Source organism: Pseudanabaena mucicola FACHB-723, assembly GCF_014696385.1.
Taxonomy (GTDB): Bacteria; Cyanobacteriota; Cyanobacteriia; order Pseudanabaenales; family Pseudanabaenaceae; genus Pseudanabaena.
The window spans coordinates 57,672-115,342 of the sequence record NZ_JACJQB010000005.1 but is presented as its reverse complement, the minus strand read 5'-3'; the positions used below and the strand labels follow the sequence as shown (position 1 = coordinate 115,342).

Genomic DNA, 57,671 nt, shown 5'->3' with positions numbered 1-57,671 from the left:
CTTGAATTGGTAAGGGTTTACGTTGTAAAAGCACCTGATCGAGAAGATCGCCTGCATTCAGAACAAATCTTTCCTTTAAAAACTTAATTTCTCCCGCAGGAGTAGTGCCACATTTTCCCGTTAGGCGGTGATTTTCGGCATCGTACAGAGCAATCCAGATGAGCTTGTAGTCGAAGTTGTCCCTTAAATAATCAAGAGTTGCCGATAAGAGATTGTCGATGTTGTCTTCATCACGCAAGAACTGCATGATTCGCCCAAGGTTAACAAATTGGCGATCCCATGGGTTAGCTCCTGCTTGACTCATATTTGTGTCCTGACTTTTCCGACTTAGTTATGAATAGCGGTGTACTTGTGGCTGATGTGCTGCACTCAGTCAATATCTCGGTCAATACTGAGAGTGTGGAGCATGATTATTTTAGATGTATTTTACGTGGATATTCTCTAGAATACAGTGACAAATATCACTTGTTATAGATGCTCTGTAACGATTACGCCTAAATGTCACCAGAATGTTGCTCTTATTGAAATTTGGCTCATTCGACGAGCCATTCTAGGGAGCGTTCACCAATTTGTAAGGGAATGCTGACGGCTTTACCAAGTCTTGGTTTTTCTTTAGTGGTGGCAATAAATTTTTGGACTTGTTCAACTACTCCCCAATCACTTAGATATGATGCGATCGCATCAAGGTGGGTGATAAATTCTTGTTCACCCATGGAAAATGATTGTTGCTCTTGATAGCGCCACATTACCTGCAAGAAGATTTTGCCCTGAGTTTTGCGTAGTTGGACATCGTAGGAATAGTCCCACTTGTTGGCAATGGTTTGACGAAGTTCTGAGCCTGTCATAGTTGTTACGTTTTTTTCTGGTTACATCTTACCGCATCACCTAAGTGTCCGTTGGCTTGGGCGAGTAACTGCTCGGCAGTGGTGGCATCGATATTTTGCCAATGCATTAATAAAGCGAGTTTGACACGCTTGCCCGATCGCCATAATAAATCGCTAGCTTCTTCGCGGCTGATGGCGGTAAGGTCGCGAAGAATCCGTATAGCGCGATCTTCTAGCTTGCTATTGGTGACAGAGACATCGATCATCCGATTGCCATAGACCTTGCCAAGCTGCACCATTACGCCTGTGGAAATCGTATTTAAAACTAGTTTGGTGGCAGTTCCCGCTTTGAGTCTGGTGGAACCTGCTAATATTTCTGCGCCAACTAGGGGACGAATTTCGATGTCGTACTGGATGGGAAATTGCTCTGGTGGTACACAACAAAAGAAGATCGTTGTTGCACCCCGTTGTTTGGCTTCCTTGAGTGCGCCATGGACGTAGGGGGTAGTGCCACCTGCGGTGATGCCAAAGACAACATCGCGATCGCAAATATTTTTCTCTGCAATTACGGATGCACCATCATCTTCGTTGTCTTCTAGAGCTTCAGAGCTGCGCACCATTGCATTCATACCCCCTGCCAAGATGCCCTGTATTAGTTCAGGATCACTGCAAAAGGTGGGCGGACATTCGGCGGCATCGAGAACGCCGAGCCTGCCACTAGTGCCTGCACCAACATAAAACAATCGACCACCTTTGGCGATCGCTTCGGCAACGGTGGTAATTGCTTTTGCGATCGCAATTTTTTCCTTGCTAACGGCGGCAACGGCTTTGGCATCCTCTTGGTTGAATAGTTCGACAATTTCGAGGGGACTAAGCTGATCCAAATTTTGGCTATGAGGATTTGCTTGCTCTGTTAATAAATAACCGCGATCAATATTTTTCACTGCCCGAATTCAACCCTTGCTTGTTCGACAATTTCTGCCGTAATCGTATCACTACCCGATGCCTGTGCTAGTTGTTCGATTCTTTGTCGAGCTTGCGATCGCACAAAGTAGGGAATGTTTTTGTATTTGACTTTGGCTTCTGCTGTCCAAGTTAAGCCGTCAGAATAGTCAGAATTTTGCATAGTTACACCCCACGCATCTATAAAAATCGAGTCATATTTGCGATCGCTAGTATGCCATTAGCTCAGGGAGTATCTGGGCTTAGTTTGTGTAGATTTACAATTATTTGCTTTTTATAGCTATCGCTGCTTGTTTTAAGAGAAAGGCGGCGCTTCGCGCCGCCTTTCTCTTATATGTTTTTAAAGTATGACGTTGATGTGCAGCGTCTTCCCTAGCCTGTAGGATGAGAAGGAACTCTATGCCGCTCGCTTAAGTGCATGAATCGTCAATTTTGGATTATTGCTCTCATTTCTTTTATTAATGCACTCAGTTTTACGATTCTGATTCCTGTTTTATATCTTTACGGCAGACAGTTCCAGTTAGATGATTTCCAGACTAGTTTACTCTTTGCAATCTATGCAATTTCACAGTTTTTGGCGACACCAGTCATTGGTAAACTTTCCGATCGATTTGGACGTAAACCTCTTTTAATTATTAGTTTGGCGGGGACAGTTCTCGCAAATTTGTTAGCAGGAACTGCCACGACTGCCGCAGTGCTGTTTTTAGCGCGATTTTTGGATGGTATCACGGGGGGGAATGCCTCGGTTGCTCAAGCGGCGATCTCGGATGTGACAACTCCCGAAAATCGTGCTAAGGCTTTTGGCATTAATGGAGCGGCCTTTGGTATGGGGTTCATTTTGGGGCCTGCAATTAGTTTGCTTGCCCAAAAAGCGGCTCTCAATACACCCTTAGGCAAATCCTTTGGGGCATCATTTTTGGTGTCAGGGGTCATCGCTGCGATCGCATTACTGTTAACGATTTTCTTTTTGCCTGAAACTTTAAAAACAAAAAGTAAAAAGTCTCAAAATATTTTTGATATTGGCTTAGACAATCTGCTTAAGGGCTTGTTTATGCCCAAAATTGGCATTTTACTGGTAATTACGTTCTTAACAGGAACGACATTTAACATGTTTACCTTTGCCTTTCAGCCCTATTTCTTGACTGTACTTAAACAGGATAGTAACGCTTTGACATTAATGTTTTTGCTGTTTGGGGTACTGGGGGTGATTATGCAAACGGTGGGGATTTCGCAAATGACTAAGCGACTCCAACTGGTGCAAATTTTATTTTTGGGCTTGTTTCTCCGCAGTTTATCGTTTGTGCTAATGCCAATTTGGCAAGATGTCTATTACTTTGTCTGTGTTTGTGTACTGTTTTCTCTGCTTAATTCAGTGGTGCAACCAATGATCAGTGCGCTACTCTCTCTGAATACTAGTCCTGCTGAGCAAGGGACAGTCCTTGGCATTAATGCATCCTATCTGAGCATTGCTAACGCTTTTGGTCCGATTATTTCAGGCTTAGTGGTCAATAAAAATTATCCCCAATCCTATGGATATCCGTTATATCTTGCAGGAATTTGTACATTTCTCGTTTTAGGTTGGGCTTTTGTGAAGCGTAAAAACTATGCTGTTAATCGAGCAAAAATATAAAAACTATGGCGCATGTGCATCGTGCGCCATAGTTTTTAGTTTGACGAACTAAATCTTCGGCTTTTTCGTTGATTTGGATTCTTTGGCAGTGCTTTTGGGCTTGTTGAAGCCACTGCCTGATTTGCTTGTCGATCTGGATTTTTTAGCTTTAGCAGGTACTTCCACCTCGGCAACTTGGGTTGCTTCTACAACAGTTTCGGGATCAGGAATTGCTGCGACAACTGGTGTTGATGCCACAACGGTTTCGGGTTCGGGGATTACATCAATAGCTGTAACTTCCGCAACAAGGATTGCTGGGGCTTCCGCGACCACTGGTTCTTCGATTTGAGTTGTCTCAACAATAGGTTCTGGTTCTGTTTTGACTTGCTCCGTAACCTTTGGAATCGCTGAGACAGTCTCTGTAACTGGTACAGACTCAGTAACGATTTCGGCAACAGGTTCTACAACAGGCTCTGTGATCGCAATTGGTTGTAATTCTTCACTGTGAACAACTGTTTCTTTTTTGCTCGCAGTGCGACTAGTTTTCGCAGTAGCTCTTGGTTTCTTTTCCTTCGCGACTTTTTCGACAGGGGCTTCTGTGGTCTTTTTAGTTCGCTTAGATTTGGTCGCAACGACTTCCTCGATAGGGACAGATTCGGGAGTCGTTGTTTCTACCAAAGTTTTAACAGTTTCAGCTACGGTAGGTGCTTCTGTTACTTCCACATCTGGGGCGACTGCTTCTGCAACTTGAGTTTCTGCAACTGTTACTTCGGGCGTAATTTTAATGGTGCAAGCAGGTTCAGGGCTGACTGATTCGTCAATTTCCTGCTTAGTATCTTCTGGCACATTAGCTAAATTGGTTTCTGAGTTATCCTCTAGAACAGTTGCTTGAACATCAGTCACAGGTTGAATTACCTGCTCAAGGGTATGACTCGTCTCTGCGATCGCAGTTGATGTTGCTGTCGTGAAAATCAGTGCTTCTGGACTATTCGTTTCATCGGTTTGATGTCTTGCCATAGGATGACTAGACAAGAAACTCTCCATAAATACATTAGTGATTTTGCCGCCAGAACGATGAATTGTCTGTAGCCTTTGAGAGAGAGAGCTGTAGGGAATTGTGGCTGTGTAGACTGCCTTGCCTTTGCCTAGCATTTTGCCCGCATGATGTCCTCCCACAAATTCAATGGTGACACGCTGGCTGCCATCAACGCTAGCACTAGCAGAGTAAGTATCTGAATTTTTCATGTCAAAATAGTCCCAGTGATCGTAGTTTTAGGAGATCACACTTCAAAATTTTTTATATATATCTGTATAAGTATTCCGTAAAAATGACGCTAGAAACCAACTTTTTACATATCTAGATTTTCTGCAAATAAATAAAAGCGGTGCATCGCGCCGCCTTTATTTATTTGCAGAAACAAGTTACTAAGGCTTGATGACTTTCCATTGCGTCACAGGCATCATCGGCTTCCATCCCAAAAAAGTGCCGATTGGCTCGGCACGTCTAATCGCAATTTGGGTAAGGGTTCCCCCATATTTTTGTTGCCATTGAAATAGCTTCTGCTCGCCCTCTAGAGTAACGACATTGGCAACTAGCCGCCCCTGCGATCGCAAATTTTGCCAACAGCTCTCAAACAAGCCATGGGCAGTCGCGCCGCCGCCGATAAAAATAGCATCTGGGGTCGGTAAACCTTGCAAAGCCTCAGGAGCTTTACCTTCAATGATTTTGAGGTTGGGTGTACCCAGTGCGATCGCATTTTCGCTGATCAAATGGGTGCGCGACTTCTCAATCGCAATCGCCTGACATCGGGGATGACTTCGCATCCACTCAATGCCAATCGAGCCACAACCTGCACCGACATCCCATAACAATTCCCCAGCATTGGGTGCAAGGGCTGACAAAGTGATGGATCGAACTTCATGTTTAGTTAGTTGACCGTCGTGGTGATAGGCATTGTCGGGAAGTCCGATCATTCGTGATAGTAGTTGAGCATCGGGGACGGGTAAACATTCCACCGCGATCGCATTGAGATCGGCAAATTCAGGAAAATTTTGCCAGTGCTCAGCAATTTGGGTCGTAATTTGCTCCTTTTCACCGCCAAGATGTTCTAAAACTGTAATTTTGCTATTGCCACAATTGCGATCGCAAAGAAGTTTCGCGACCTGTGCAGGAGTATCTTTGCCTGAGCTTAAAATTAAGAGCTTGGCATGGCTGTAAAGATAGGACTGCAAAAGGGCTAGGGGACGACCGCACAAACTCAGGGTTTCCACGTCGGTGAGTGACCAGCCCAGCCGAGCGCAAATATGACTAAAAGTAGAAGGGGCAGGAATAATCGTGACTTCTTGAATGGGAATCCGTTTGACTAGGGTTGCGCCAATCCCAAACCACATCGGATCACCACTAGCGATTACGCATACAGACTTGCCGCGATTGTTAATGATGCTTTGAATCGTCTCCTCAATTGGCGATGTCCAAATTAATTGAGATGCTTTTTGTGATCGCAATTCATGGGGCAACATCGCTAGATGCCGTTCACCACCCACTACAATTTCGGCACGTTCAATTTGCGATCGCGCCGCCGCACTTATCCCCATTGGCCCATCTTCACCAATGCCGATGATGCTCAGCCACTTGTGGTCACTCACGCTGCAATTTATCCAAGTTTTTGCAAAAGCTTACTAGTAGAAACAATATGTCGATCTAAGCCCAAGGTTTTAGGATCAATACCAATCGCTAAGCCAATCAGTTGGGGCAGATGCAAAATTGGGATTCCTAACTTCTGACCAATCACTTTCTCAACTTCGGGTTGACGCGAATCAAGATTGAGGTGGCAAAGGGGACAGGGCGTAACAATGCAATCTGCACCCGCCACAATTGCCGCCGTGAGATGTCGCCCCGCCATCGAAAAGGATTCCTTTGGCGCATAGCTAGAAATCGGCCAGCCGCAGCATTCCACCCGCCCGTCATAATAGACAGGTGTTGCGCCAACCGTGCGGAAAATATTTTCTAAGGATTCGGGTTTGAATGGATCATCAAAGCGTGTCACTGTTTGCGATCGCAATAGGTAGCAACCATAAAAAGAAGCACATTTAAGATTGGCTAAGGAACGACTAACTTTAGTCGCTAATCTTTCCAGCCCATAGTCACGAATCATCACCCACAGCAAATGCAACACCTCAGTGGAACCCTGAAAATTATGGCCTTGAGTATTTAGCAGTGCATTTACTTCATCTTTGCGCGAGCAATCCTCTGCCTTGAGCTTATCGTTCACCCGACCAAGTACCCCCTGACAGGTACTACATTGAGTCATGATCGGTAATTGCAATTCTTCGGCAAGGGCAATATTTCGCGCATTGACCACATCTTCCATCAGTTCATCGGTTTCTTTGAAAGTCCCCGAACCGCAGCAGGTTGCCTTGTATAGCTCCACTAATTCAATACCTAGAGCTTTTGCGATCGCAGTTGTAGAACCATGTAGCTCTTTGCAAGCGCCTTTAGCCACACATCCTGCGTAATAGGCATATTTCAAAGTCGGGGTTTCGATCATGCTCTCCATCTCTAAATCCTGTACTAACGCCGATGCAGTCGCGGATGCATCATCTCAGGAATCTCTTGATTGTTGCATAAATGCTGATCAATGATTATTTGTGCTTTTTGGGGCGTGATCTGCCAGTAATAAACATTGTCTGGCAATATCACCACCATTGGGCCTGAGCCGCACAATCCTAAACACCCGCAAGCCTCAACCGTAAAGTTAACCATCGCTTGCTGTTGAAATTTTGCCAACACCTTAGCTGCACCATCTTTGGTGCAGGTGCGATATTGACAAACTAAAACTTGGCGGCGCAGTGGTTCTTCCACATTAACGCACAACCATTACGGGCGAAGTACAGTTATGTAACACATAGTCACTAACACTACCCAGCATGAGACGCTCCACAGAGCCAAGTCCCCGTGAACCTAGTACCAATAAATCTGGCTTTTCTTCTTTTGCAACATGACAAATTACATCGCGAGGTTGACCTGTTTCGAGTCGAGTCCGACTTTGCAATTGAGAGGCATCACAAGTATCTTGAGCCTTTTGCAGCATTGATTGCCCTGCATTCAAAATCTTGCGTTCTAACTCGATGTCGGGTAGACCATGCCAACCCACCCAGTCACCTGTGGGCATCATCACTTCAGGAACATAGCTGCTGAGAGGCTCAACGACTGTCAATAACACCACTTCAGCTTGCAGAGGTGCAGCGAAGGTGATGGCTTTGGCAAGAGCATGTTCACTAGCGGGAGAGCCATCAATGGGAATCAAGAATTTCATATATTTATCGCAATATGGAACTTAATACTTTTGGCAAGTAACTATTTCGCACAGTTACTTACATATAGATGGCATTTACTGGCAATAAGTCAAGAAAATGCAAATTTGCGAATATCTATATATCTATTACAGAGCAAAATATACTGAAGTTAGTAAACAAGTTGTAAATCTTTGCTGTAGTTCATTTCTTGTAATATTCCATGACAAGCGATATTCGTATTGGTTTTACTGAATCCGTGGGGAATACCCCACTTATCAAAATTGAATCCCTTTCTGAAGCGACTGGCTGCACTATTCTCGGTAAAGCTGAATTTTTGAACCCCGGTGGGAGTGTAAAAGATCGGGCAGCTTTGTATATGGTTTTAGAGGCTGAAAGAACAGGAGCCTTAAAAGCTGGTGGCACTATTGTGGAAGGCACTGCGGGCAATACAGGCATTGGTCTAAGTTTAGTGGCAAATGCACGAGGTTATCGCGCCGTGATTGTGATGCCCAATAATCAATCGCAGGAAAAAATTGACCTATTGCGAGCCTTGGGCGCAGAGGTGGAGTTAACTAATCCTGTTCCTTTTAGTAATCCTGAGCATTTTTATCACACCGCACAACGTCGATCGCAGGAATTAGCCAACGCTTTTTGGGCAAATCAGTTTGAGAATATCTCCAATTCCGAGGCGCATTATCAAACCACGGCTCCTGAAATCTGGCGACAAGCGGGGGGCGAAATTGATGGTGTGGTCATGTCTTCGGGAACTGGTGGCACAATTGGCGGCGTAACTGCCTATCTCAAGGAACAAAACCCCAAAATTGCCACCTATTTAATCGATCCGACGGGTTCTGGCTTATATAGTTATCTCACTACAGGGGAATTTAAGGCTGAGGGCAGCTCAATTACCGAAGGAATCGGCATTAACCGTGCTACTGCTAACTTCAATCGCGCCAAATTAGATGGAGCGTTTCGTGGTACTGACCAACAGGTAATCGAGATGGCGCAATATTTGCTCAAGCATGATGGTTTATTTGTGGGCAGCTCGGCGGCGCTGAATGTGATTGGGGCAGTTAAGTTGGCTCGCAAACTGGGTAAAGGTCACACGATCGCCACAATTCTCTGTGATGGTGGTGGACGATATCAGAGTCGAATGTATAACCCAGAATGGTTAGCGGAAAAGGGTTTAACACCTGTGGCTAAGGGGCTGGAGTTTATTGATGACTAATTTGCCAAAGGATTTACCAACGGATGTACCCGCCAAAAAGTATCGCTGTATTGGGGTTGGCGTTGTTTGGGATCGCGATCGCCATAAAATTCTGATTGATCGCCGCCTTCCCGAAGGTGAATTGGCAGGATATTGGGAGTTCCCTGGTGGCAAGATCGAAGGAGATGAGACGGCGGCAGAATGCATTAAGCGTGAGTTGCAAGAGGAATTAGCGATTGAAGTTGCAGTTGAGGATCATCTGATTACCGTTGATTTTGAGTATGAAACATTGCGGGTTAGCCTAGTAGTGCATCACTGTACCCATGTCTCTGGTGAACCGCAGATGATGGCATGTTCGGAAATTCGCTGGGTGTCAGTGGATGAATTAGATTGTTATCAATTGCCTGCGGCTAACTATGAAATTGTCCAAGCTTTAAGAACATGGAGACAAAACTAACTGATGGAAGAAATCAGTCAAGAGCCTAGTCAAGAAATTAGTGCAGAGCAACTAGCTTTAGAGCTATATCAAGCAGGGGTTAGTAACTTTGAAGGCGGTAACTATCAAGCTGCGATCGCAGTTTTAGAACGCGCCCGTGCTTTGATAGAGCTAGACACAAATCTCGGTGGCGACATTCTCATTTGGTTATCTAATTCCTACGATGCGGCAGGTAGAACTGAAGATGCGATCGCATTATGTCGCAGCCTCAAAAAGCATCCCATTGGCAGTATCCGCAAATCCGCCCGTTTTATGTTGGGGATTTTTACTGCGCCGCAGCTTAGCAAATTGGAAGGTGTCGTCTCGGAAGTGCCACTTTTGGAATCCCCTGACAGCTATCAATCTAAACCAATTGCCCGCAGCCCCCGCACAAACAATGCTGATCAGAAGCCATTTCGCGAAGTTTCTCTAGAGAAACCACAACCTATTAATAGTCGTGATGTGAATAAATTTCTATTATTTGCGATCGCAGTATTTGCTGCCATCCTCTGGCTATGGGCAACCACATAAAGTCCTGTGCGTAACCCATAACTTTATTGAGTTTGTGGTTACTGCCAATCAGCCCCAAACTCAAGGATAGATGGTATGCTAGCTTATACTTTTGTTAAGTTAATTAAAGCAAAATTCGCAAATTTCAAACTTAATTCAAGTAAATTTCAATTATTTCTGGGAGTAAATGGCGTGATGAGGAGAGCGATCCCCGCACATTGGTTCAATTTAGGAATGCACCTAGTTTCAATGGTATTTGGTCTGTTCGGTCTGGTTCTTGTCCTACCAAACACAGCGTTTATTGAAAGCTTATCGGAAGCTGGTTTGCAAGTCTTTTCATGGGGAATGCAAAATGGCGGTGCATCCTACATGATTTTTGGCGCGATCGCCGCCTTCCTCTATGGCAAGCAAATGATCGGATTAAAGCGTACCCTCGCATTTTGTATTCCTGCGGTGGGGCTTTCCTTGACTAGCGAGCTACTTGGCACTAGCACTGGTTTTCCCTTTGGTGCTTACTCATACCTGAGCGGACTGGGTTACAAAATTGCTGACCTCGTACCCTTCACAATTCCTTTGTCTTGGTTCTATATGGGCTTTTCTGCCTTCTTGGTATCAGCTACCTTGATGCGGTTAGGTACGGGTTGGGGATATCGCCTAGTGGCGATCGCATTAGGAGCCTTGATGCTCACCTCTTGGGACTTTGTGCTTGATCCTGCGATGAGTCAGACCGATTATCCCTTCTGGGAATGGCATCAAGCGGGAGAATTTTACGGAATGCCTTACCAAAACTTTTTTGGCTGGTTTGGTACTGGTACTGTATTTATGACCGTTGCATCCTTGATTTGGGGCAAAGACGATCAGCCAATTCTCAATCGTCAGCAAATCATGTTTCCTGCCCTCATGTATGCAGGCAACTTTATGTTTGCCTTAATTCTGAGCTTCAATGCAGGTTTTTACGTTCCTGCTTTGCTTGGCATCTTGGTTGGTGCATTACCTCTGGTAGTCCTTTATTTCACTACTCCTAATGAGCCAACTGCGATCGCAACTGATGCCGCAAATATGCCAGTGGTCGCCGTGGATTCTGCGCCAGTGGAAACAATTGCCACCCGTTAATATTCATGGGTTGAGAGCAAAGCAATCAACTGCAAATTAAATGTAACGGCGACCTAAACGAGTATTGCCTTTGCTAGATTGCAATACTCGCTTAGGCTATGATCCAAACAGTTTGCTAAGAAATAACCTGTAGAGTATCTTGATTAAACAAGCACACTCCATACTAATTTCCAGCCGTTACTTACTGTTAATTACATCTCTAAACTAATCGTGAAAAAATCACTCAATTCTTCTATCAAGAAAAGTATCCTCGCTGCGATCGCAGTTAGCTGTGTAACCTTTGTTTCGGCATGTCAGCAACCTCAGCAAACCACAACTGCACCAACCACTGCCGCCTCTACAGCTAGCCCCACCGCATCGGCATCACCTAGTGCTAGTCCCACGGAAACCGCAACCACCGCGCCTGACAAAACTACAACCAGCACCAATACCCCCAGTCTTGACAAGGTTGCAGGTGAATATAACGTAGTCCTCGATCCTAAGGTATTAGCTGATGCCGAAAAAGATGGCGTTAAGTCGGTTACAGGTGAATGGACAATTAAGCCTGAAGGTACATTTGAGGCAACTCTAAAAGCAGTTTCCACCAAGGATGAAGTTCAAGAAATCAAGACTGCTGGCAAAATTACGATTGAAGATGGCAAGGTCGTGTCACAGGTCGAAACTGTAAACGGAGAAAAACCAGCGCAAGCTCCTCCTAAGCAGCCATACACCCTATCTGCAGATGGCAAAGAACTCCAAGCTGAGGGTCAACCAGTAAAATTGGTTAAAAAATAGTTTCCTTAATTTCTTTGGCAAGCAAAGTTACCCTGTGGCTTTGCTTGTTGACATAAAATTGCGATCGCACTGGTTATCCGCTTTATTGTCAATCAACTAATTTGCAACGATCACAAATAAATTATTCAGGCAGACTTGCGTGCAAGCATTAGACCCCCAAGAACTATATCCCTTTGAGCTTGATTCGTTTCAATTACAGGCGATTGCCGCCTTGCAAGCTGGTAAGTCGGTCGTTGTTTGTGCGCCCACAGGTTCAGGAAAGACCCTAATTGGTGAGTATGCCATCCATGCAGCGCTAGCGGGGAATCGGCGCGTTTTTTATACCACACCCCTCAAAGCCCTATCCAATCAGAAATTGCGCGATTTTCGTCATCAGTTTGGCGATGAAAATGTGGGGTTATTAACAGGCGATACATCGGTCAATCGTGATGCTCCGATTTTAGTGATGACCACCGAGATTTTTCGGAACATGCTCTACGGTACGCCGATTGGTGAAGTGGGGACATCACTCACGGATGTGGAAGTGGTGGTACTAGATGAATGCCACTACATGAATGACCGCCAGCGAGGGACAGTTTGGGAAGAATCGATTGTTTATTGCCCTGCGGGTGTGCAACTGGTGGCACTCTCGGCAACGGTGGCGAACAGTCAACAACTAACGGACTGGATTCACAAAGTTCATGGTGATACGGAGTTAATCTATTCTGATTTTCGTCCTGTGCCACTGCAACATTCTTTTTGCAATAGCAAAGGCTTTTTTCCGCTGCTCGATAGCTCTTATCAAAAAATTAATCCACGGCTCAAGCCCCTCACTAACAAGCCTCCCACCAAAGAAGAACGCCATAAAATTGTCCCCAGCGTCGGAGCCGTAATTTCCCATTTGCGGCAACGGGATATGCTGCCCGCGATTTACTTCATTTTTAGTCGTCGTGGCTGCGATAAGTCGGTTACAGATTTGGGCAATATTTCCCTTGTCAATGCCGAAGAATCACTCAGACTGAAGCCCCAAATTGATGCGTTTATTGCAGCGAATCCTGAGATTGGCAAACCGACCCACATTGATGCCCTCTATCGAGGTATTGCCGCTCATCACGCAGGGATCTTACCCGCATGGAAAGGCTTTGTGGAGGAGCTATTTCAACAAGGCTTAATCAAGGTCGTATTTGCGACAGAAACCCTTGCCGCAGGGATAAATATGCCTGCTCGCACCACGGTAATTTCGAGTATTTCCAAGCGCACCGATCGCGGACATCGATTGTTAAATGCTTCGGAGTTTCTGCAAATGGCAGGACGTGCAGGGAGAAGGGGGATGGATGAGGTGGGCTATGTGGTGACGGTGCAAACTCCCTTTGAGGGTGCGAAGGAAGCGGCTCATCTAGCCACATCGAGCGCCGATCCATTGGTGAGCCAGTTTGCGCCCAGCTATGGCATGGTGATGAATCTGCTGCAAACCCATTCCCTAGAACAAGCGCGAGACTTGGTAGAACGCAGCTTCGGTCAATATCTCGCTGATCTAAACCTTGCCCCACAGATCCAGAATCTCGAATCGGTGACGGAACAAATTGCGAAGTTAGAGCAGGATCTGGCTAATGTTGATTTGAAGCAATTGGAAGTCTATGACAAATTGCGCGATCGCAATCGAGAGGAAAAGCGGTTGCTCAAAATGCTTGCTCAACAAGCCGAAGAGATGCGCCTCAATGATTTGGCATCCTATGCCCCCTATTTACTGTCAGGTTCACCACTGACGATTCGCACCAACAAGGGTTTAATTGTGCATGTGGTGCTGGCTGCCAAGGTGCAAGGTTCTGGTCAATTCCCTTGGTTTGTCTGTCTGGGGCACGATAATCGTTGGTATACGGTCGGCTACAAAGATATTGTGCAGGTGGGGACAGATTTACTGCTCGATGGTGATATTGAATACCCCAGTAAATTGCCACTGCGTCCCGGACAGTCCATCGAGGGGGATGAAACTAGTCTTGCGATCGCAAAAACAATTCAGCCCTTACCCGAACTCGAACTAGCTCCTGAAGTCCTCAAACAACAGGCACGAGTAATTGCGATCGAAGCCGAGATGAATCAGCATCCTGTCTCCAAAATGAATGATCGTGGCGCTATTTTCAAAAAAGTCAATCGTCTTGAGCAGTTGCAACGCCAAATTGACTTCCAACAAAAGGTGGTTAATGAGCGCCGCCAAAGACATTGGCAAGAATTTATGAGCCTAGTCAATATTTTGCAAAGCTATGCATGTCTGGAAGAGACCCAACCAACAGATCGGGGTAAAGTTGTAGCGGCTTTGCGCGGTGAAAATGAACTGTGGTTAGCTCTATGCCTAATGTCTGGTGAATTAGATAATCTTGCCCCGCACCATCTCGCCACCGTCTGCGCTGCCATTGTTAGCGAAAATACGCGCCCCGACAACTGGATTAAATTCGGTCTGTCGCCCACGGTCGAAGATGCCCTTGATGGTTTGCGCGAAATTCGTCGGCAACTGATGCCGATCCAGCGTCGTTATTTGGTGGATATCCCTGCATGGCTAGATTATGAGTTGACGGGACTAGTTGAGCAGTGGGCGCTGGGGATGGAATGGTTTGAGCTATGCCAAAATACCAACCTTGATGAAGGGGATATTGTGCGTTTGATGCGCCGCACTATTGATTTGCTCTATCAAATTCCCCATGTCCCTAATTTGCCAACCCAAATCTATCAAGCGGCAAAACAGGCGGCTCAGATGATTGATCGCTTCCCTGTGAATGAGGTGATTTAGTTACGTGCAGACAAAAGGAGGACTTAAGCCCCTTGTTCAGTTGTTAAGTAGCATCACATTTTTAATGAGCCAGCACAAAGCGCTGGCTCATTAAAACTATTGCGATCGCTCAAATAGGGCAACCCAAAGGCGGCGTGAACCAATTTGCGAACTATAAAACAGCAAATCAATTAATAGTTTTAAGGCTAAACGCTGAATTGCATCGGGTTTAGCTTGCTCCTCTTCTGCCATCCGTTCTTGATAGAGAGTATTAAACCGATCGAGATAATCTCCCAAGATCGGTTCGCGATAAGGCGGGCGTTTTAGTGCAGTGGATTGTTCCAACAGCGCCACCGCATTCCGAATCGCGAACTGTTGCTGCGAAGCTAGGGTGCAACTGATTAATGTCATTGCCCTTGCCTCATCAACATCCAGCTTTTTACGTCCTTTGCCCTTGCGTAATGGACTCGCTTGCCGCAACCGCCACAACGTAATGCGATCGCTTAAAATTTCTTCTAAACCTAATTTTTCGGCAACCGCTAACATTTCATCAGATCCTATTCCCGTTAATGCCTCTAGGGACAGCAGCACTAAATCTAAATGCGCCTTGATTGCCTGCAACTGTGGCAAATCTGGATTTTCAAAGGAGGGCGCAGGATTTGAGTTCATGATTCGGAACTAGATTTAATTTGGGGTAGAGGCGGTAGGGGCAAGGGACGATGCTTTACAGATTTATCATTGCTAGCTGCAACAGCCCCATCGATTACAGTCATATCACTGCGCTCAGCTAATTTGAAGTTCGCCTTATCGCTGGGCAGATCGATTACCTCCCCACGGGAAGCACTTCTAGCCCTGCCTTGAGTTGCCCAAGCCTGCATAAAACTAATCTGCTCTCTAGCGGTACTCGCCAAGGGATAGGTTTCCCTGATTGCGCCGATAATGTCATCGGTATTGACATCACGCTTTTCATGGAAGGCTCGGTACATTCCTTCCACAATCGCCTGTTCAATTTCTGCGCCACTAAACTCCTTAGAGATTGATGACATCTTGTCAATGTCAAAATTATGTAATTCCGTGGGGCGAAATCGTTTGAGATGCAGCAAAAAGATTTCTTTACGTTCTTCATAGGTGGGGAGATTAATAAAGAACAATTCGTCAAATCTTCCTTTTCGCAGTAGTTCAGGCGGGAGGGCATGAATATTGTTGGCGGTGGCGACGACAAAAACAGGGCTGGCTTTTTCCTGCATCCATGTCAATAAAGTCCCTAAAACCCTTTGACTCGTTCCCGAATCACCTGTGCTGTTGGCAATGCCGCCAAAGGCTTTGTCGATTTCATCAATCCAGAGAATGCAAGGCGCGAGGGCTTCAGCGAGTTGAATGGTCTGACGGGTGCGGCTTTCGGACTGTCCGACAAGGCTACCAAATAGCCGCCCAACATCTAGGCGCAGTAGGGGCAATCGCCAAAGATTGGCGATCGCTTTGGCACAGAGACTTTTGCCCGTACCCTGAATACCTAATAACAAAACTCCCCTTGGGTTCGGCAAACCAAAAGCCCTTGCTTCATCGGAAAAGGCTTGCTGACGTTGCATCAACCAGAGCTTGAAATTATCTAAACCACCGATACTATCGAGGGTTTCATTGGGAGTGAAAAATTCTAAGAATTCGGTTTGGCGAATCCGTTTTTGTTTTTCTACTAAAACGCGATCAATATCTGACTCATTGAGAAAATGTTTCTGGACAATTGACTTGGATAGGGTGTGACAAATGCGATCGCGAGTCATACCCATGCAAGCCTTAATTAATTGTTCGAGGCTATTGCTTTCCATTCGTAACTGCTCAGGCGGAATCATCTGCTCAATGATGGTGCGAATTTCTTTGGTTTCAGGCAGGGGAAAATAGAGAACCGTGACTTGCTCTTCTAACTCGGAGGGTAGCTCTAGCAATGGACTTAATAAAATCAAGGTCTTGCGAGAATTGCGAAGACTGCGATAGAGATTGCGAAGTTGACGCACAAAGATTTCATCTAGCCTTGGTGAAGCTAAACGCCGATGTAAATCTCGAAAAACATAAATTGCTGATGTTTTGCGATCGCTATTTTCGACAATTTGCAGAGCTTGCAGCAGATTGTTTTTGCCTTCCTGATTATGCTCAAAGCCACGCACTAGATCGTAATAGTGCATCTCGCGAGGTGGGCCACATTCCTTGGCAACCTGTGCGATCGCCTTTTCAGCACGCTCTTCTTCCCATGTCACCACATAAATGATGGGGCATTTGGCACGAATTAACAGGCTTAATTCTTCTTTAAAATTAACGGATTTCATCAGTGAATGCCCTAGATATCTGACAACTTGCTTCGCAAGCTTCGATCGCGATTTTTAACCAACAATTCTAGAAGAAATCGTCATTTTCTGCCTGTCGATGTGGTGTTGCCAAGGATTTTAAATGGCTCAGAAATTGTAATAGTTCTGCGTCGGTTAATTGCTGACGCGACTTTTTATGAAAAGTGCGTACCAAATAGTCACGTCCCTGCTCTTTTTTCCAGCCTAGTCGCTCCATTTCCACATCGATTTTAGAAATTGCATCGGAAAGATCGACCGCTTCTGAGGTGAGCTTGGGAGCAGATGTAATTGGCTCAGGTTTCGGCGGCTCAATGGTAGCACTGGGCATATAGTCAAAATTATTGCCATAGTCACTCGCATAATCAGGCGTAGACTCGGCTTGGATGGTATGGGTGGAGTTATCGCTAGAACTATGGACAGCGTGATTGCTAGTTTCTAGGCTCCCGATTTGATTAAAGTTTGCCGATGGTAAGGAATTAACACTGGATGGCTCACGGGAAACTTGCGTCAACATGGGCGAGTGGCTGCCATAGTTGCCATAGTTATTCTCAAATCCATTGTCGAAGGCAAGCCCTGCGATCGTGAGCGCCCTTTTGACTGCTCGATCCTCTGCTATTTCCAGATCGCTATCAACAGCCGTAGCTGTCCCCATGATGGACTCACCCGCAGAAACGATCGCTCTAAAGGCATGAAGACCATCGATTTTGGGAAGCATCTCCGTCTGGATGCGACCCTGTGGATATTGAGAGCGAAACTGAGCAAACATAAATAAGTACGAGATCAATTTGGATTAAACAGTAGCTAGAGTTGTCTGGTAACCGGGAATTTTCGTTTCATCCACATCATCGATCTGATCAGGATCAAGATATTCGTGGGCATAACGCAAGTAAATTTTTTCACTCACAAATAGATCAAAAATATCGGGATCGATGTGGTTATTCAACTTCATATTACCGAGGATATGTAAGCATTCGGTCAAAGTTTTACCTTTTTTGTACGGGCGATCCTTGGCGCTAAGGGCTTCAAAGATATCGGCAATTCCCATCATCCTTGCAGGCAAAGACATTTGCTCACGGGTTAATCCCTTGGGATAACCTTTTCCGTCCATGCGTTCGTGGTGACCGCCTGCATATTCGGGAACACGGCGCAGATTGCGAGGATAGGGCAACTGCTCTAACATTTCGATCGTAACGACAATGTGATCGTTAATGATTTTGCGTTCTTCAGCAGTTAAGGTTCCTCGCGAAATATTCAGGTTATAGATTTCATCTTCAGTTAAGAAATTGGTTTCGACACCTTGGGGATCAATCCAGCGATAATTTGCGATCGCATATAGCCGATCCTTATATTCCTCGGACATAAACTCACCGCCAATATTACAGACCTTTAGAAAAGCCTGATCACTAGAATATTGGGCAATTTTTTGGCGAAAAGTATCTTCTAGTTCAGGAATGAGGTTGGTATATCCTGATTCGAGTGCAGCAATTTTTTGGTTGAGAAACATAATTTCCGCATCCCGTTTTAAAACTTCAAAGCGAGTATTAATCAGATGAATGCGATCGAAAATTGTCTCTAATTTCGTAGATTTGTCGATGACATGTACAGGTGTAGTTACTTTGCCGCAGTCATGGAGCAATCCTGCAATTCTCAGTTCATACTGCTCATCTTCATTGAGGTCAAAGCCTTTGAAAATCCCATAATCAGCTTTACATGCTGCATCGGCGATCATCATCGTTAACGATGGTACGCGGCGACAGTGAGCGCCATTGTAGGGGGACTTTTTATCAATTGCCTCGGAGATAAGGTTAATAAAAGACTCAAACAACTCGCGAAATTGGTTAATTAAGGTGTTGTTAGTGAGGGCAATCGCTGCCTGTGAGGCTAGAGACTCGCCAATGCGTTGAGAAACCTTAGAAAAATCGACAATTTGATTTTCCTCTGTACCTTTGGCGTTGATCAGTTGCAGCACCCCAATTAACTCATTCTCATGGTTGAGCATCGGCAAGGTCAGGAAGGATTTCGAGCGATAGCCCATGCGGATATCAAAAGCTCTTGTCCCTGAAAAATCAAACCCTTTGGCTGTGTAGGCATCAGGGATATTAATCGTTTGTTTGTGGATAGCCGAGTAAGCCGCCACCATGGTGTTGTTGGGATTCCCCGCAGCATCATAAAGAGGTAGAGGATCAAAGGGGATCGGCTCACCAAAGTTTGCGCCCATCATGATCCCAAGGGAATCATTCATGATGATTTCAAACTGGAGATGTCTTTTATCTTCGCTAGCTAAATAAAGCGTGCCACCATCAGCATTCAAAATGGTCTTTGCGCCGCGCAAAATCATCTCTAGGAGCTTTGGGGTGTTTTTTTCGGCTGATAGCGCGATCCCTATTTCATTGAGTTTCTCGATTAGTTGAAAAGACTCTACATGTCTATCATTTTTGCCCATATTCGCTGCCATAGATATGTGGTGAGGGTTTTGCTTAAAAATGCCATTAAAGAAACACCTTGCTAATTCCTATTAAGTTGCCCCTACTGCTCTCGGTCACTGAGTTTGTTTGAGTTTAGTTAAGGTAATGACGATAGTTTGGGTAATGGTGGCAAGCCAGTTTTGTCCCAAAATTGTTGAAATTGTTGAGGCTGAATTAAGCGCCAACCGATCAAAATAAGTGCAATAAAAAATAGAATAGCTAGACCAGACTTGACAATATTAATGGCAATTTGCGCATAATTTGCGCTATGGGTAGCCACTTTTGCGCGATTGGGTAGCTCGGATTTGAGGAAATCTGCTGTATTTAATGTCGAGTTGGCTAATTTGTTTAAATCTACAACAGTTTGTTGTGCTGAAGTTAGTGGAGGTGATGCTAGAGGTTGGCGAGCAAGGTAGTTTTCTAGTTGTTTGAGGGTTTGTTTGACAATGGGCGGCGCTTGATTGGTTCTTGACCATTGACGCGCAATTGCGGAGGGGATCGCGCAGAGATGATTATGTTGTAGTTTGGCAATGCGATCGCGGAGGGCAATTTCATCGGAGATTAAAATTACGCATTGCTGCGGATTGGCATTGGCAAGACCAACGGCACTTTGGGCAACATTATTCAGCAGTTTTGCCTTGCGACTCAAATTTTGGGTACTTCTGATCAGCAGATCGGGGTGTTTGGCGGAAATGTTAGTCGTTTGCCAATTTAGCTCGGTTAATCGACCTTGAAACTGCCTTGCAATTGCTTCGTTGCCTTCAAGTTTCCCCTCAGCAATATGTTTGAGTTCGGAGGCTACTGTCTCTGGCAAAAAACAGTCACCAAGTTTTGCGATCGCATTCCAAGTATTGGGATCAGTTTCAGTAATCGCGCTAGTTTCGACTAGCAATAAATAAGGGGAGTCTGTCATAGCAAAAATTACGCAAATTAAAATATGAAATTGTCAATTTATTTCGATAAACGTGAGCCTTGCCAGTTGCCGAAGTTGTCAGTGCTTTCACCAGTGCCGTAGCTACCATAAAACTGTTGGCAACCACCACTAAAAATCAATACCCCTTTTCCACTTTGCGGTGATTGCTGCTCAGCAGTTTCCTTCCAATCAAAATCAATAACATTGTTATTGCCCAGCTTACCCGTGATTTCTCCAACTACTTTACCCCTTTCAAAGTTGGCATATTCATATTTACCTGAAACGCGATTGTTGCCCTCTTCTTTGAAGGTGACTTTGCCAAGGGGAGTCTTCCATTCGCCGCTAATTTTGGAGCTACAGGTAAGACTGCTGTCGGGATTTGCTTCGGGAGCAGTCAAATACTGTAGTCCCCAAAAAGATACCAGTGCAACTCCACCAATTGCCAAGGATAAAAATAGCCAAAAAATACTAGTCTCCCAATCCACAAGAGTCTTCGCTGATACTTCATTTACCTCCGAGATATCTTCAGAGCTATCCTCATTTTCTGCTAAGGAAGTTTCATCAGTGTTTAGAGACTTGGATTGATTATCTTGATGGAGCATTGGCTGCGATCGCTTGCTTTTTTTAGACCAAAGTTTCTGCATGGTTCGGCAATTTTGTGGCTAGCTCTTTCTAGTATTACATTGTTACACGACCAGAAAAAACGTGCTGCTTGATCCATTAAGTAACTGGGCGCAATTAAATATAAATTCTTAAAGCCTATAAGGCACGCGCAGCGTGCCTTATAGGCTTTAAGGCTGTTGGTTCAGAGAAATTTTTGAAAGCGCCGCTTTGCGGCGCTTTCAAAAATTTCTCTGGATTTTAATTCAGCGCAAAGCACTTTAAACGATTATGCTTACTTAGTGAATAAAAAATAAGTTTGTCGATTTTAGGTAGTACCATGCCCCAACCTTCGGAAACTGAGATTCAACAGATTTTCGATCGCATTGCTCCAGTGTACGATCGCTTTAATGATCTACTGAGCTTAGGTCAGCATCGCATCTGGAAAAACATGGCACTAGGTTGGTGTGACCCTCAACAGGGTGAAAAATGGCTGGATCTTTGCTGTGGGTCGGGGGATATGACCGCTTTGCTAGCTAAGCGAGTTGCGCCGACGGGTCAAGTAATTGGGGTCGATTTTTCCACAGAACTACTAGCGATCGCTGCCGATAAAGCCAAAAACTATTTGCCAAAAATCCAGAAATGTCTGACATGGCAAGAGGGCAATGTTTTAGATTTGCCCTTTGATGACAATAGCTTTGATGGCGCAACCCTAGCCTATGGGCTGCGAAATGTGTCGAATATCCCGCAATGTTTAGCGGAACTGTATCGGGTCTTAAAAAAAGGTGCAAAGGCATCAATTTTGGACTTTCATCGACCTAGTGATCCTTTAATGCAAGCTTTTCAAGATTTTTATTTGGATCGAGTAGTTGTGCCGCTTGCCGATCGGTTTGGGATGACCGATGAATATGCGTACATTGCCCCTAGTTTAGCCAGATTCCCAATTGGTGCTGAGCAGGTCAAATTGGCTAAAGCCGCAGGTTTTGATCGCGCCACACATTATGCGATCGCAAATGGCATGATGGGTGTATTAGTTTTGCAAAAGTAGCCTTACCTATCTCCAGCTTTGAAATCACCCGAATTTAGAATTTTATGATCGTAAAAGGTTTAGAGTTGCCAAGTTGGGAAAACATTAAACGCGAATGGCGCGATGCTGATCCGCTATTGTTGGTTTTCCCGATTTTATTAATGATCATTGGTGGTATTGCCATCTATAGTTCTGACTTTCGTGCTCAGCGCACCGAGTGGTGGCAGCATTGGGTGACGGGAGGCGTGGGCTTAGTGATGATGTTTGCGATCGCCAGATTTCACTATGACCAACTGCTGCGCCTGCATTGGGTAACCTATGCGATTACGAATATTTCTTTAATTTTGGTGATGTTTGTTGGCACAACGGCGCTAGGGGCTGAGCGTTGGATCTCTATCGGTGGTTTTAATATTCAGCCGTCAGAATTTGCCAAAGTGGGCATAATTATTACCCTTGCCGCAGTAATGCAAGATCGCCCGATCCAAAGCCCCCTAGATACCTTTAAAGTTGCTTGGGTGACTTTACCGCCTTGGATTTTAATCTTTTTGCAACCGAACCTCGGCACATCGTTAGTATTCGCCGCGATCACGATTGGGATGCTCTATTGGGCAGGGGCAAGCTTGGGCTGGTTGCTATTGCTATTTTCGCCAATTGTTTCCGCAGTGCTGTTCTCGATATATTTGCCAGCTTGGATTGTGTGGGTGATTTTGATGGGCGTGGCGGCTTGGGTGTCCTTGCCTTGGTTTCGGATTATCAGTACCGTGGTTGCCGTAGTAATTAATTTAATTTCAGGGCAAGCAGGTAATTTGCTCTGGAATATTCTCCATGATTACCAAAAAAGACGCTTGCTGCTATTTATCGATCCCAATCAAGATCCTTTGGGGGCTGGTTATCACGTCATTCAATCCAAAATTGCGATCGGAGCAGGACAGCTACTTGGTCAGGGTTGGCTCAAGGGTACGCAAACTCAACTAAACTTCATTCCAGAGCAACATACTGATTTTATTTTTTCAGCAATTGGCGAAGAGTTTGGCTTTGTCGGTTGTATGTGTGTATTACTGCTATTTGTGGGGATTTGCTGGCGCTTACTAGTGATTGCGGTGAATGCAAGAGATAACTTTGGTTCTCTATTGGCGATTGGCGTATTTTCCTTTGTTTTATTCCAAACCTTTGTAAATATTGGCATGAATATTAACGTTGCTCCTGTGACGGGGATTCCTTTGCCTTGGCTCAGTTATGGGCGATCGGCTTTGCTGGCAAACTTTATGGCAATTGGCTTAGTCGAGTCGGTGGCAGCCCATCGCCGCACCATCAAGTTCTAAATCTTTCAATAAAGGCGGCGCATTGCGCCGCCTTTATTTTTTTCCAGTTTATAGTGCGAAAATTGGTAAGACCCTCACCCCTAGCTCCTCTCCCAAGAAGGGAAAGGAGCACTAGAAAAAATCCCCCAAGCCCTTCTCCCGTTCTGGAAAAAGGGTTTGGGGGATGAGGGCGATATAGTTGTAAAAAATAATTGCTGAGTGATTATGCCAACCCAAATACAAGACTATCGATCGCCTAAAGTCACTGTCATTGGTGCAGGTAATGTGGGAGGGATGTTAGCACAGCGCATTGCCAAAGAGAACTTAGCGGATGTGGTGCTGTATGACGTAGTGGAGGGCAAGCCACAGGGGATTGCTCTCGACCTGCTGCAAGCCCATGCAATTTCTAATCACGATCGCAAAATTAGTGGCACTAATGACTATAGTGACACCAAAGATTCCGATGTGATTGTGGTGACTGCGGGCTTGCCGCGTAAAGAGGGGATGAGCCGCAATGACCTCCTAAAAATCAATGCGGGAATTGTGCAGGATGTGGTCAAAAATGCGATCGCATTATCGCCCCATGCCATTTTGCTGATTGTGACCAATCCCCTTGATGTGATGACCTATCTGGCTTGGCAAGTTAGCGGCTTACCTCCCCATCGGGTTGTCGGTATGGCGGGAGTATTAGACGCGGCTCGCTTTCAAACCTTTATTGCCATGGAGTTAAAAACTTCGAGTGCAGATATTTACACCACAGTTTTGGGTGGTCATGGTGATTTGATGTTGCCATTGCCAAGGCTATCGACGGTGAATGGTGTGCCAATTACGCAATTGTTGTCAGAGGATGCGATCGCAAGATTAGTGGAGCGAACTCGCAATGGTGGTGCGGAAATTGTGAAGCTGCTCAAAAATGGCAGTGCTTATTTTGCGCCATCGGCAGCTACTTACAAAATGGTGGAATCGATCATTAGCGATCGGCATCGCATTTTTCCTGCGGCGGCATATTTAAGTGGTGAGTATGGGTTAAAAAATATATTTATCGGTGTGCCAATTCAGTTAGGGCGGCAGGGTGTGGAGAAGGTGATTGAATTGCAGCTTACGGATCAGGAAATAGCAACTCTTCATGCCTCGGCGGCTTCGATTCAAGAAAACATTAATTTGTTGGGCTAATCAGACAAGGGGCTTAAGCCCCTTGCTGGAATTATTAAAGGTAAGGTTCTACCAATGTCTGAACGCATTGAAAATTTGACTGATTTTGTGGCTTTTGTTGTGAAAAAAGAGATTAGATATGAGCAATAATTTAGCCCAAGATAGTAACCATCAATGGCAATTCTGGATCGATCGCGGCGGCACGTTTACAGATATTGTTGCCCAGAGTCCTGACGGCAATACGATTGTGCATAAGTTGCTGTCGGAAAACCCCGATCGCTATAGTGATGCACCAATCCAAGGCATCCGCGATATTCTTGGTCTTGCTCAAACAGAGCCAATTCCCATTGACCAAATTTCTGCGATCAAAATGGGAACGACAGTGGCGACCAATGCCCTGCTAGAACGGAAAGGCGATCGCACGGTTTTATTGATTACTAAGGGCTTTCGTGATGCTCTGCGGATTGGTTATCAACATCGCCCTAATATTTTTGCGCGGCAGATTATTTTGCCAGAAATGCTCTATGAACGAGTAATTGAGATAGAAGAACGTTATAGCGCCCATGGGGAAATTCTCATCCCTTTAAATGCAGATTTAGCTTTAAGGGAATTGCAAACAGCCTATGATTTGGGAATTAGAGCCTGTGCGATCGCCTTAATGCATAGCTATCGCTACCCAGAACATGAACAAAAACTTGCCAAACTCGCTCGACAAATTGGCTTCACACAGGTTTCTGTATCCCATGAAGTTAGTTCGCTGATTAAATTTATTAGTCGTGGTGATACGACGGTGGTTGATGCCTATCTATCCCCAATTTTGCGACGTTATGTTGATCGCGTGAGTGCGGAACTAGGTAAGACCCTCACCCCTCCCAGAGGCGAGGGGGATAAGACCCTCACCCCTAGCCCCTCTCCCAAGGGGGGAGAGGGGGATAAGACCAAATTGATGTTTATGCAGTCTAACGGTGGACTAGCGGAAGCACATTCGTTTCAAGGTAAAAACAGTATTCTCTCTGGTCCCGCAGGGGGGATTGTGGGGGCAGTGCAGACCTGTTTAAAAGCAGGTTTTGAGAAGATCATTAGCTTTGATATGGGTGGCACTTCGACGGATGTGGCGCACTATGCGGGAAGCTATGAACGATCGCTATCTACGGAGGTCGCAGGGGTGAGACTGAGTACGCCGATGATGTCGATTCATACGGTGGCGGCGGGCGGTGGCTCGTTATTGTTTTTTGATGGCGCGAGATATCGGGTGGGGCCAGAGTCAGCAGGGGCATTTCCCGGCCCAGCCTGTTATCGCCATGGGGGAGCTTTGGCGGTAACGGATTGTAATGTGATGTTAGGGAAATTACAGCCTGATTTCTTTCCCAAGGTATTTGGGAAGGGTGGTAATTTACCCCTTGATCGAGAAGTTGTCCGCCAGAAATTTAGAGAACTAGCGCAAGAAATTAGTGCTGCCACGGGGCAACCAACGACACCCGAAGCCGTGGCTCAGGGCTTTTTAGAAATTGCGATCGCAAAGATGGCGATGGCGATCAAAAAGATATCGGTGCAGCGTGGTTATGATGTGACTGAATATGTACTGTGTTGTTTTGGTGGCGCAGGGGGACAACATGCCTGTGCGGTCGCCGATGTGTTGGGAATGACGCAGGTATTTATCCATCCCTATGCAGGGGTGCTTTCGGCATATGGGATTGGATTGGCGGATATTCGCACAATTTGCGATCGCACCGTTGAGGCGGAGCTAAATCAAGAATTGCTAACGGAGCTAGCTGCGATAGCCAGTCAACTAAGCGAACAAGGGCAAGTCGAACTGTTGCAGGGCAAAGCTCCTAATGGCAATTTGCAGATCGAGACAAGTTTACGGTTGCGCTATGGGGGAACTGATTCGTCCTTAAACGTTGCTATTCAAAACTTTTCGCCCGATAGTCTTGGCTATCTCCGCGCTAGTTTTGAAGCTTTACATCAAGAGCGCTACGGTTTTATTTTCGCGGATAAGGCGTTGATCGTAGAAGCAATTGCGGTAGAGATTATTATTTCTCAGCCAAGATCCCAAACTAAAAATGCTAATTCTCCTGTGGGAACGGGTCAGCCGATCGCCCAGACCAGTATGTATATGCAGGGGACATGGCAAGATGTGCCTGTGTATCGCAGGGAAGATTTGCGGATAGGCGATCGCATTTTGGGGGCAGCGTTAATTATTGATGACACAGGGACAAATGTGATTGAGCCAAATTGGGAAGTGGAATTGGATGCAGATTATGCGTTGAGATTGCAGAAATCCCCCCCAGCCACCCTTTTGAAGGGGGGAGAATATTCTCTTCAAGTCCCCCTTATTAAGGGGAATTTAGGGGGATCTCCTGATCCCATCAAACTAGAAATCTTTAATAACCTCTTCCAATCCATTGCTGAGCAGATGGGATTGACGCTGCAAAATACTAGTGCCAGTGTGAATATTCGCGAGAGATTGGATTTTTCCTGTGCAATTTTTGATCGCGAGGGGGAACTGGTTGCCAATGCGCCTCATATTCCTGTGCATCTTGGCTCGATGGGTGAAAGTGTGAAGGCGTTAATTTGCGATCGCAAACAAAATATCCATCTTGGTGATGTATTCGCCACCAATAATCCCTATAACGGCGGTACACATCTTCCTGATATCACCGTAATTACGCCCGTATTTATTGATTCCGAACAGCCAATTTTTTATGTGGCTTCACGAGGACATCATGCGGATATTGGTGGCATTACCCCCGGTTCAATGCCTTCCCATAGTACGAGTATTGAAGAGGAAGGAATTCTCTTTAATAATTTTCAACTGGTGAAAGGTGGCAAATTTTGTGAAGTAGAAACGCTAGCTTTATTAACTTCTAGTCAATATCCCGCCCGTAATCCATCCCAAAACATTGCCGATCTACAAGCCCAAATTGCGGCTAATGAATGTGGTGCAAGAGAACTGCGGCGGATGGTGGCGCACTATGGTGCGGCGACGGTGCAAGCCTATATGGGACATGTGCGGCATAATGCAGAACTTGCCATTCGTCAGGCGATCGCGCAATTAGCGCAGGCATGGGGCAATGATTCGGAGCGTAGATTTATTTATCCAATCGATAATGGGAGTCAAATTTCAGTATCAGTCATTCTCAATGAAGTAGCCCGTACTGCCAAAATCGACTTTACAGGGACTTCCGCGCAACTTGCTAATAACTTTAATGCTCCGCTAGCGGTGTGCAAAGCCGTAGTTCTCTATGTGTTCCGCACCCTTGTTGATGATGAGATTCCCCTCAATGCAGGTTGTCTCGTTCCCTTAGAAATAATTGTGCCAGAGGGTTCAATGCTCAATCCTGTCTATCCTGCGGCGGTAGTGGCGGGCAATGTGGAGACTTCACAGGCGATCGCCAACACTCTCTATGGTGCTTTAGGCGTGATGGCAGCATCGCAAGGCACGATGAATAACTTCACCTTTGGCAGCGATCGCTATCAATATTACGAAACAATTTGCGGTGGATCGGGTGCAGGGATTAATTTTGATGGTACGGATGCGATCCAAACTCACATGACTAATTCGCGATTGACCGATCCCGAAATTTTAGAATGGCGATTCCCTGTGCTTTTGGAAGAATTTGCAATCAGGAAAAATAGTAGCGGCAAGGGCAAACATCAGGGTGGCAATGGTGTGATTCGGCGGATTAAGTTTCTCGAACCCATGACGGCAGCGATTTTGTCAAGTAGCCGCGTTGTGCCTCCGTTTGGCTTGAATGGTGGCGAAGCGGGGGCAACGGGACGCAATTATGTGATTAGAAATGATGGTGCGATCGTAAATTTAGCCAGCACTGCCACAGTTAGCATGGAGGCTGGCGACACTTTTGTGATTGAAACTCCTAGTGGTGGAGGCTATGGCGAAATGTAAACAAAACACGCTCTAGATTGATATCTTTTATTTTTCAGTCATAATTAAGGCGATCTCTGATTTTGGACTTGGAGCGGCCGCCCATGCTAGCAGAACCAGCGCAGTATTTGCGCCTCGATCTGGAAATTAAAGTTCCTTATCATATTGTCCTTGATGGACTTGATGCTTGGTTTGAGTGGGAACTCATTTCTGAAATGGACTTTCGATGGCGTAACAAAAAACTGTCTGCGAATCGCCTCACGGTGGTTGCTCGCCAAAATGAGGCAATCCTTCAAGGTTTAGATCTATGGCTAGAGTTGGGTTTGATTACGGAGGAATCCGTCAAACTAATTTGTCAAACGCGCTTGGTCTGTGAACTCAAATCAATGGTAATGGAGCCAGCGCTATCGGGACAGGTTTTAAGGGAGTCGAGACCCAATCGACCATTGACTAATACGGCAAATTTGCCGCGATCAACTGTGGCAACTGCCCCAGTCAAGACACCACAACCGCCCAACAAGGTCGCCCAAACTTTGCGATCGCTATTTTCCGAATTCAGCACTATGTGGTTACTGTTTTTGGGCGTATTTCTGGTGGTGGTGTCATCGGGATTATTGGCGGCGAGTCAATGGGATAACTTTTCGGCAGAAACTCAATATTTATTGTTGCTTGCCTATACCCTTGGATTTTTTGGCGTAAGTTTCTGGACAAGCAAAAATGAACAATTGCGAATGACCACTCGCGCCTTGCAATTGGTGACTTTGCTGTTAGTTCCTGCCAATTTTTGGGCAATGGACGGCTTAGGCTTACTAAAAAATCCTGCGGGGCTAGGATTAAGTGCGATCGCAGGTGGTTTACTGTCATGGATCGCCGTTTTCTTACTACAAACCTCCTTTCGCTTTCAAGAGTCACAGGGCTTATCGGAAGATACCGCTACCAATCAAGTCCGAAAACGCACCAAAAAACAGCTTAGCCAAATCTCAATTTTGGCAATTTTGGTACTCGATTGGCTGCATTTGGGTTGGTTTATCTCGCCGTACTATCCACTAATCGCTGTACATTTAGGCATCGGTGCGATCGCCACTTCGACATTTATCAATCGTCGCCAAGGTTTAAATACCGTTGATAGCTCAACATTCCCACTTGCCTTGGTTACAGGGGCTTATAGTACAGTTTTGCTAGTAAGCCGAGCGCTCCTATTTGGCAATGTTTCGATCTTTAAATTAGGCTTAGCCTTTGGTATTTGTGGCTGGGTGTTGGTACAAATCGCCAATAAAGCTGCTCAGTTAAATCAACAATCTGCAAATAAAGCAAATCAAACAGTAGATCAAAAAGCGCTAAACCCAACTGCCGAACATCCCTCTAGACTAGCTTTTCAAGCCAGCTTGGGCAAAATCTTACTGGGGTTAGGTTGGTTTGTGTCAGTTTGGGATCGATATCCTTGGCAGACTTTGGCAATTAGTTTATTGATTGCATGGATGATTTGCGATCGCTTATTCAAGAATGAAGAACCAACCGATTTAGGCTACGCATTTTTGTGGGGATTACAAATTATTTGGCTAGTCCAAAGGCTAATTCCTGCGGATTGGATACGGGCGCTCACGCAGCAATTATTGACACTATTTCAGACTCCATCGGAGATTAGTCTGTTGGGAACTGTCTTGTTTCCCTATCTAATCGTCACTTTGGTGATTGCGGCGATCTATCGCGATCGCCAAAAGCAAGCCTTAGCTAACACCGCCGAATTATTAGCATTAGGCTTTGGGGTGTTGCTCACGGTGATCAGCATTGGTTACGCATCTACGATCTTTATGAACCTTGCGCTTTCCGCCGTTACGCTCCTCATCGTTCAGGCAAGGCGAGCAGATACCAGCAAGGATTTGCATAGTTTGGTGTACTTCGCCCATATCGTCAGTCTCAGTGCCATTATTTCAGGTGTTTACTTCTTTACCCGTTCCACTTCCACCTTTACATGGGTCGGCTTTTTGCTCTGTGCCATGTTACTGGAATGGAGTGGAGTTTTAGCAATTGGCAAGTTTAACGCTGCTGCTGAACCTGAAAACCATCATTTGCAAGCATGGCGAGATAGTGCATGGCATATTGGCGCGAGTTTAGCAGCCCTCAGTTATATTCTGTTATGGAATGTCTCTCTCATCGGTAGATCCGCCCTTGACAGTAGTGAATTGGTGTCAGCCAGTTATTGGGGAGTGGCATGGCTCTGTGTACCCATATCCCTGACTTTTTTAGGGACTTGGCGCGAATTTGCCGATCGCGATTTGGCAATTAAGCTGAGCATTGCAGGATTGCTGCTCGCCCAGTTTTTGACATGGGGTGGCGATGGGTCGCGGATCATTGGTTTGGGAATTGCTTTTGCGCTGATGCTAGTCAATACGCGCCGTAGGGAGTCGTTGCTGACTGCCTTTAATACCGTAGGCTATGGCTTGCTATTTATTGCCTCACTGCTCTGGCAGTTTAAATCCAATGATGGAACGATTACCCAGTTTACTTTCTGGACAAACGGAATGGTGTTCAGCGCCATTCTGTTATATGTTCTCAATCATTGGCTGAAATATCGCCGTGAGCGTCATGTTCCCAATCTCAATCTGACCTTAAATCAATCCTATTCCCAAGCCTTTGATATTTGGGCAGCCTTAATATCGGCAGCTTTACTGATTTTGCAAACCTATCTTGCTGTCAGTGTTTTGCGGATTAATTTCTGGTTGGGCTTTGATTTTGCTCAAGGGAATGAATTATTTGTCAGCCTGCTACCGAGTACGCTCCTCGTCACTTTAGGGCTGGTTTATCGCATGTGGCAAGCCGCCGACAAGATTCCTGCTTGGACATTGTGGAGCATCGCATGGAGCGTCGAAATCCTTGCCGCAGGTACAGTTTCCTTTGCCAAGGGAGGAATCATTGAACTTGCGATCGCAAATATTGGTCTTGGCTTCTTCACGCAGCTATTGGGTGACTGGTGGATTCAGCGCAAGAATATTAGTGAATATCCCCGCAGTTGGGATTTTATTCCGCTCATTTATGGCGCAATCGGTTCATTACTGAGACTGAGTATCTTTAGTAGTATCACAGGGCTTTTCTCGCTCAGCACCGCCCTCATCTGCATTGGCATTGGGCGCAGATCGGCAGCATCTAAACCCAACGCCAAATCCCTGATTTACTTGTCGATGGGTTTAATCACCTTCTCCGCCTACGAGTTACTGCTCTATCAAATGTTACGCAACTCACAAGGTGGCAGCCTTGGTGATGCGTTGGTAATTTTGGCGGCACTGGGCTGTGCGATCGCCTATGTCTACCGAATCTTTACAAATGGACTACGCCCCTATTTAAAAATCTCCCATCGCGCCATCAGTACCTTTGCCCATCTCCATTGGTCTGTTAGTGTCATCTTTCTATTGCTAGGAATCCTATTTTCCCCTTCCACCAATGGTGGCATCATTGGCGCTGGTATCGCCACGGCACTGTCGGTTTATGCGATCGCACAGGCAAGACAATCTCATCTAACCGACAGTGCCGAATCCTCAGCCGAACTTTGGACTTATACAGGGCTAGCCACTGCCATCGGTGCAATCGGCTATCTCATTTACTTTGCCTTCCCCAACGCTTGGCTGATTACGAATATTCTCCAGCCCTATGCGGCGGCGATCGCCTGTATGGTGACCGTCATTCTCTATATCTTGCCTTGGGAAGAATGGGGTTGGCGAGAACAACCTTGGCATAACTCAGCCTTTGTCTTGCCCCTGATTTTCATCTTCATTACCGCAACTGCGATCGCAACACCCTGTTTAATCTTTGTTGGTGCTTTTTATGCCATCTATGCCAAATTAAAATCGCAAATTCGCACCACCTACATCACCGTTTTTCTCTGGGACTGGGTATTTTTCAAAACTGTATCCTTCGCCAACTACGGATGGTTTGGATTTTCCCTGTTGAGCTATGTGACGGTGATTGGTCTGTCGGGGCTATATTTTGCACAGGTTGAACCAAATTTGCGATCGCAAGGCAATAGAGAACTGCGGCATTTCCTCAGAAGCCTATGCAGTGGCGGTATGGGGCTAGTCGCCTTCTTCTATTCCTTAGATAACCCGAACATTGCCATCACCACTTGGATCTTCAGCATTGTCTTCATCCTTGCGGGGCTAGCTCTGCGGGTTCGCGCTTACCTATTTATGGGGACGCTCACCTTTGTGTTGCTAGTGATTACCCAAGCCGTAATTTTAGTAACCCAATATTCATTCCTAATGTGGGCGCTGGGAATTATTGCAGGGATTGGCTTTATTCTGGTTGCTGCTAATTTTGAAGTCCGCCGCGATCGCATTTTGGCGCTATTCCGCAATTTTGCGATCGAGCTAGAAGCTTGGGATTAATATCAAAGCTAGTAATAACGCAATTTGGACGGCGCTTCGCGCCGTCCAAATTGCGAAAAATAGGAAAAAGGGCATAGCCCTTTTTAGCTTTGATAAGCCTACGACAATATCCACACCGAGACAGAGCCAGCATTACAGCGAAACTCCGCCCAACCTTCATCATTAGTGGTGATCGGCTCATCAACATGCTCAGTGATATCGATATAGGTGCTGTTAGGATGTCCAATATTCATCCACTTGCGTCCATCATCACCATTACTTAGCACCACCGCCATACCCCCCGCATGTTTTTCATCACCTAACCTTGTCCAACCAATCGTATTATGGTGATCAAAATAGTCAATCTGTTCACCATAGGAGTAGGTCTGGCGCACAAACAGGAACTTATCCAGCAACCATTGATGGCTTTCCATCCAAATCTCATACTCATTACCATCCTTACCCCAATCCTTGTAATGTGCGCCATAGTAATCAGCATAAAAAATGCAAGGATATCCTTCTTGTCGTAATAAAATCAGCGCATAGGCAAGGGGCTTAAACCAAGATTCGACAATTGATTCCAATGATTGCAGAGGCTGAGAGTCATGGTTTTCGACTAAGGTAACTGCCAATGTCGGTTGCTCTTTGACTAACGTATTCTCAAAAATTTGGCTGAGGTCATAATCTTTTCCCCCTTGACTCGCGAGATGGAAGTTTAAGTGCAATGGTGCATCGAACAAATCAACCTTGCCCTCAGTAACCTCAATAAAATGATGCAAAGCTTCTACTTCGTAAGACCAATATTCACCCACAGCAAATAAATCTCGTTTTGCATGGTGACGCACATGCTCCAGCCATTCCTGAAAGAATTCTGCGGAAACATGTTTGACCGCATCAAATCGAAATCCATCTACCTGAGTCGTATCATAAATCCACTCTCCCCAATATTTGAGTTCTCCCTGCACCTCTGAATTTTGCATATCAAGGTCGCAACCCATCAAATAATCAAAATTCCCTTTCTCAAGATCAACATCTTTATCGAAAGATTTTCCTTTTAATAGGTAGATTGCATCCTCACCTTCGTTATAGACATTGTAATCGATTGCATCAAAATGCCACCAATGCCATTCCATTGTCGAATACTTGCCCTTGCGCCCCTCAAAAGTAAAGTGAGTCCAAGCTTGGATTTTTTGATATTCCCCAATAACTTGATTGCGATTTTCCATACTGAAGGGGGTAGCTTCCATTTCTTCGGTATGGTCAGCGCCCAGTTTGTGATTAAACACTACATCTGCATAGATATGAATTCCTGCTTTCTGAGCGGCTTTAATAGCACGAATATATTCGTCCTTAGTGCCATATTTAGTTCTGACCGAGCCTTTTTGGTCAAATTCGCCAAGGTCAAACAGGTCATAAATGCCATACCCCACATCCATACCGCCCGCCGTACCTTTGTAAGCAGGTGGCAACCAAAGGGAGGTAATGCCAATTTTTGCTAATTCCTCAGCTTTTTCCGCCACCTGATTCCACAGACTGCCATCATCTGGCATATACCAGTGGAAATACTGCATCATCACGCCATTCTGGTTAGACATTTTCGACATTCTCTGGGTAAAGGTACAAACAAACTAGAAGTAAATATTTATTGCTCAATTATTGAGACGAACTAGGCAATAAATTCTTTGGGATCATGTCTAGATAACAGATCAAAAGAAATCTAGATCATTTTAGCAATTTGCAATTTCACCTTATGGGTGCAGAGGATTGTAGGCAGATATCTTCAAAAGTATTAATACAAATCAAACATTAAAAAGTAGATATGACTCTTTGTACCTAATCTGCTTTTTTCTAGTGACAATGGTGTTTTGAGCCGCCCTTGAATATGTTTCAAGGAGAAAAGCGATCGCCTATCTATCTCCTAAATCCTCTTTGTTACATTTTATGTCGTAATTAATCAACTCTGTCATTTCATTCAATAAATCAATCGTGCTGCCAGCAAAATCTGTAAACGCAGGTAAAAAGTTTTAGGAAATAAAACGCCACTCACGAAATATCAAGCAATTAAAAACATAAATGTGTTTAATTCTATTTGTTTCTTAACATAGTTGTTTCAAGGGTATTTACCTTAGGATCTCACCCATAATCTTGATATATATTTAAAACTTATATCTTTGGGTGGATGAATAAATTTTTCTAATAATGCATAGTAATTGTATTAGAAAAGAAAGCATAAATTGATTCTATTCTTTTATGCAATTTCACTGATTTATCAATAAAATTGAGAGTGTTTGTTATGAGTTTACAAGAAAGAGCAAAAGCGGCAGCCAAAAATATTGAAGGCAAAGTTGAAGAAGCTATTGGCAACATCACTGGTGATACATCCAAACAAGCTGAAGGTCAATCAAAACAGGTCGAGGCAAATATTCGCAATGCATCTGAAGATGTCAAAGACACTGCCAAAGATGTTGCAGATATTGTCAAAGAAAAAGCAAAAAATGTCGCTGATGCTGTAGAGATAAAGGCTAAGCAAATTAAAAATAACGTTGATTAATCTTGTCTAGTGGGTCTAACTTTTGAAATGGTTTTCAACAAATTAAATCTAGATTTAATTTGTTGAATTTATAAAAAATAATAGATTAATTCTAATTTGTGACAATAAATCTACTGTTTTTTAACCTATTTAAAAACTAGGACTAAATTTAAATTCCGCCAAACTTTTTAGGTATAAAAATGATTTCATCGATCTATCGCTCATTTTTGAGGATTGGTTTGATGTCTTTGCTCTCATTTACATTGGTATTTGGAGTAACTATGGAAAACAGTTGGGCAAACCCAGCATTTATGTTGCCTCCATCTATGCCCATCGCCACAATCGAACGGGTAAAGGCAGATGCCAAAGATCTGGAAGGCAAAACTCAAGAAGCGATTGGCAATGTAACAGGTAATGCCCAAAATCAAATCACTGGCAAAGCGAAGCAGGCTGAAGCGGTGGTGCGAAATGCGACTGAAGATATTAAAGACAATGTGCCTGAGCGAGTAAAAGCCATGACTAAAGAAATTGAAGGCAAAACTCAAGAGGCAATCGGCAAGATGACGGGATCTAACAAAGATCAAATTACTGGTCAAGCAAAGCAAGCGGAAGGTAAAACTCGCAATTTGCTAGAGAACGTCAAGGATAAAGTTCAAGGTCTTTTAGATTAAACGGCTTTCGTTCGTAAAGATGAGATAGAGGTTTTGAATAACCTCTATTTTCCAATCAGTTAACTAAAAGGATGGTATTCAATGAATTTGATTTGGTTTATTTTAATCGGTTTAGCGGCTGGATGGATTGCAGGACAACTGGTCAAAGGTTCTAGTTTTGGCTTGCTCGGCGACATTATTGTTGGTGTCATCGGTGCAGTGCTGGGGGGATTCCTTTTCAGTGCTTTGGGTCTGTCTAGTAGTGGAGGATTATTTGGCAGCTTAGTTGTCGCTACGGTTGGTGCTGTAGTGCTTCTATTTGGTCTACGTCTCATTAAGTCAGCTTAGTAATTACATTAAAGAGTTTATAAAATCATGCCCGACGAAATCGATCACGAAACCACAAGCAGAAAAGTTACATCTAATTCCAGAACCCCTATTAACGGCAACATAGTTTCTGAAGAACGGACTACCAGAGTCCGTAACGATGGGAATTCTACCGCTGTCGTTGTTGTTGTTCTACTTTTCCTAGCTTTAGGAGGAGGTGCAATTGCCTTTTTCCTTAACAATCGTCCGATCACACCTGTATTAGTTCCCAATGCGGTGGACACTGTAAAAGAGAACAAGTCTACAATCATTGAGCGGAACAACACAACTATTAAAGAAGTCAGTCCTGCTTCTCCTCAACCTACACCTACATCTACGATTCAAATCAATGTCCCTGCGGCAACAAGCCAACCTGTAGCGCCTGCGCCAAGGGTGACAGTGACAGCCCAGCCGACAGCAACACCAACGCCAAGTGCAATAGCTCCATCGCCGACAGTAACGCCCACACCAAATACTGTCTCTCCATCTTCTAATTAAACGTGAGTTCGCTCATGCCATTTGTGCCGCCTTTCGGGAGGCACAAATGGCAAAAAACGGTAAAAATTGCAAAGCAATTTTTACCGTTTTTTGCTTGTGTCGAACTGGCTTTATAATAGGCGCTGATGTGGCGAGACTAAGGTGAAATCATGTCCCTCAAAGCTGGCAAAGAAGCCCTATTGCGAAAGCATTACACCGAAGCGATCGCAATTTTAACGGAGTATAGTCAATCCTCTAAAAATACTAGCTCTAAGGAATATATACAGGCGCAAATTTGGTTAGTCTCAGCCTATAAAAAAACAGGACGTGCGGATAAAGCGATCGCAATTTGTGACCAGCTCACCACATCAGATGATCCCCAAATCCAGACTTGGGCGCACAAGTCTCTAATTACGCTCAAGGCGACTCTTGAAGCTCCTGCGGATGATCGAATTAGACGTAATGAAGATGTTGCTTCGGTCATTAAGTCTGATCCACGGCGCTACCGCAAAAATAACGTTACCCTTGCTTTACCATCTCGCTATAGCTATTTTTTAATCGCGTCAATGATCGTCACGATCCTGAGCATCATTGGCTTGCAGTTTTTAGCTAGTTACGGAATTTCGCTGATCTTTACCGATTATTTCTCAGATGCGTGGATCAAAATAACAGCGATCGCAGCAGGGATATTTAGCATCCTGTTGTTCTTTATGTCGCCATGGATTATTGATATTACCCAAAGGCAATATCACCGTATTCAATGGATTACCCTTGCGGATTTAGATCTAAAAAGCCCTGAATCCGTGGAAGTGATTGAGAACTTTTGCGATAAATATAATATTTTTGTGCCGCGCTTGGGATGGATCGAAGATGAGGCTCCCGTTGCTTTTACCTATGGCGTAATCTCCAACTCAGCGCGAATTGTGGTTAGCCGAGGTTTGTTTAACTGTCTAGATGATGACGAAATTGCCGCAGTCTATGCCTATCAATTGGGGCGGATTCGCAACAAGAGTTTTGCCGTACTTACCTTTGTTTCCGCACCTGTGCAGGTTCTTTATTACATCTATGTACTGCTGAGTCGCCAAAGCTACCGCGCCAAGAGTGCCAAGCAAATTTGGCAAGTGTTCGCAACCTTGGCAAAGGCAATCTATGGTCTCAGTAATTATTTGCTGATTTGGCTCTCCCATGCCAGTACGATCGTCAGTGATCGTTTTGCGGCGGCGGCTACAGGCAATCCCAATGCCCTCGCCCGTGTCTTGCCCAAAATGGCGCGGCAAATGTTGCCCTACAATCAACCTGCGATGCCCATTAATCGTTTACTAGAGTCTACAAGGGCTTTAGGAATTTGCGATCGCCAAACGATGACAGCAATCGGGATGGCAATGGAAATTGCTCATGTCGGACAAACTGACCAAGATCCCTACCGTGTATTTCTTTGGGAATTGTTCAATCCTTGGCGGCGTTGGCTGGAAATCCATTCCACCCATCCGCTAGTTGGCAAACGCTTAAAATTTCTGGCGGGATATTCTAAACAATTAGGACTATTGACGGAATATGATTTTGCCGAGCTACTTAAGGAAGAAAGAAAACTCAATAAAAAGCGGCTTTATCAAAACTTTTGGCGTGATTTATTGATTCAAGTATCGCCAGCGATTGGCGTTGCGATCGCAATTATTGCCAGTCATTTACTATCAGAACTATATAACCGATGGCTATTGACTAGTCTGTTATTAATTGGATTAGGGCTAGGATTTATGCTACAAGGCAGTTTGCGCTATCCTGATTTTCGCCGCGTTGCCGATACAGATCTCGTGAGCCTTTTGATTGATCCCTATGCCAGTTATGTCCAAGGCTCTCCTGTACAGATTCCGGGAGAATTTCTTGGTTATGGAACCGATGAGTTCTACATTGGCTATTCTTTGCGACTAGAAGATCAAGGCGGATTAGCCTTCTTAAATTACATTCCCAACTTCCGTCAATGGATTATTGATCCTTCCAATACGATTAGAAACCTAGAGATGCTTTGCGATCGCTCGGTGATTGCCACAGGATGGTTTCGCCGTGGCAAGTTCCCGATCATCGATTTATCGACATTACAACCAATTGCGGAAGATCGCCCCAAACAACGTGCTTCCTTAACCAGCTATCACCAATTTTGGAATAATATTGGAAGTTCCTTGTTGGTATTAATCGGACTATCAACCTTAATGCTAACATCACGAATATTCTAATCAGAGATTGCACTGCCCGCTATGCGGGCGGTGCAATCTTCTCTGTTTTAACTATTATTTGGAGTTACTTGTGTCCGAATCCTTATTCGATCAGGCTAGTGAAAGACTTGCTGCCGCGATCGTCCATGTCGATATTTCTGAAGATGCGATCGAACGATTGAAGTCTCCTAAAGCCTGTTTACAGGTATCAATTCCTGTACGCATGGATGATGGAACCTTGAAAGTATTCCAAGGATATCGAGTTCGTTATAACGATTTGCGGGGACCAACCAAAGGTGGCGTGCGTTTTCATCCTAGTGTCAATATGGATGAAGTCAAATCCTTGGCTTTTTGGATGACGTTTAAATGTGCGGCGGTTAATTTGCCGTTTGGGGGCGCAAAAGGTGGGGTGGCAGTTGATCCCAAGCAACTATCGAAAGCGGAATTAGAAAGACTCAGTCGTGGATATATCAATGCGATCGCAGATTTTATGGGGGCAGATGTCGATATTCCTGCTCCCGATGTGCAGACCAATCAAACAATCATGGGGTGGATGGTTGATGAGTATAGCAATATTCAACGCAAGCTTTGTCCTGCTGCCATTACAGGTAAGCCGATCGCCATGGGCGGCAGCCTCGGTCGCGAAACCGCCACGGGGTTAGGCGCATTTTTTGCGATCGAAACTCTACTGCCTTTACTCAAAATGCAGCGAGAACAGACCACCGTTGCTGTGCAAGGTTTTGGTAATGTTGGCGCTGCGATCGCAGATTTGTTAAGTAAATCTGGCTATAAAGTCGTTGCTGTGAGTGATTCAAAAGGGGGAATTTATGCCAAGCAGGGCTTAGATATTCCCAGCATCATCAGTTACAAAAATTCCACCAAGTCTTTTCAAGCGGTTTACTGTCAGGATTCTGTGTGCAGCATCGTTGAGCATCAAACGATCACCAATGACGAGTTGCTAGAGCTAGATGTAGATATTCTCATTCCTGCGGCGCTAGAAAATCAAATTACCAAGGACAATGCAGCGAACATTCGTGCCAAATATATTTTTGAAATTGCTAATGGCCCCGTAACTCCTGCCGCCGATGCGATTTTGGCGAAACGTAATATCATTGTTTTCCCTGACATCCTGATCAATGCAGGTGGCGTGACCGTCAGCTACTTTGAGTGGGTACAAAATCGGAGCGGCTTATATTGGACAGTGGAAGAGGTGAATGAGCGCCTCAAACAAAGCATGGTTGCGGAAACGATGCGAATTTGGCAAATTGCGAATCAAAAGCAAATTTCGGTGCGAACTGCCGCCTATGTCCATGCTCTCATGCGCCTAAATGAAGTGATTGAGGCAAAGGGAACAAGGGCTTACTATGCGCGTTAACAGCTACAGACATTGCGGCGCAAAGCGCCGCAATGTCTAATCTTTCTCTGAGAAAGGCGTATGTCAGTTAAGGTTTTTACTTTGCGCTATATTTTAACTATAGCTACTGCCAATTGGATTAAGACAAATCAAAACCCAAGAAGTGAGTTGCAGCGCTTCGCGCTGCAACTCGTCTTCTGGTTTTGTGTTCTAACAAAACTGGTGACAGCTATATAGAAATATAGAATGCGATCGCAAATAAGCTAATGAGTCGGATTAAACAACAAAATCGTCTGCAACAACAAATTCAAAATGATACTGAACCCTGCGTCGTTGCGGCTTTTTATCATTTTACAGATTTGCCAGACTATGAGTTATTACGCAATCCCCTCAAAGAATTTTGTGACGCACATCAACTTCGAGGCACAATCCTATTAGCAAAGGAAGGCATCAACTCGACCATTGCAGGTAGCCGTGAAGCCATTGATGCCTTGCTAAATCATTTACGGAGCGATCCCCGTCTTCAGAATTTAGAACATAAGGAATCCTATTGCGAAGGCATTCCGTTTCAACGCATGAAAGTTCGACTCAAAAAGGAGATTGTCACCCTCGGTGTGCCAGATATTGACCCTAGACATCGTGTTGGTCAATATGTTGATCCTAAGGATTGGAATCAACTAATCACTGATCCCGATGTAATTGTGATTGATACTCGCAACAATTATGAAGTGGAATTTGGCACATTTCAAGGCGCAATTAATCCTAATTTAGACGCTTTTGGCGAATTTCCTAACTATGTAAAGGAACAACTTGATCCACAAAAACACCAAAAGGTTGCCATGTTCTGCACAGGGGGGATTCGCTGCGAGAAAGCTAGTGCCTATATGCTTTCACAGGGTTTTAGTGAGGTCTACCATCTTAAAGGTGGCATTCTCAAATATATCGAAGAAGTCCCCAAGGAAGAAAGTATTTGGGAAGGTACATGCTTTGTATTTGACGATCGCGTTAGTATCGACAAAATTCGTTAATGTCTAGTTTGTTAAATGAGCAATAAATTAACTGCTATTGCAATTATAAATATTTTATAATATCCCCATATTTGAGCGTATATTCAAGTGACCTGCTTCCATAGGGCAACCCTAGATAATTTGCAGGAGCGCACCCTAAATGAGTGTGCTTCTACAAACTCAAAAATCTTTAATAGATTTAGGGATACTTACAGCAGATGCGGAAATACGTGCAAACTCCCGTTATTCTTGGCTGAAAATGACTATGCTCGGCAAAACTTTGACTGGGCGCTACAAGATCGTGAAGCGACTTGGGGGCGGCGGCTTTAGCCAGACTTTTATTGCAGAAGATGGCTACTTGCCCGATCATCCTCAATGTGTGATCAAATTGCTCAAGCCTGCATCGTTAAATGGTGACGTTTTAAGAGTTACCAGAGAGCTATTTGATAGGGAGGCGAAGGTACTATATCGGCTCGGTAGACATGATTGTATTCCTAGCCTGCTTGCCCACTTTGAAGAAGACCAAGAGTTCTTTTTGGCTCAAGAATTAATAGAAGGCGATCTCTTGAGCCAAGAAATTACTGGCTCTCGCTGTTTGGGGGAAGAATATACAATTAATTTTTTGTTAGACATTTTACCTACACTAGATTTTGTGCATCAGCAACAGGTCATCCATCGTGACTTAAAGCCTAGCAACCTAATTCGTCGTAAGTCCGATCACAAAATTGTATTGATTGATTTTGGTGCGGTTAAAGAGGTCAGCAATTCCAATATTTTTGATAATCCGTCTAGTTTAGTCATTGGCTCTGCTGGCTATATGCCCAATGAGCAGTACAGTGGCAGAACGATGTTTTGCAGTGACATCTATGCGCTGGGGATTATTGCCATCCAAGCCTTAACAGGGAGAATGCCCGTCCAAATTCCTAGCGATCCCACCACGGGTGAGCTGTACTGGCACAATTTGTTTGAGTTTAATAGTGCTTTCGTTGACATTATTAATAGGATGGTGCGCGTTGACTGGCGACAGCGCTATCAATCGGCAAGTGAGGTATTAGCGGCTTTAGACAAACTACAAATGCGATCGCAAATGTATCCCCCCGCAAATTTACCTTCGATTTTTGACAGCCTTGACTTTAGTGCTGAGCCAGAACCAATCAATCCATTAATTGCCGAAGTTTCTGATGACCTAGAAATGAGTGCTGATCCGACTAGGGCAAAGAAATTGATCTGCCTAGTTTGTACGGGCATTTTAGAAAATGACATCAAGCGTTTAGAAAACTTTAGCTTTGTGGAGTTACTCCAAGATTTATATCAACAATACCCCACCATTGAGTTACTCAAGGAACATTTAGTTAACGCCGTCAAAACCATTGCTGTTCAAAAACAACGTCAATATCTAATCGTTGCCAAACTTGTTTTTCAGCTTGTTTCTAAATTATATAAGCAAACAGAGATCACGCCGAAGTCTGAAGCAGTAGTCCCCCCCGCTAATAATTCTCAAGTATTAAATGAGCCTATTGCTTACGCAGTAAATCATTTAGTAATTAATGCTGACTCCGCACACTTAGTTGCTCCCCTTGCCGAACCCCAAGAGTTACAGGAAGTGATTGCCGAGTCAAACCATCCTGAGCCTGATATCTACGATTGGGTGGCCCATCAAATTGATATTGATGTTCATCAAATGCGCTTAAAAAGATTACTGCTCTACACCTATCAAGATGTTTGGGAAAACGATCTCCGAAACCTTAATAGTATGGATTGGGCAGCATTGCTTAGAGAACTCGTCTCTTTTCTACCTACATTTGAGCAATTGGTATCGATGCTGCAAGAGGCAATTTCGCGGGTGTCTAAACCTGTGGAATATACTGCCATTGGCAATTTGCTACTGACTAAATTAGAGCCGCTATATCCCGATTGCAATAGTTTCCATGGTGATAGCTCCTATGGTTATGTCCTCGAAGATTTCTATGAAAGCGCTGTCGTTGCCAACCAGCCAGAGCCTAACGATCTCAATACCAATCAATGCGATCGCAAAATCCCCTTTGATCCGCAAATTGTTAGCAACCTATTTGATCTGCGCCTCGAACTGATGCGGTTTACCAATGCGATGCGCGCCAAAATTCTATTATTCTCAATTTTGTATTACCCCTTTGATTGCGATCGCGATAATTGGCATGACTTGAGACGGCATACTCTTGATGACTTGATCCGTCAGCTATTTTATAGCTATGCCAGCATTGATAAAGCCGAAAGTGCGATCAGGCAAATTTTGCGATCGCTCAATGACAGTAATGCCTATGAACAGGCTGCCAGCTATATCATCCAAGCGATTAGAGGTCTCTACAGCCATCTCGATACTTTATCTATGCAACATCCCGCTGAATCACAGTCACAGTTTGAACTAGGAGATACGGATTCCACAAAACCAAGTTCGGCTCGCAGTAGTGATGATGAAACCTGTCAATTCTTTTAGATACAGCAAAATATGTTTTGCTTAGGACATAAAACCCCAAGAAGCGAGTTGCGCCGCAACTCGCTTCTTGGCTTTGGGTTTGTACTAGCTAACTCTTTTTTTGCTATATCTAAAAGCGATCTAAAAGCGATTTTCGTATTCAATGGAAATACCTGTACTGCCATTTGTGCCATAGTTACCACGCAAAAGAATATTCGGATCAACGCGATAGCGAATTGAAAAGTTAGTTGGTTGACTAGAATCATTAATTACTCGTTGCAGCGCCACCGAGAAACTATTACTAATATCGATTGCCGCTTCTGCTGATAAACCTAATGCACCTCTAGCACCGCCGCCCTCAGTATTGGTAACGACAGGACTAAGGTTAAACTCAGCCAAATTGAGAGCATCACCCACCGCATCTTGCAAGAAGTTTAAGACCGTACCACCCGCAAAACTTGCCAGTGCCGAGGCAGGGTCTGCCCCTCCCTGTTGCTGTAATACGCCACCACCAATTAGAGCCAGAATTTCAGTTTGGCTACGGGGTGGGCTACTAGATAGACTAATGTCAGGAGCTAAGGCTGTGCCTAGCACCGTCGCTTGGACTCGCAGTGTCCTCTGCGCTCCCAAATTGCTGACGGGAATCTCGTTAGGACTAAATAAATCGTCAGGACGATTTGAATTAATGGGAACACGGGTTGTTTCGGCAACAGCCCCCGCTACCCGCACATTAAGACTGGGATTGAGACCTTGAGAGGGCTTGAACTCCACAAAGTTTTCGTAGGAACGATCAAGGCGAAATCTGGTCGAAATCGCATTAAATTGTCCACGAGAAATCTGGATTTTTCCAGAAGGCTCTGGTTTCTGAAATGTACCATTTACAATCATCGTTCCCTCTCCTAAGAAGTTGAAGAGAGGAAAGCGAGTTACTTGCATATTGCGGAACGTCACGGCAAGGCGATCAAAGGCAATATCACTCAGCCCATCACCGTTTGGTTGATCACCACCATTCACCTCTGCGTCATTGCCAATTACAAAGCGACCTTCATCCAATAGAACTTCACCTGTCAAAATTGGAGTTAGTAAAGATCCTCTAACAATGACACGGGTGTTGAAGTTCTCCGAGCTAATGTCACGAATACTTAGCTTGAGCTTATCAGCGTTAATAGCCAAGGCTTCTGCATATTCTGGAGTTCCTTCTTGCAATAGTTGCTCATCGCTAATTGCTAAAATCCCTTTGAGTGATAATTTACCATCGCTAAAGTTGCTATTGATGTTGCTCACCAAGCGATCGCTAGTGAAGTTAATATCTCCTTGCACCTCTGTAAAATCACCAGGCAATCCTGCAATTCTCACCTTGGCATTATCAACTGTCATCTTACCTGCAATCTTAGGATCTCTAAAAGTGCCATTGGCTCTAAGATTGATGTTGCCCTTGCCGTCCATCCACCGCACAGGCTGATTGAAGATATTGACAAAGGCAATGCCTTCGTCTTTGACATCTAGTTTTACATCAAAATTGCCAAGCACTCCCACATTGCCTGACGCTAAAACACGCTCTTTGCCATCAACCTTCATGTTGGCATCAAAATTTATATTTAATAGCGCATAATTAAATTTAACGGCAATAGAATCAATCGGTTGGCGATTAACTGAGCCATCATTTAAGCTCAGATCACCAGCTATTTTCGTGTCAAGTAGCGTCGTGCCTGTAATCGATAAATTGCCATCGACATTACCTGTTAAATCAAAGGGAATTACACTAAAAAATGGCAATGGGCGCAAAGATTCAATTGGGAAGTTTTTGAGTTCAATTTCGCCGCTTTGTTCACGGATGCGTAATAGAGGATTGCTAGCAGGAGCAAGCCTCAGAAATGCTTTCGTAATTCGTCCGTAGCTCTGATCTGATTGAAAATTAGCCTTTGCGATCGCAAATACGCCATTAAAGTAACGACCTTCTAATTGAATATCATCAATGGCAAATTTGCCATATTCAAAGTTTTTGCCAACTACATCAAATCCTAAGCGAATTCCTCTAGTTTTGTTAAATCCAAACGCAATTTGACCTTGAATATCACCACGGAAATCCGTTAGTGGTGGCAAATTAAAGTTGCGATTAGAGTCAGCAATTTCCTGTTGTTCCTGTCTTAGTTCAATTTGAGTGAGGTACTGAAGTTGTTTGTAGAGAGGTTCACCCAGTAATTTGATCGCTGTTAGTGGTTGCAGATCTGAGGCATTATCTTTCTCAAAACTAAAGCCCTGTGTCACATCAACGAGGTTTGCCCATTGTAGTGTTGCGAACACATCTTGGATTCTGCCTTTAGATACTTCTATGACTCCCGCAAGAGGTTCGTCAATTGCAGGATTGTAGGTCAAACGGAATCTGTAGTCATTATTTATTTCTCCCTGTCTAACACTGACATTCCCATCTTTGATATCAAAGATGCCATTGGCATAATATATTTTAGCAACGGCTTGCTCAGCAATTACCCGACCAAAGCGCGGCCGAGTGATGATCACATCACCAACCGCCGTGGGATTATTGCCAAAGTCCACAACCAGATTGCTCGATAGTTTGCCGCTCACATCATTTTGTCCCGCCAGCGATGCCGCCAAGGCTAGGGGAACATTTGCGATCGCAATTTGGAGACGGTTAGGATTATTGGCAAGGCGTTTACCCGTAGCTGTAGCCTCACCGAGATTAGCATTGAAATCAATTGGGCGAAAGGCACTATCAAAACGGGCGGCAATGCGATCGCGCTTACCGCGTAGATCTACTGTCAAACCTTGGTTGCCGTTAAAGGCAAGATTTCCTTCTAGCCTTGGATCAAAGGCTAATTGATCAATTCTTAAGCCCGCCAAGAGCAGATCGCCAGTGGCTTGCAATACGCTACTAATGCCATTGAGAGTTCCATTAAAATTGAGATTATCCAATTCAATCTGGTTAACCTTGAGGCTCGCAACACGAAGATTTCCAGCTAGTTGTGGAGCTGCCAAATCACCATTAATCGAACCATCAAAATCTAAAGAACCTCTTGAGGGTGCAGTGATTCCTTGTTTGGCAAAACTTGATGCAAAGGAAGCAAGATCCACCCGATCTAGTTGAAGAGCACCTGCAATTTTGAGCTTGTCTATTGCTCCTGAAAGTCTGCCGCGAAAATTTAAAATCCCTGATGCTTGAGCAGGAATGGAACTAGACAGAGAAGCCAACCGATTGATATTCACATTTTGCGAAATCAAATTAAGGTCAATCCCTGCAATCCCTGTGGGCAATTGATTGGGCGCATTGTTGGGGAATGCGAGATCGACCTTGCCATTGGCCGTTAAATAATTGCCCACTTGCAAAGAAGGAACTAGTAAATTCCGCCCATCCCATTTGAGATTAGTCGTGATTAGATCGGGAAGCTCATTAAAGCCCTGTGGCAAGCGTAAATTTCCATCCGCCGTAATATCTGCCAGATTAAATCCGCCCCGATCGCTACGGAGATTGATCAATCCTTCGACAATTCCCTTTTGATTGAGAAAGAATGCCGATAAGGGAATGCCATTACTACTTAGCTGCGACTGCCAAATACCACTGGCAATGTTGTAAGTACCCGCTAACCCAAGTTCGCCAATCGGAAACCGCACTTTGGTATTCCGAATTGTGGCTAGTCCATCAATAAGTAAGACTTCACCCCTAGTAGGATAGCTAGCATTAGGCGCATCAATCTGTGCCAAAATCTGCGGGTTAGATAATGCGCCAGTAATTTCTAAGGTGCTATTTACCTGTCCGACGTTGATTGGTAGTTTCGAGCCATAGAGGTCAGCAAATTTCTCCGCAACACCGACTAGAGTCGAGTTAAATCGAATTTCCGCAGGTTTATCTTTTTTGGGCAAGATAATTTGTCCTGCGCCCGTGAGGGTTGCGCCCGTGGACAATGCTTGAACGCGCTTAATTTGCAATGTATTGAGATCGTTGAGTTCGATGGCTGCCAAAAATCGATCTACAACAATCCGATCAAAACTTACGGTTTTGGGCGTAATTATATTTAGCTTTAGGGATGGCTTTTGGGCAGTGCCAGTAAACTTACCATCTAGCTTTACCTCGCCTGCGATCGCAACGGCAGTTTTGATATCAAAGCTCTCGATAGCTTTAGCAAGATCGATAGCAGGACTGGAAAAATCTAGGTTAAATCCCTTCTGCTCATTGAATGTGCCATTAAAATTAGTTTTCAACAAGCCATATTCAGCCGATAAGTCCTTGATCGTGGCATTCTTGCCATCAAAATTAAACTGCCCCGAAATGCCCGTGATGTTTTTGGTCAGTTGGGGAGACTTGACCACCCCATCACTAAGTTGAGCATTAATCGCAATGGTGGGTGCTTCTTGCTCAGCAATAATCGAAATGGTCGCCTCAGTATTCAGTTTACCCTGCTTAATTTCTACGGGGGCATCAATCGCAAAGCCTTGGATAGCAGCAGCTTGTAAGTCCTGTGATTGGATTTTGATCGTGCCTTGCCCTTTAGTTAAATCCCAATCCAGATTAAAGCTAACATTGCCTTGGTTACTATCTTTAGCTGCATTAGCCGTTGCGATCGCAGTCTTGAGTTGAGCAGGATCGGGGGGTGCTGCAATCGCCGCCAAATTGGGTAGGGTCACACGACCTTTGCCACTCATCTGCAAACTTTGATCATTGAGGTTAGCGATCTGCCACTTACTATCAATCTGCATCTGACTGAGGCTAACCAGCTCGCCCTTGGCAATCGTCTGGATAGTTAGCTGAGCATCACTAAAAGTAATTGTTCTCAAGTCAACCAAACCATCCTTAGTTTGAGGTTCGGGTGGCGTGATTTTAGGTAACTGTAAAAATCCAGAAACATCCTGCTTGAGAAACAACTGGGGCTGTTCGGCGATCGCATCTAAACCGATTTGACCACGGGTGAGATAAGTCCAGAGATCAACCTTAACTTCGATTGCCTCGGTTGCTAAAAAATTTGATTCCTCAGCAGTGGGTGGCACAATGGACTTACCAAATCGGACACTTGACCAACCTACCCGTTCGACTTTGCCCAACTGTAAAGGGCGTTTCAATGCCTTGCTCAGTTCAGTTTGCAATAGGGGCGACAGTTGCTCATTCAGAAAATAGCGTCCATACCAGAAAGCACCTAAGCTGGTTGCTGTAAATGCGATCGCAAGACCGACACCCACGCGCCCTAAATTTTTGGCAAGTGTAGATGTAGATGGCTCCTGCGGAGGTAATTGAGCTTGTCCCACAAATTTTCACTCCATTGATGCCCACACGACCTTATTTTTGCACATGTAAGCAATTAGGTCGTTGCAGATTTATACATTAATTTCAGACAATCGCTACTGGATATAATCAGATATTGTCATTGGTTAGCCAAAGCGGTATCCCTTGCCATACACAGTATTAATTAGAGAAATTTGGCGATCGCGATCGATTTTACGGCGCAATAGCTTCACCTGCGCCGCCAAAGCATTGCTAGTAGGAGCATCTTCGCCCTCTTTCCAAATATGTTGTGAAATCTGCTCATGACTCAGCAATTGATTGGGATGCTGCATGAAATATTCTAAAAGTTGATATTCGCGCTCGGTTAATGCGATCGCAACTTGCTGACAATAGACCATTTGGTTATCGCGATCAAGTTCAAGATCCCCATAACTAAGCCGTATCGACTCATTGGGGACGGTGATTGGGGTCGGCGCACGTCGCAATAAAGCCCTGACCCGCGCCAATAGTTCCCGCAATTCAAAGGGCTTTACTAAATAGTCATCTGCACCACTATCCAATCCCGCCACCCGATCATCAAGGGTATCCTTGGCAGTGAGAATCAGCACAGGAGTGCTATCCCCCTGTTGCCGCAATTCACTACAAATATCGACACCCGACTTTTCAGGCATCATCCAGTCCAGAATCAACAGATCATAGTCACCCGTCTGTGCCAAATCCCAGCCAAGATCGCCACTATTGGCGCTATCAACTAGATAGCCTTGATTAGTTAACACCCTTTGCAAAGGCTCTGCCAATTCTTCTTCATCATCGACTAGTAAAATTCGCATCATTCCAGAGATTTACGAAGTTTGAGCCTTTAGCCATGCCCAAGGTAGGGCGAGCATTTTATTGGAAGAAGGCACAAACGCACGACGCTTGAATACTTCATAATTATTGTCTTCAATCGCCTTTAAGATATTGCGATACAAAATCAGCGACGACCATACTGGCCATCTGGCATCGCGGCATAGCGCCGAAATACCGTCTTCTGCATGTTGATAGAACTGTCTTGCCCGTTGGATTTGAAATCGCATCAACGCAACTAAGCGATCATCAACCACACCATTCAATAGATCTTTTTCGGTGTAATCAAAATAATGTAGATCCTCAAGAGGTAAGTAAATTCGTCCTCGCTGAGCATCTTCGCCAATGTCGCGCAAAATATTGGTAAGTTGCATCGCAATTCCTAAGGCGACTGCTGCCTCAGTTGCCGTGGCAATTACCGATGGGTCTTTGGTTTCAAAGCCCATAATTGCCGCCGACATCAAGCCCACAGTTCCAGCCACACGATAGCAATAGAGATACAGGTCATCAAAGGTTTGGTAGCGATCATACTTAAGATCCATCCGCATCCCAGAAATCATGTCCTTAAAGGGCTGAATTGGCATGGGATATTGCTTCACCGTATCGGCTAGGGCAATATCTGAGGCATGAACTGGCTCACCACGAAATGTTGCCTCCAACTGCTTCTCCCAGTTAAAGAGCGTTTCTGCATCGGTGGTATCCGCCTGCATCCCATCAACAAGCTCGTCGGTACGCCGACACCAAGCATAAATCGCCCAAGTGGCTCGTCGCTTAGCTTCCGACATCAGCATCGTCCCAAGATAAAAGGTCTTGGCATACTTAGCTGTGATGCAGCGACAAATCTCATAGGCTTCATCCAGATTGACTGGCTGACGCATTCCCATTGGCTTAGGCAGTGACGACAGATGGATTTGACTGGTTTTCGTTAGAGGTTCGACCAAGGACTTTACTTCCAGAAGATTGACTTGCGTTTAGACTTGCGTTATGGATTTCCTGTGCTGTTAGCTTACCAGAAAGTACAGCCCCTTCCATACTGCCAAAAAAGGGCTGAGCTGTATAGCTACCTGACAAAAAGAAATTTGCGATCGGTGTTGCTTGTTGCGGACGGAATTGCTCACGGTTAGGAGTGGCAGTATAAATCGATCGTGGAGTCTTAACGACATGCGACTTTAAGACCTTGGCAGGACTGGGGAGGTGCTGCGGAAATAGTTTGGCAAGTTCATTTAACGTTGCTTCAACAATTTCACTATTGGGGCGATCGATCCAGTCGGCAGCAGGAGCAAATACTAGCTCTAGCATGGACTTGTCGGGGTCAGCATATTCTTTGCAAGAGTTACTCATATCCGAGTAAACACTTAGCAAGGGGGATCGCGAAAATAGGGTGTGATCAATATCTGTAAGTTTGCGATCGAACCAGATCTGCACACTAATTACAGGTACACCTTCGAGATGATCTAGCTGTTTGAAATAGGGCAATTCTTGCCAGTTTGCAGGAATATAATTTTTAAAGGCATCCACGGACATTGCCGAAACGTAAGCATCAGCAACAATTTCACGACTAGGTGAACCATCATTACCTTGAACGATCAATTTTTCAACATTGCCATCTTGATCGGTGACGATTTGCTTAAGAGCCACACCTGTATGCACTTCACCGCCGCGTGCTACCACATAATCTACGATCGGCTGGCAGAGGCGTTCAGGGGGTGCGCCATCGAGATAGGCAATTTTGGAGCCATCTTTTTGTTGCAGAAACTTGTTGAGGGCGCGGAGGGGAATCGTTGCCGAAATCACATCGGGATCGATAAATTTAAGCGACTTGCAAACGGCAATAAAAATATCGGTGGTAATGTCCTTACCAATGCCGCGCATTTCTAGCCATTCCTCGAAGGTATATTTGTCCATCGAGACAACATAGTCGTCACCGCGAATAATTGCAGGAATCAGCCCGATCGCAAATCGAATCTTTTGATTCCAAGTCAGCATGTCATTGTTGCGGAGAATCGAAACAATGATATTGAGGGGAGAGGGGATATCGGGTACATCAAACCATGAAAGCACTCCTGGCTTTTCAGGTTGGTTAAAAATTAAAGCATGGCGCTTCCATTGCAGGCGATCGAGAATATCTAGCTCCCCCATCAATTGCAACATATTCGGATAAGCACCAAAAAAGTTATGTAACCCTGTTTCGATCCAGTCGCCATCGGCATCTTTCCATGCAGCAACTAGACCACCGAGAACGTTACTGCGCTCTAGCAAAATTGGCTCATGCCCCAAATCGGTTAGGTATTTGGCACAGGATAAACCTGCCAACCCTCCTCCAGCGATCGCAACGCGCATATTCTCTCAATACCTATATGTTTAAATTTTTACGCTTGTTTCTTTACATCTTACTTTGCAAAGCTTAATAATTCACTAAAATTTAGAAGCAATTCTTATGCACTCAGACGTACTTTTGCGATCGCAAGTCTAATCAACCTCAGCCAAGTATTACAAATCCCAAAATTACAAGCCCCTTAGACTCTCGATCTCTAGTTTTGAGCTAAGATTGCGATCGCAAGTTTATTTCTAGCAATATGGTCAAAAGCCTCGAAATTGAACCTCAGCAGTCATCTCCGCAAGCATCCCGCAAATTATGGATGGCGGCGATTAAGTTTCCTATGTACAGCGTCGCGATCGTACCGATTGCCACTGGTACGGCGGTAGCTTATCGCAACGTCGGGACGATAAATTGGGGCATTTTTATCACATTTCTAGTTTCAGCGGTTTTGATTCTTGTCTGGGAAAATCTCTGTAATGACGTTTTTGATGCGGAAACAGGCATCGATGTCAATAAAGCCCATTCAGTAGTTAACCTGACAGGCAGAAAAAACTTAATCTTTGCGATCGCAAATCTATGTTTACTATTTGGCATTAGTGGCGTATTTGCAATTTCATGGCTACAGCAAGATATCGTTGTGATTAGCTTGATTGCAATCTGTTGCTTGTTGGGCTACATGTATCAAGGCCCTCCATTTCGCTTGGGATATCAAGGCTGGGGAGAATTTTTATGTTTTTTTGCCTTTGGACCTCTAGGGGTTTCCGCAGCTTACTACAGTCAAACTAAATCTTGGTCAGTTGGTTCCATCGCGGCGGCAATTATCATTGGCATTATTACTAGCCTGATTTTGTTTTGTTCGCACTTTAATCAAGTTGATGATGACCTCGCCGCAGGTAAGCGCTCTCCCGTAATCAGGCTCGGCACTAAACTTTCAGCGCAACTCTTACCTTGGATTTGTGGCATGATTTATGCGGTTACCATAATTGCGATCGCTATGAGCTTTTTTCCAATCTGGACTGCGATTGTATTGATCAGCTTACCGATCGCATGGAAACTCTGCACATTCATTGGCGAAAATCATGAACGTACCGAACTATTACTAAATTGTCGATTTATTGCTGTCGCTCTCCATTTTGCCGTTGGTTCATGCCTGAGCATCAGCCTAATTTTTTAAAATTACAATCTACATGATTTTATCCAATAAAATTTATCATTGTTCTGCGAATATCGCAATCGCTGGAGGTGGGGTAAAAACCTATGTGGATAGTTTATATGCAACCATGCCAGATACATTTGGCACAGAAATCATTGCTCATCCGAAAGATTACGATCAAAGTGATTTTAAGCTGCTGCACATTCATGAAGCTAGTGCGGTATCTCAGATAAATAATTTCTGCCCTGTCGTTTTTACTGCCCATAATCATGATGTTTACTGTCCTAGTGGAACTAAGTATTTGTCGGTTAGTAAATCTTGCTGCGATCGCTTATTAAATACATGGGGATGTGCTTGGGGTCATGCTGTTGATGGTTGTGGTAGCCGTCGTCCTGCACAAATTATCACAAACTTAGTTAGAGCCAGTAATGAACTCAATGCGCTCAAAAAGCTTGGTGTTTTGACGATCGCAAATAGTGATTATGTGCGATCACAATTAATTGCCAATGGTTTACCTGAGTCACAGGTAGTAACTTTACGGTGTGGGATCGCTGAAGCCCCAGTTGAGCACTTTCCCCTAGAGCAGTCCATTCATGATCAAAAACACATTCTATTTATGGGTAGAATTGTGCCAGAGAAGGGCTTAGATTGGTTGTTGCAAACCATGCCATTATTGGATCCCAAGATTCATCTTGATATTGCTGGTGAAGGATGGGCGATGCCTCAAATGCGGCAGCTAGCAGAGAAATTGAACATTAATGATCGCATTACATGGCATGGCTGGTGTCAAAACGAGAGACTAGAGAATTTGTATCGCCAGAGCTTTGCGGTAGTTTTTCCGAGTGTCTGGCCAGAGCCTGCGGGACTAGTTACACTAGAGTCCTATGCGAGATTTCGTGCTGTAATTGCTAGCGATGTTGGTGGTATTCCTGAGCATATTCAAGATGGAAAGACAGGAATTTTAGTTAAGCCCAATGATAAGCAACAACTTGCGATCGCAATAATGGATTTGGCAAATAATTTTGAAAAATCTCGTAAAATTGGCATTAATGGCAATGCTTTATTTCATCAGGAATTCAGCCTTTCCATACATGCTAAAAGATTAAAGAAGATTTATGACATGGCAATCACTCAATTTACACAGAGAAGTTATGGTGTTTAGGAAATAAGAGCATAAAACTTTTTGTTTTGATTGAGGAGTCATCTAGTCATAATGTTAAAAAATTGCAGAATTGCAAAATTTCTAAATCCACTCCTAATCATTCCACTTAGCCTTTCTATTGATTTCCTCCCACTTAGTTTCTTATCACAACATCTTTTAGAAACACAATGTGCCTCAGCCCAAAATAGTATTCAAGTAAGAACTGATCAATGGCTGAGGGTCGAGAAGATGTCTGGGAATGTAATCTATAGAAATTTGTATAACTATGCTAATCGACCTGCGCGAGTTGGAGATCGGTTACAGGTGGCAAGCGATGAAATCTCCACAGGCGCAAATAGCGCCGTCGTGTTGCAGGTAGATACGGGCATTGGGCTAATCTACATAGAAGAAAATACAACCATTCGCCTACTTTCGTTAAAAATCGCACCTGACAACGGACGTATTGTGAATCTGTCTGTACCAAGAGGCAAAGCAAGATTACAGGTTCGCCGCTTTACCAACCGAGGTTCTCAATTAAATATTCAAACTCCTTCAGGAATCAGTGGGGTTAGGGGTACTAGCTATATTGTCCAGAGCGATCCTAGTGGAAATACTGTGCTGACTACTCTCAGTGGAAGTGTGGCTACTTCAGCTCAAAACCGCACCGAGATCGTCAATGGGGGACAGCAAAATCGGATGGTGGTGGGCGATCCACCATCGCCGCCAATGCCAATTGATAACGATGTTAGCCTGCGCTACACAATTGAGCGAAGGGTATCAGGTATCGAGCGCTCGATTATTTTTGTTGGCTATACTAGCCGCTTTAATTTTGTGAGTGTCAATGGTGTTGAACAATCTTTAGATCGTGATGGCAGATTTATGAGCAAGCTACCAGTAACCTCTAACCTGAAAGCAAGAGTCATTGTCAGGACTACGACAGGCATTACCAGAAGCTACGAAGTGCCAATTCTTTAAATATGCATTTATAGGTCTCGCTTGGCGGATTCAGCTAAAAAATCCCTCAAACGGCGTGAGATTAACTCGCGGCTCCCCATTCTTCGTCCCAGTTCTTTTTCTAATGCACCCACTGGTGTTAGATTTTGAGGCGCACGCGGATCACGGGTAGGATGGGAAGCATATTGAGGAATTAGGTATGTACTTTGATCGGCAATCACTTTAGCGCGTTCCAAAGGAATTGCACCATCAAGGTCAATGCGAATAATGCCATGGAGGTCGTGATAGCCCAATTTCTTATAGTTCAAGTCTGGGCTACCCGATCGTAAATACCAGCTTAGATTCGAGCCACTGCTACTAGAAATCCGAAAAATTGGGGTGCGCTCACCAACTTTTAGCGATCGCATTACTTGGGCATTTTCTCCCTTGAGATAGGCTTTACCCATCGTCTTAACATAGCCAATTGTGTCATAGGGGGTTTGATAAACCCGATAGAGTAATGGTCCATCGCGCACAATCAAAGTATTTTCTTTAATGAGATCTTTATTGAGAGAGAGCGCATTGGCAATGCGAAGTTCTTCATCTAGCATTTCTCCCTGCACTAATTGTGACGGTGTATCGGGCTGATTATTGCTACTAGTCAGGCAGCGATCATAGACTAAATTGCCACGTCCACTCATCGGTGAGGGAACTGTGGTTACAGGCGGGGTAAGATTACCACCCAAAGCGATAATTCTGGTTACTTCTGTCGCTACACATTTAGCTCGGCTAATCGTGCGATCGACTAGTACCGCTCCTACCGAAATCGTCGCAAAGGCTCCGTAGAGAATCTCATCATCACGTCGCCCCAAAAAATTGGCATCGATGCGTAATCTGCCATCGATAAATAAAATTTGTGGGGGTAGCGCAGGAGCACTCACCGCTCGAATTGGTTGCCATTCACTATTGCAAAACTCAAATTCCGTATTTACCTTGTCACTGGTGGGAATCTCTTCAGGATTGATGCTAACTGGTGCGTCATAGCTAATATTCCAAGGCTCTAAGCGAATATTGTAAGCACTCCAAAAGTCTTCAGTCAGTACTTTGACAAGGTTCGTAGTCATTTGAGTTTTACTTCTGATGATTGATGCAATGGTAGCTGAGTTGTTCCAGAAGTTCCATCACTATTCAGTAAATCACAGGAAATTGGTAAACGACTAATGTTTTTGTTACTGCCAATCACCACAATTGCTGAACCTTTGACCAGTTTTTGATTGGGATCAGGATTAATTTCAAATTTTTGATCGTGACTTACCGCAATCACATTCACACCATAATGACCCCGCAGCTTTAGTTCAAGAATGGTCTTACCGTCAAATTCTTCAGGAACCATCACTTCCACAATGCTATTGTCTGGGTCAAGTTCAAAGCGTTCTAAAATACCGCGTTGAGTTAGGGATCGTGCCAGCGCTCTACCCATTTCGGCTTCAGGGTAAACCACCAGATCTGCGCCAACTTTTTTGAGTAATGTGCCATGCACCTCTGACGAAGCCTTTGCAATCACATGCTTTACGCCCGCCTCCTTGACATTGAGGGTGGTAATAATGCTCTCTTCCAAGAAGTTGCCGATCGCCACAATCACTGTATCAATTTCCAGCATACCCGACTCTTTTAAGGCCAGTGGATTGGTGGAATCTAACTGGATGCAGTGGGCAGCGAGGTTATGCGCTCGTACATAGCTGACGCTCTCCTCCTCCTTATCAGCAGCCAAAACCTCATGCCCCAGTCGATCAAGGGTCGAACAAACAGATCGACCAAATCGCCCCAATCCAATTACCCCAAATTGCTTGTTCTCATGGCGAAGACTCCGAAAAAAGCTAAGAGAAGATATATCCACAAAATTTTCCTGTGTTTGTTTATCTGTTGAGTTTGTTAATTTGATATTTTAGAGGCGAATAAGCCCTCCCAGCTTATCCCACCAGCATTGACTCTTGAGGGTATTTGAGAAGGCTAGGGCGATGCGTGGTAAATACTGCTGCCATCAGCAACAATACGCCAACTCGCCCAATATACATGGTGGCAATAATTACCAGTTGGCCAGCCCAAGACAGAGAAGATGTAATGCCTGTGGATAAACCAACGGTAGCAAAAGCGGAAGTTGCTTCAAATAAAATATTGATAAAGCTAATATTGCGATCGGTTATCGACAGTAACCCAGTGGAACAGATCACTGTAAATAGCGAACCTACCGCAACACCTACAGCTTTGAGGATGAGACCATTTGGCACTTGCAATTTATATAAATTCACCTCATCTAGTCCTTTTAATGCTGCACCTGTACAACTCGCCAAAATTCTTGCAGTTGTAGTTTTAATGCCGCCGCCAGTGCCTCCAGGGCTAGCACCAATAAACATTAACGCAATTGATACAAATATCCCTGTCGT

General features: G+C 44.6%; 46 protein-coding genes (2 of these 46 cut by a window edge). 23 read left to right on the top strand and 23 right to left on the bottom strand.

Annotated elements, in window-relative coordinates:
• The 4 genes from H6F41_RS04760 to H6F41_RS04745 form a co-directional block, all read right to left on the bottom strand.
• Positions 1–304, bottom strand: partial view of a sensor histidine kinase gene (locus tag H6F41_RS04760; RefSeq protein WP_190402332.1) — the 5' portion only. Its footprint begins 2,480 nt before the window's first position; only the first 304 of its 2,784 coding nucleotides appear in the window; its start codon is at positions 302–304; its stop codon lies off the left edge, out of view.
• A gap of 229 nt (positions 305–533) precedes the next feature.
• The gene (locus H6F41_RS04755) at positions 534–845 is read right to left on the bottom strand and encodes a DUF3067 family protein (RefSeq protein ID WP_190402331.1); all 312 of its coding nucleotides are present in this window, start codon (positions 843–845) and stop codon (positions 534–536) included.
• 5 nt (positions 846–850) lie between these two features.
• Positions 851–1,768, bottom strand: a complete 918-nt coding sequence (murQ, locus tag H6F41_RS04750) for an N-acetylmuramic acid 6-phosphate etherase (protein ID WP_190402330.1) — start codon at positions 1,766–1,768, stop codon at positions 851–853.
• Entirely contained in the window at positions 1,765–1,950 is a 186-nt protein-coding gene (locus H6F41_RS04745) for a PCP reductase family protein (protein WP_190402329.1), read from the bottom strand. The genes murQ and H6F41_RS04745 overlap by 4 nt, the downstream gene beginning before the upstream one ends.
• Positions 1,951–2,205: 255 nt before the next feature.
• On the opposite strand from H6F41_RS04745, the gene H6F41_RS04740 reads away from it, so the two are divergent.
• Complete coding sequence (locus tag H6F41_RS04740; RefSeq protein ID WP_190402328.1) at positions 2,206–3,417, top strand: MFS transporter; 1,212 nt, start codon at positions 2,206–2,208, stop codon at positions 3,415–3,417.
• A 48-nt stretch (positions 3,418–3,465) separates the two neighbouring features.
• On the opposite strand, the gene H6F41_RS04735 is transcribed toward H6F41_RS04740, so the two are convergent.
• The 5 genes from H6F41_RS04735 to H6F41_RS04715 all read right to left on the bottom strand — a co-directional run bounded on the left by H6F41_RS04735 (position 3,466) and on the right by H6F41_RS04715 (position 7,712).
• Complete coding sequence (locus tag H6F41_RS04735; RefSeq protein WP_190402327.1) at positions 3,466–4,641, bottom strand: phycobilisome linker polypeptide; 1,176 nt, start codon at positions 4,639–4,641, stop codon at positions 3,466–3,468.
• 180 nt (positions 4,642–4,821) lie between these two features.
• Positions 4,822–6,042, bottom strand: a complete 1,221-nt coding sequence (gene cbiE / locus H6F41_RS04730) for a precorrin-6y C5,15-methyltransferase (decarboxylating) subunit CbiE (protein ID WP_190402326.1) — start codon at positions 6,040–6,042, stop codon at positions 4,822–4,824.
• A gap of 8 nt (positions 6,043–6,050) precedes the next feature.
• Positions 6,051–6,944, bottom strand: a complete 894-nt coding sequence (locus H6F41_RS04725) for a CoB--CoM heterodisulfide reductase iron-sulfur subunit B family protein (RefSeq protein ID WP_190402325.1) — start codon at positions 6,942–6,944, stop codon at positions 6,051–6,053.
• Between the two features lie 23 nt (positions 6,945–6,967).
• Positions 6,968–7,258, bottom strand: a complete 291-nt coding sequence (locus H6F41_RS04720) for a (2Fe-2S) ferredoxin domain-containing protein (protein WP_190402324.1) — start codon at positions 7,256–7,258, stop codon at positions 6,968–6,970.
• 1 nt (position 7,259) lies between these two features.
• A complete protein-coding gene (locus H6F41_RS04715; protein ID WP_190402323.1) occupies positions 7,260–7,712 on the bottom strand; it encodes a universal stress protein in 453 nt (150 codons plus the stop codon).
• A 200-nt stretch (positions 7,713–7,912) separates the two neighbouring features.
• On the opposite strand from H6F41_RS04715, the gene H6F41_RS04710 reads away from it, so the two are divergent.
• From H6F41_RS04710 to H6F41_RS04685, 6 genes are all read left to right on the top strand, one after another.
• Positions 7,913–8,920, top strand: a complete 1,008-nt coding sequence (locus H6F41_RS04710; protein ID WP_190402322.1) for a cysteine synthase A — start codon at positions 7,913–7,915, stop codon at positions 8,918–8,920.
• Positions 8,913–9,356 (top strand): 8-oxo-dGTP diphosphatase MutT, encoded by a 444-nt coding sequence (gene mutT / locus H6F41_RS04705; protein WP_190402321.1) that lies wholly within the window; start codon positions 8,913–8,915, stop codon positions 9,354–9,356. The genes H6F41_RS04710 and mutT overlap by 8 nt, the downstream gene beginning before the upstream one ends.
• Positions 9,357–9,359: 3 nt before the next feature.
• On the top strand, positions 9,360–9,905 hold the full coding sequence (locus tag H6F41_RS04700; protein ID WP_190402320.1) for a tetratricopeptide repeat protein: 546 nt from the start codon (positions 9,360–9,362) through the stop codon (positions 9,903–9,905).
• A 174-nt stretch (positions 9,906–10,079) separates the two neighbouring features.
• The gene (gene cruF / locus H6F41_RS04695) at positions 10,080–10,997 is read left to right on the top strand and encodes a gamma-carotene 1'-hydroxylase CruF (protein ID WP_190402360.1); all 918 of its coding nucleotides are present in this window, start codon (positions 10,080–10,082) and stop codon (positions 10,995–10,997) included.
• Between the two features lie 210 nt (positions 10,998–11,207).
• Positions 11,208–11,771, top strand: a complete 564-nt coding sequence (locus H6F41_RS04690; protein ID WP_190402319.1) for a hypothetical protein — start codon at positions 11,208–11,210, stop codon at positions 11,769–11,771.
• Positions 11,772–11,910: 139 nt separating this feature from the next.
• On the top strand, positions 11,911–14,535 hold the full coding sequence (locus H6F41_RS04685) for a DEAD/DEAH box helicase (protein ID WP_190402318.1): 2,625 nt from the start codon (positions 11,911–11,913) through the stop codon (positions 14,533–14,535).
• Positions 14,536–14,631: 96 nt separating this feature from the next.
• On the opposite strand, the gene H6F41_RS04680 is transcribed toward H6F41_RS04685, so the two are convergent.
• From H6F41_RS04680 to H6F41_RS04655, 6 genes are all read right to left on the bottom strand, one after another.
• Complete coding sequence (locus H6F41_RS04680) at positions 14,632–15,183, bottom strand: DUF3038 domain-containing protein (protein ID WP_190402317.1); 552 nt, start codon at positions 15,181–15,183, stop codon at positions 14,632–14,634.
• Positions 15,180–16,835, bottom strand: coding sequence for an AAA family ATPase (locus H6F41_RS04675; protein ID WP_190402316.1), 1,656 nt, complete (start codon positions 16,833–16,835; stop codon positions 15,180–15,182). Before H6F41_RS04675 ends, H6F41_RS04680 begins: the two co-directional genes overlap by 4 nt.
• Before the next feature lie 67 nt (positions 16,836–16,902).
• Positions 16,903–17,619, bottom strand: a complete 717-nt coding sequence (locus H6F41_RS04670) for a hypothetical protein (RefSeq protein ID WP_190402315.1) — start codon at positions 17,617–17,619, stop codon at positions 16,903–16,905.
• A gap of 24 nt (positions 17,620–17,643) precedes the next feature.
• Positions 17,644–19,308, bottom strand: a complete 1,665-nt coding sequence (locus H6F41_RS04665; protein ID WP_242022921.1) for an HD family phosphohydrolase — start codon at positions 19,306–19,308, stop codon at positions 17,644–17,646.
• A 107-nt stretch (positions 19,309–19,415) separates the two neighbouring features.
• Positions 19,416–20,231 (bottom strand): PIN domain-containing protein, encoded by an 816-nt coding sequence (locus H6F41_RS04660; protein WP_190402314.1) that lies wholly within the window; start codon positions 20,229–20,231, stop codon positions 19,416–19,418.
• A 38-nt stretch (positions 20,232–20,269) separates the two neighbouring features.
• Entirely contained in the window at positions 20,270–20,875 is a 606-nt protein-coding gene (locus H6F41_RS04655; RefSeq protein WP_190402313.1) for a hypothetical protein, read from the bottom strand.
• A 296-nt stretch (positions 20,876–21,171) separates the two neighbouring features.
• Here H6F41_RS04655 and ubiE point away from each other — a divergent pair, with 296 nt between their 5' ends.
• The 5 genes from ubiE to H6F41_RS04630 all read left to right on the top strand — a co-directional run bounded on the left by ubiE (position 21,172) and on the right by H6F41_RS04630 (position 32,576).
• Positions 21,172–21,879, top strand: coding sequence for a bifunctional demethylmenaquinone methyltransferase/2-methoxy-6-polyprenyl-1,4-benzoquinol methylase UbiE (gene ubiE / locus H6F41_RS04650; protein ID WP_190402312.1), 708 nt, complete (start codon positions 21,172–21,174; stop codon positions 21,877–21,879).
• Positions 21,880–21,923: 44 nt separating this feature from the next.
• Positions 21,924–23,180 carry a rod shape-determining protein RodA gene (rodA, locus tag H6F41_RS04645; RefSeq protein ID WP_190402311.1) on the top strand — a complete coding sequence of 419 codons (1,257 nt, stop codon included), beginning with the start codon at positions 21,924–21,926 and terminating at the stop codon, positions 23,178–23,180.
• A 204-nt stretch (positions 23,181–23,384) separates the two neighbouring features.
• A complete protein-coding gene (gene mdh / locus H6F41_RS04640; protein ID WP_190402310.1) occupies positions 23,385–24,332 on the top strand; it encodes a malate dehydrogenase in 948 nt (315 codons plus the stop codon).
• Between the two features lie 118 nt (positions 24,333–24,450).
• Positions 24,451–28,218 carry a hydantoinase B/oxoprolinase family protein gene (locus tag H6F41_RS04635; RefSeq protein WP_190402309.1) on the top strand — a complete coding sequence of 1,256 codons (3,768 nt, stop codon included), beginning with the start codon at positions 24,451–24,453 and terminating at the stop codon, positions 28,216–28,218.
• Between the two features lie 83 nt (positions 28,219–28,301).
• Positions 28,302–32,576, top strand: coding sequence for a hypothetical protein (locus H6F41_RS04630; RefSeq protein WP_190402308.1), 4,275 nt, complete (start codon positions 28,302–28,304; stop codon positions 32,574–32,576).
• A gap of 98 nt (positions 32,577–32,674) precedes the next feature.
• Here the strand turns inward: H6F41_RS04630 and H6F41_RS04625 are convergent, their stop codons facing one another.
• Positions 32,675–34,150 carry an alpha-amylase gene (locus H6F41_RS04625; protein WP_190402307.1) on the bottom strand — a complete coding sequence of 492 codons (1,476 nt, stop codon included), beginning with the start codon at positions 34,148–34,150 and terminating at the stop codon, positions 32,675–32,677.
• A gap of 698 nt (positions 34,151–34,848) precedes the next feature.
• Here H6F41_RS04625 and H6F41_RS04620 point away from each other — a divergent pair.
• From H6F41_RS04620 to H6F41_RS04585, 8 genes are all read left to right on the top strand, one after another.
• A complete protein-coding gene (locus H6F41_RS04620; RefSeq protein WP_190402306.1) occupies positions 34,849–35,106 on the top strand; it encodes a CsbD family protein in 258 nt (85 codons plus the stop codon).
• A 179-nt stretch (positions 35,107–35,285) separates the two neighbouring features.
• The gene (locus tag H6F41_RS04615) at positions 35,286–35,756 is read left to right on the top strand and encodes a CsbD family protein (RefSeq protein ID WP_190402305.1); all 471 of its coding nucleotides are present in this window, start codon (positions 35,286–35,288) and stop codon (positions 35,754–35,756) included.
• 81 nt (positions 35,757–35,837) lie between these two features.
• Positions 35,838–36,083 carry a GlsB/YeaQ/YmgE family stress response membrane protein gene (locus tag H6F41_RS04610; protein ID WP_190402304.1) on the top strand — a complete coding sequence of 82 codons (246 nt, stop codon included), beginning with the start codon at positions 35,838–35,840 and terminating at the stop codon, positions 36,081–36,083.
• 27 nt (positions 36,084–36,110) lie between these two features.
• Entirely contained in the window at positions 36,111–36,599 is a 489-nt protein-coding gene (locus H6F41_RS04605) for a hypothetical protein (protein WP_190402303.1), read from the top strand.
• A 149-nt stretch (positions 36,600–36,748) separates the two neighbouring features.
• Positions 36,749–38,809: a M48 family metalloprotease gene (locus H6F41_RS04600; protein ID WP_190402302.1), complete on the top strand. Its 2,061-nt coding sequence runs from the start codon at positions 36,749–36,751 to the stop codon at positions 38,807–38,809.
• Positions 38,810–38,879: 70 nt separating this feature from the next.
• Positions 38,880–40,163: a Glu/Leu/Phe/Val family dehydrogenase gene (locus H6F41_RS04595; RefSeq protein WP_190402301.1), complete on the top strand. Its 1,284-nt coding sequence runs from the start codon at positions 38,880–38,882 to the stop codon at positions 40,161–40,163.
• A 245-nt stretch (positions 40,164–40,408) separates the two neighbouring features.
• Positions 40,409–41,170, top strand: a complete 762-nt coding sequence (gene trhO / locus H6F41_RS04590; protein ID WP_190402300.1) for an oxygen-dependent tRNA uridine(34) hydroxylase TrhO — start codon at positions 40,409–40,411, stop codon at positions 41,168–41,170.
• Between the two features lie 139 nt (positions 41,171–41,309).
• A complete protein-coding gene (locus H6F41_RS04585) occupies positions 41,310–43,622 on the top strand; it encodes a serine/threonine-protein kinase (RefSeq protein ID WP_190402299.1) in 2,313 nt (770 codons plus the stop codon).
• 120 nt (positions 43,623–43,742) lie between these two features.
• On the opposite strand, the gene H6F41_RS19230 is transcribed toward H6F41_RS04585, so the two are convergent.
• The 4 genes from H6F41_RS19230 to pds all read right to left on the bottom strand — a co-directional run bounded on the left by H6F41_RS19230 (position 43,743) and on the right by pds (position 52,020).
• On the bottom strand, positions 43,743–48,857 hold the full coding sequence (locus H6F41_RS19230) for a translocation/assembly module TamB domain-containing protein (protein ID WP_190402298.1): 5,115 nt from the start codon (positions 48,855–48,857) through the stop codon (positions 43,743–43,745).
• 123 nt (positions 48,858–48,980) lie between these two features.
• On the bottom strand, positions 48,981–49,664 hold the full coding sequence (gene rppA, locus H6F41_RS04575; protein WP_190402358.1) for a two-component system response regulator RppA: 684 nt from the start codon (positions 49,662–49,664) through the stop codon (positions 48,981–48,983).
• A 12-nt stretch (positions 49,665–49,676) separates the two neighbouring features.
• The gene (locus H6F41_RS04570; protein WP_190402357.1) at positions 49,677–50,564 is read right to left on the bottom strand and encodes a phytoene synthase; all 888 of its coding nucleotides are present in this window, start codon (positions 50,562–50,564) and stop codon (positions 49,677–49,679) included.
• Between the two features lie 4 nt (positions 50,565–50,568).
• Positions 50,569–52,020: a 15-cis-phytoene desaturase gene (gene pds, locus H6F41_RS04565; RefSeq protein ID WP_190402297.1), complete on the bottom strand. Its 1,452-nt coding sequence runs from the start codon at positions 52,018–52,020 to the stop codon at positions 50,569–50,571.
• A gap of 236 nt (positions 52,021–52,256) precedes the next feature.
• On the opposite strand from pds, the gene menA reads away from it, so the two are divergent.
• From menA to H6F41_RS04550, 3 genes are all read left to right on the top strand, one after another.
• Positions 52,257–53,174, top strand: a complete 918-nt coding sequence (gene menA, locus H6F41_RS04560) for a 2-carboxy-1,4-naphthoquinone phytyltransferase (protein ID WP_190402296.1) — start codon at positions 52,257–52,259, stop codon at positions 53,172–53,174.
• A 13-nt stretch (positions 53,175–53,187) separates the two neighbouring features.
• Positions 53,188–54,315, top strand: a complete 1,128-nt coding sequence (locus H6F41_RS04555) for a glycosyltransferase family 4 protein (RefSeq protein WP_190402295.1) — start codon at positions 53,188–53,190, stop codon at positions 54,313–54,315.
• A 228-nt stretch (positions 54,316–54,543) separates the two neighbouring features.
• The gene (locus H6F41_RS04550; protein ID WP_190402294.1) at positions 54,544–55,269 is read left to right on the top strand and encodes a FecR family protein; all 726 of its coding nucleotides are present in this window, start codon (positions 54,544–54,546) and stop codon (positions 55,267–55,269) included.
• Between the two features lie 8 nt (positions 55,270–55,277).
• Here the strand turns inward: H6F41_RS04550 and H6F41_RS04545 are convergent, their stop codons facing one another.
• The 3 genes in view from H6F41_RS04545 to H6F41_RS04535 are tightly spaced (at most 28 nt apart) and all read right to left on the bottom strand, a layout consistent with a single transcriptional unit that may run on beyond the window.
• Entirely contained in the window at positions 55,278–56,351 is a 1,074-nt protein-coding gene (locus H6F41_RS04545; RefSeq protein WP_190402293.1) for a hypothetical protein, read from the bottom strand.
• Positions 56,348–57,169 (bottom strand): potassium channel family protein, encoded by an 822-nt coding sequence (locus H6F41_RS04540; protein WP_190402356.1) that lies wholly within the window; start codon positions 57,167–57,169, stop codon positions 56,348–56,350. Before H6F41_RS04540 ends, H6F41_RS04545 begins: the two co-directional genes overlap by 4 nt.
• 28 nt (positions 57,170–57,197) lie before the next feature.
• A protein-coding gene (locus H6F41_RS04535; RefSeq protein WP_190402292.1) for a TrkH family potassium uptake protein crosses the window boundary here: on the bottom strand, positions 57,198–57,671 show its 3' portion. 861 nt of this gene lie beyond the right edge of the window; only the last 474 of its 1,335 coding nucleotides appear in the window; the start codon falls outside the window, past its right edge; the stop codon is at positions 57,198–57,200.

Excerpts from the sequence above, each read along its gene's own strand:
- H6F41_RS04755 (WP_190402331.1), bottom strand. The coding sequence starts at position 845 with ATGACAGGCTCAGAACTTCGTCAAACCATTGCCAACAAGTGGGACTAT.
- H6F41_RS04745 (WP_190402329.1), bottom strand. The coding sequence starts at position 1,950 with ATGCAAAATTCTGACTATTCTGACGGCTTAACTTGGACAGCAGAAGCC.
- H6F41_RS04740 (WP_190402328.1), top strand. The coding sequence starts at position 2,206 with ATGAATCGTCAATTTTGGATTATTGCTCTCATTTCTTTTATTAATGCA.
- H6F41_RS04735 (WP_190402327.1), bottom strand. The coding sequence starts at position 4,641 with ATGAAAAATTCAGATACTTACTCTGCTAGTGCTAGCGTTGATGGCAGC.
- H6F41_RS04725 (WP_190402325.1), bottom strand. The coding sequence starts at position 6,944 with ATGATCGAAACCCCGACTTTGAAATATGCCTATTACGCAGGATGTGTG.
- H6F41_RS04715 (WP_190402323.1), bottom strand. The coding sequence starts at position 7,712 with ATGAAATTCTTGATTCCCATTGATGGCTCTCCCGCTAGTGAACATGCT.
- H6F41_RS04710 (WP_190402322.1), top strand. The coding sequence starts at position 7,913 with ATGACAAGCGATATTCGTATTGGTTTTACTGAATCCGTGGGGAATACC.
- mutT (WP_190402321.1), top strand. The coding sequence starts at position 8,913 with ATGACTAATTTGCCAAAGGATTTACCAACGGATGTACCCGCCAAAAAG.
- H6F41_RS04700 (WP_190402320.1), top strand. The coding sequence starts at position 9,360 with ATGGAAGAAATCAGTCAAGAGCCTAGTCAAGAAATTAGTGCAGAGCAA.
- cruF (WP_190402360.1), top strand. The coding sequence starts at position 10,080 with ATGAGGAGAGCGATCCCCGCACATTGGTTCAATTTAGGAATGCACCTA.
- H6F41_RS04680 (WP_190402317.1), bottom strand. The coding sequence starts at position 15,183 with ATGAACTCAAATCCTGCGCCCTCCTTTGAAAATCCAGATTTGCCACAG.
- H6F41_RS04675 (WP_190402316.1), bottom strand. The coding sequence starts at position 16,835 with ATGAAATCCGTTAATTTTAAAGAAGAATTAAGCCTGTTAATTCGTGCC.
- H6F41_RS04670 (WP_190402315.1), bottom strand. The coding sequence starts at position 17,619 with ATGTTTGCTCAGTTTCGCTCTCAATATCCACAGGGTCGCATCCAGACG.
- H6F41_RS04665 (WP_242022921.1), bottom strand. The coding sequence starts at position 19,308 with ATGGCAGCGAATATGGGCAAAAATGATAGACATGTAGAGTCTTTTCAA.
- H6F41_RS04660 (WP_190402314.1), bottom strand. The coding sequence starts at position 20,231 with ATGACAGACTCCCCTTATTTATTGCTAGTCGAAACTAGCGCGATTACT.
- H6F41_RS04655 (WP_190402313.1), bottom strand. The coding sequence starts at position 20,875 with ATGCAGAAACTTTGGTCTAAAAAAAGCAAGCGATCGCAGCCAATGCTC.
- ubiE (WP_190402312.1), top strand. The coding sequence starts at position 21,172 with ATGCCCCAACCTTCGGAAACTGAGATTCAACAGATTTTCGATCGCATT.
- rodA (WP_190402311.1), top strand. The coding sequence starts at position 21,924 with ATGATCGTAAAAGGTTTAGAGTTGCCAAGTTGGGAAAACATTAAACGC.
- mdh (WP_190402310.1), top strand. The coding sequence starts at position 23,385 with ATGCCAACCCAAATACAAGACTATCGATCGCCTAAAGTCACTGTCATT.
- H6F41_RS04635 (WP_190402309.1), top strand. The coding sequence starts at position 24,451 with ATGAGCAATAATTTAGCCCAAGATAGTAACCATCAATGGCAATTCTGG.
- H6F41_RS04630 (WP_190402308.1), top strand. The coding sequence starts at position 28,302 with ATGCTAGCAGAACCAGCGCAGTATTTGCGCCTCGATCTGGAAATTAAA.
- H6F41_RS04625 (WP_190402307.1), bottom strand. The coding sequence starts at position 34,150 with ATGTCTAACCAGAATGGCGTGATGATGCAGTATTTCCACTGGTATATG.
- H6F41_RS04620 (WP_190402306.1), top strand. The coding sequence starts at position 34,849 with ATGAGTTTACAAGAAAGAGCAAAAGCGGCAGCCAAAAATATTGAAGGC.
- H6F41_RS04615 (WP_190402305.1), top strand. The coding sequence starts at position 35,286 with ATGATTTCATCGATCTATCGCTCATTTTTGAGGATTGGTTTGATGTCT.
- H6F41_RS04610 (WP_190402304.1), top strand. The coding sequence starts at position 35,838 with ATGAATTTGATTTGGTTTATTTTAATCGGTTTAGCGGCTGGATGGATT.
- H6F41_RS04605 (WP_190402303.1), top strand. The coding sequence starts at position 36,111 with ATGCCCGACGAAATCGATCACGAAACCACAAGCAGAAAAGTTACATCT.
- H6F41_RS04600 (WP_190402302.1), top strand. The coding sequence starts at position 36,749 with ATGTCCCTCAAAGCTGGCAAAGAAGCCCTATTGCGAAAGCATTACACC.
- trhO (WP_190402300.1), top strand. The coding sequence starts at position 40,409 with ATGAGTCGGATTAAACAACAAAATCGTCTGCAACAACAAATTCAAAAT.
- H6F41_RS04585 (WP_190402299.1), top strand. The coding sequence starts at position 41,310 with ATGAGTGTGCTTCTACAAACTCAAAAATCTTTAATAGATTTAGGGATA.
- rppA (WP_190402358.1), bottom strand. The coding sequence starts at position 49,664 with ATGCGAATTTTACTAGTCGATGATGAAGAAGAATTGGCAGAGCCTTTG.
- H6F41_RS04570 (WP_190402357.1), bottom strand. The coding sequence starts at position 50,564 with ATGGGAATGCGTCAGCCAGTCAATCTGGATGAAGCCTATGAGATTTGT.
- pds (WP_190402297.1), bottom strand. The coding sequence starts at position 52,020 with ATGCGCGTTGCGATCGCTGGAGGAGGGTTGGCAGGTTTATCCTGTGCC.
- menA (WP_190402296.1), top strand. The coding sequence starts at position 52,257 with ATGGTCAAAAGCCTCGAAATTGAACCTCAGCAGTCATCTCCGCAAGCA.
- H6F41_RS04555 (WP_190402295.1), top strand. The coding sequence starts at position 53,188 with ATGATTTTATCCAATAAAATTTATCATTGTTCTGCGAATATCGCAATC.
- H6F41_RS04550 (WP_190402294.1), top strand. The coding sequence starts at position 54,544 with ATGTCTGGGAATGTAATCTATAGAAATTTGTATAACTATGCTAATCGA.
- H6F41_RS04545 (WP_190402293.1), bottom strand. The coding sequence starts at position 56,351 with ATGACTACGAACCTTGTCAAAGTACTGACTGAAGACTTTTGGAGTGCT.